The sequence below is a fragment of the Limnohabitans sp. genome (assembly GCF_040401135.1).
Classification (GTDB): Bacteria; Pseudomonadota; Gammaproteobacteria; order Burkholderiales; family Burkholderiaceae_C; genus Limnohabitans.
In genome coordinates this window covers 46,917-99,968 of the sequence record NZ_JBBAOV010000004.1, presented here as the reverse complement: position 1 = coordinate 99,968, position 53,052 = coordinate 46,917, and the positions used below count along the sequence as shown (strand labels likewise).

The window sequence follows — 53,052 nt, the reverse complement described above, 5'->3', positions numbered from 1 at the left end:
CTTTCAAGCGATACAGCCACTTCTGTCTTGAGTGTGACTGGTTAATAGCAAATCTGTCTCTAGAGTCCAAGCCTGATTTTCATGCTTTCACTGAAGGACCTCATGACATCCAGCTTCGAACCCACAGACTCACTTGAAGGAAAAGTTGCGGTGATCATCGGCGGCACAGGCGCGATTGGATTGGCATCTGCGCAGCGGTTGGCCAACCTCGGCGCACGCTGTGTGCTGATTTACAACTCAGAATCCCCAGAAACAGCAGCCGCCAAAGCGGCCGCCTTGCCAGGCTCAGGCCACCTCACCTTTAAAGCTCAAGTGACAGACAGCGCATCACTTCAAGCGGTGGCCGACCAAGTGGCTGCAAAGTGCGGCGTAGTGCACATCCTCATCAACAGCGCGGGCTATACCCAAGCCGTTCCTGCCAGCGATTTAGACGCGCTGACGGACGACTTGATTGACGACATTTTGAAGGTCAACTTTCGCGGCGTGATCGCCACCATTCGCGCCTTTATGCCTTTGCTCAAAAAATCTGAAGACGGCTTGATCGTCAACATCTCCTCCATCGCTGCCTTCACGGGCACAGGCAGCAACTTGGCCTACGTCGCCGCCAAAGCCAGCATTGATGTAGTGGGCGACGCACTGGCCAAAGCTTTTGCGCCCCACGTGCGCGTCATCTCGGTCTCACCCGGCGTGGTGGACTCTAGCTTTGTGCCGGGTCGCGGCGCAGACTTCAACGAGAAAGTAGCCAACACCATCCCGCTCCGCCGCATTGGCACAGTAGACGACGTGGCGGCCGTGGTGCAAGCCTGCGCCACCACCATGCGCTACGTCACCGGCACACGCATCGTGGTGGACGGCGGTCGTCACCTTTAATTAAAAAATTAATATGAGTCAAAAAACTTTCCTCACCTGCGCGGTCACGGGCAACATCACCACGCCAGACCAAACCCCTCACCTGCCCATCACGCCCACGCAAATTGCTGACGAATGTTTGGCTGCAGCCGAAGCAGGTGCCGCGGCGGTGCACATCCATGTGCGCGACCCCAAGACAGGCAAACCCTCGATGGCGCTTGAGCTCTACCGCGAGGTGTTTGACCAAGTGCGTCGCGCCAACCCCGAGCTGATCATCAACCTCACCACAGGCCCAGGTGGTCGCTTCATTCCCAGCGTGGACGACCCGCGTGTGGCAGCCCCCGGCTCGACCTTGGTGCAGCCCGAACTGCGCGTGGAACATGTGCGCATTCTCAAACCCGATGTGTGTTCGCTAGATCTCAACACCATGAATTCTGGCGCTGATGTGGTCATCAACACACCTCGTAATGTGCGCATCATGGCCAAGGTCATGCGCGAAGCGGGTGTGAAGCCAGAGCTTGAAATTTTTGACTCTGGTGACATGCATTTGGCGCGCGACCTGATTGCCGATGGCACGCTGGACGGCCCTGGCATGTGGACTTTTGTGACGGGCGTGAAGTATGGGTTTTCGTCTTCCCCCGAAACCTTGTTGTATGCACGCAGCCTCTTGCCAGCGGGCGCCATTTGGTCAGCCTTTGGCATTGGCAGATTTGAGTTTCCCATCGTGGCACAGGCCTGGCTTGCGGGCGGCCACGTGCGCGTGGGTATGGAAGACAACATCTATTTAGAAAAAGGCGTGCTGGCCAAAAGCAATGCCGAGTTAGTGACGAAAGCCAAACGCCTGATCCACGACCTAGGCGGCGAGCTGGCCAATCCACGCGAAGCACGCGCCATGCTCAACTTACCAAGTCGCGCTTAAGGCACAAAGGAAAAACAACGCATGTCGATTCAAAAAGATGATTTGCGCGCTGTGCGTGTGAACGCCAAAGCTGCCTCGGCCGATGAACTTTCACCGACCCTAGAAAAACAAACACCACCTTTATTGCAATCTGGCCAAGCCTTGGTGCGCGTGCGCAGCGCCGGCGTGAACCCCAGCGATGTGAAAGCCGCTTTGGGCATCATGCCGCAAGCCGTGTTTCCGCGCACCCCTGGCCGCGACTTTGCGGGCGTTGTGGTTGAAGGCCCCAGCGCGTGGGTGGGCAAAGAAGTGTGGGGCTCGGGCGGCGATGTGGGCATCACACGCGATGGTTCGCATGCGGGTTGGCTGGTTTTGCCCGAAGCCGCCTTGCGCGAAAAACCAAAAAACTTGAGCTTTGAAGAAGCAGGCTCGGTGGGTGTGCCCTTCATCACCGCCTATGAAGGTTTTCGTCGCAGTGGCATGCCTCAGCGCGGTCAAACCGTGGCGGTGATGGGCGCCAACGGCAAAGTGGGCCAAGCGGCGGTGCAGCTCGCGGCGCAAGCGGGCGCGAACGTCATTGCCGTGCAACGTGGCGCTGGCGAATGGAGTGGCCCATCGAAAGGTGTGCACACCATCGACGCCAAAACCGAAGACGTAGCCGCACGCATCCGCGATCTGAGTGACGGCAAAGGTGCACACCTTGTGTTCAACACCGTGGGCAGCCCTTACTTTGAAGCCGCCAACAAAGCTATGGCCAAAGGTGCGACGCAGATTTTCATTTCCACCCTTGAGCGCCCTGTGCCGTTTGACATCTTCACCTTCTACCGTGGCATGCACACCTATGTGGGCATCGACACCTTGGCGCTCAACTGCATTGAAACCAACGAACGTATGGATGCCATGCGTGCGGGTTTTGAAGCGGACACCTTGCACCCCTTTGAGGTCAGCGCAGACGCCGTGTTCTCACTCGACCACGTGTTGGCCGTGTACAAAGAAGTGTTGAGTGGCGCCAGCCGCCGCATCGTTTTCAACCCCTGAACGACCGAGTAAAAAATGAACATCACCCGACTCACCCAAGCGCCCGAATACGTGGCACCCAACCACTTCGACATGCAATGCTTGCGCCTCCAAGGCCGTGAAGCTGGCCCTGCGGTCCAGCTTTGGATGGGTCTGTCTATCTACGCGCCAGGTGGACACACCTCGCTGGATAGCTCGCCCATTGAAAAACATTATTTCGTGGTGCAAGGCGAAGTCACTGTGGTCAGTGAGGTCGATGGTTTGGAAACGCGTGAGATCTTGAAAACTTTTGACTCTTGCCGCATCGCCCCCGGTGAAAAACGCCAACTCATCAATCACACCCAACAAGAAGCGCGGACGTTGTTGGCCATGCCCTTTGATCCACCCTCTGCTTGATTTTGATAATCTGCTCAGCAGATCAAGGCAGCGGGCATTCGCATCGAATAAGCCATTCATAAGGGCCGCAAGCAACAAAGTCGTTAAGCCACTATGCCCTTGTCTTTGAGCGCTTGAATCTGCGCTGTGGTTAAACCAATTTCACTCAACACCGCATCTGTGTCTTGCCCAATGGTGGGCGCGTTGCGGCGGTGGCTGCCCGGTGTTCGCGACAACTTCGGGATGATGCCGGGCACCGCCAGGGATGTGCCGTCATCCATCTGCACCTGTTGAATCATGCCGCGTGCTTGGTAATGCGGGTCGGCTGCAATGTCAGCCACGGTGTAGATGCGACCGGCGGGCACGGCCGCTTTGTCTAACGCGTCCATCACTTGTTCAACACTAAGTTGCGCCGTCCAGGCACCAATGGCCGCGTCAATCTCGGCCACGCGTTTCACGCGGCCTGCGTTGTCGGTGAGTGCGGGGTCAGCGCCCAAATCGTCACGCCCCATGGTGTGCATCAGGCGTTTAAAAATGCTGTCGCCATTACCTGCAATTAGCACATAGCCTTCATCACCACAACGGTAGGCGTTGCTCGGCGCAATGCCGGGCAACGCACTGCCGGCGGCTTCGCGCACTGCGCCAAACGCGCTGTACTCGGGCAACAAACTTTCCATGCAGTTAAACACGGCTTCGTACAAAGCCACATCAATCACTTGGCCTTGGCCGCTTCGCTCGCGCTCGTGCAGCGCCGTCAAAATGCCAATCACGCCGTGCAGCGACGCCAGCGTGTCGCCAATGCTCACGCCCACACGCACCGGCACGCGGCCGGGCTCGGCGGTGAGATGGCGCAAGCCGCTCATGGCCTCGGCCACCACGCCAAAGCCGGGTTTGTCGCGGTACGGCCCTGTTTGCCCATAGCCGCTGATGCGCAGCATGATGAGGCGAGGGTTGATGGCCAGCAGCGTGTCAGGCCCCAAGCCCCAGCCTTCCATCGCGCCGGGGCGGAAGTTTTCAATCAGCACATCGGCATTTTTGACGAGTTGGCGCACGATGTCTTGGGCTTCTTTTTCTTTCAAGTCCAGCGCCACCGAACGTTTGTTGCGCGACTGCACTTGCCACCACACCGAGGTGCCGTCTTTCAGCAAGCGCCATTTGCGCAGGGGGTCGCCGGTTTTGGGGGTTTCAATCTTCACCACATCCGCGCCAAAGTCGGCCAGTGTTTTGGCGGCAAAGGGGCCCGCAATGAGTTGGCCGAGTTCGACCACGCGTAGGCCGTGAAGTGGGGTTTGAGTTGGTCGGGTCATGGGCTGTCATTGTGCCAAGTCATGCCTGTCGCCATCGGGCGAGGCGGCACAACTCCGCATAAAATCGTTGGCTGCATAAAGGAACACACATGGGACGCACGCTTTACGACAAGATTTGGGACGAACATGTTGTCCACACCGAAGAGGACGGCACATCCATCCTCTACATCGACCGCCATTTGGTGCACGAAGTCACCAGCCCACAAGCGTTTGAGGGCATCCGCCAAGCAGGCCGCAAGATCTGGCGCGTTAGCTCCATCGTGGCCACCGCTGACCACAACACCCCCACCACGGGCTGGGAACTTGGATACGACGGCATCACCGACCCCATCAGCAAAGAACAAATCACCACGCTCGACAGCAATATGGCCGAGTTTGGCTCTGCCGCATTCTTTCCGTTCATGTCCAAGCGCCAAGGCATCATCCACGTCATTGGCCCTGAGAACGGCGCCACTCTGCCAGGCATGACGGTGGTATGCGGCGACAGCCACACCTCCACCCACGGCGCGTTTGCGGCACTGGCCCACGGCATCGGCACCTCAGAGGTCGAGCACGTGATGGCCACACAAACCTTGTTGGCCAAAAAAGCCAAAAACATGCTCATCAAAGTCGAAGGCACGCTGGCCAAGGGCATCACAGGCAAAGACGTGGTGCTGGCCATCATCGGCAAGATCGGCACTGCGGGAGGCACGGGCTACACCATTGAATTCGCAGGCTCAGCCATTCGCGCGCTCAGCATGGAAGGCCGCATGACGGTCTGCAACATGGCCATCGAAGGCGGCGCACGCGCTGGTCTTGTGGCGGTGGATGACAAAACCATTGAGTACGTGAAAGGCCGCCCCCTCTCGCCAACAGGCGTCGAATGGGACCACGCCGTGGCGTATTGGAAAACCTTGCACTCTGACGCAGACGCCAAGTTTGATGCGGTGGTGGAGCTCAAGGCCGAAGACATCTTGCCGCAAGTGACCTGGGGCACCTCGCCTGAAATGGTGCTGGACATCAACGGCATCGTGCCCGACCCAGACAAAGAAAAAGACGCCAACAAGCGCAGCGCCATTGAGCGTGCGTTGACCTACATGGACTTGCAACCCGGCAAGGCGTTGAACGACTTGTTTGTAGACAAAGTGTTCATTGGCTCATGCACCAATAGCCGCATCGAAGACATGCGCGAAGCCGCTGCCGTTGTCAAAAAACTGGGGCAAAAAGTGGCCAAGAACATCAAGCTTGCTTTGGTGGTGCCCGGCTCTGGCTTGGTCAAAGCCCAAGCCGAAGCAGAAGGCCTGCACGAGATTTTCAAAGCCGCTGGCTTTGAGTGGCGCGAGCCAGGCTGCTCGATGTGTTTGGCCATGAACGCCGACCGACTTGAGCCCGGCGAACGCTGCGCATCCACCAGCAACCGAAACTTCGAAGGCCGTCAAGGCAACGGTGGCCGCACCCATTTGGTCAGCCCCGCCATGGCCGCTGCGGCCGCTATTCACGGCCACTTTGTGGACGTGCGTAAGTTCGCCTAAGGGAAGGAAAAAGACATGCAGAAATTCACCCTCCACAAAGGCATCGTGGCCCCCATGGACCGCGAGAACGTCGACACCGACGCCATCATTCCCAAACAGTTTTTAAAGTCCATCCGCAAGACCGGCTTTGGCCCCAACTTGTTTGACGAGTGGCGCTACTTGGACCACGGCGAACCCGGCCAAGACCCCGCCAGCCGCAAACCTAACCCAGACTTTGTACTAAACCAGCCCCGATACAACGGCGCTTCTGTGTTGTTAGCCCGCAAGAACTTTGGCTGCGGCTCGTCACGCGAACACGCGCCTTGGGCGATTGACCAATACGGTTTCCGCGCCGTGATTGCACCCAGCTTTGCCGACATTTTCTTTAACAACTGTTTCAAAAACGGCTTGTTGCCCATCGTGCTGCCCGAATCCGCGATTGACCTGTTGTTCAACGAAACCCACGCCTTCCCAGGCTATGAGTTGACGATTGACTTGGAGAACCAAGTCATCGTGCGCCCGCAAGGCGAAACCATTCCGTTTGAGGTGCAAGCCTTTCGCAAGTTCTGCTTGATCAACGGCTTTGACGACATTGGCCTGACCCTGCGTCAGTCCGACAAAATCAAGGCCTTTGAAGCCGAGCGCTTGGCCACCAAGCCTTGGTTGGCTCACACGATGTAACGCACGTTCAAGATCAAAAGAAAGCACACATGAAAATCGCAATCCTCCCCGGTGATGGCATCGGCACAGAAATCATCGCAGAAGCCGTCAAGGTGTTGAATGTCTTGGATTTGACGTTTGAAATGGAAACCGCTTTGGTCGGCGGCGCCGCGTTTGACGCGCACGGCCATCCGCTGCCAGAAGCGACGCTCAAGCTAGCCATGGCCTCTGACGCTGTGTTGTTTGGCTCTGTAGGCGATTGGAAATACGACACCCTCGACCGTCCCCTGCGCCCCGAGCAAGCCATTTTGGGTTTGCGCAAAAACATGGGCCTGTTTGCCAACTTCCGCCCTGCCATTTGCTACGAGCAATTGGTGGGCGCATCAAGCTTGAAGCCTGAGCTGATTTCTGGCTTGGACATTTTGATCATCCGTGAACTGACTGGCGACATTTACTTTGGTCAACCGCGCGGCCGCCGTGTGGCCACTGACGGCCACTTTCCAGGGGCGGAAGAAGCGTTTGACACCATGCGCTACAGCAAGCCTGAGATCGAGCGCATTGCCCACGTTGCTTTCCAAGCCGCCCGCAAGCGCAAAGCCGCAGGCAAAGAAGGCCGAGTGACCAGCGTGGACAAATCCAACGTGCTGGAAACCTTCCAGTTCTGGAAAGACGTCGTCACAGAAGTGGGCAAAGAGTACCCAGACATCGCTTTGGACCACATGTACGTCGACAACGCCGCCATGCAACTGGTGAAGGAACCCAAGCGCTTTGACGTGGTGGTGACGGGCAACATGTTTGGCGACATCTTGAGTGACGAAGCATCCATGCTCACGGGTTCGATCGGCATGTTGCCTTCAGCTTCTTTGAACTCGAAGAACCAAGGCCTGTACGAACCTAGCCACGGCAGCGCCCCCGATATCGCTGGCAAAGGCGTGGCCAACCCCTTGGCCACCATCCTGAGCGCGGCCATGATGCTGCGCTTTAGCTTAAACCAAGCAGCAGCAGCCGACCGTATCGAAACCGCCGTCAAAACCGTGCTGGCCCAAGGCCTGCGCACCCCAGACATCTACAGCGAAGGCACCACGAAAGTGGGCACGGCGCAAATGGGGGACGCGGTGGTGAAAGCTTTGGGCTGATCAAAAAAATCAGTTGCTTTTTAGCATCCGTTACACAGGCATACAAAGAGATGCCGCAGCGGCTCACTTGGCAAAGTATCAGGAGATAAACCATGGATACCAAGACCGCGCACAACCCAGGCTTGTATGTCTTTGAAAAATTCGAAGCAGGGGTTATTCATCTCGATGCGGATCGCAACGTGCTTGCAATGAACGACTATGCACGTCGCGTCTTACCTGTAGATGAAAAACAGCCTTTTGGCAAATTGGTGACCTCGTTCCACCCCGAACGCTCCAAGCCGAAAGTCAAGTTTCTGTTGGATGAGGCGTCGGGTTGCCCCATGGCCAATGCGGTACCGATGACGATGATCATCAACATTCCGGAGCAAGTGCTGCTGATCAAGGTCAGCCGTCTGGGCAACGCCACCGGAGAGACCACCGGTTTTGCGCTGGTGTTTTACGACGTTACCCAAGTCGTCGGCCAAGCCCCAAAACTCTCAGATGCGCCAGCTAAGAACATGCGCTTGTCGCGCATCCCCATGGTGGCGAACCAAAAGGTTTCGTTTGTCGACACCCAAGACGTGCTTTGCTTGGAGTCTCAAGCGCACTACACCCGCGTGCTCACGCGCGAGGGCTATCACTTTTGCAATTTGAGCATCAGCGATTTGGCCTTGAGACTCGATCCCGACCAATTTATGCGAGTGCACCGATGCTTCATCGTCAACCTGCAGTCGGTGCAAACCTTGACCCGTGAGGGCAGCAAAACTCAGATTGTCCTAAAAGGCAAGAACACACAACCTGTGCCTGTATCGCGTGGCGAAGTTGCCCGCTTGCGACAAGCGCTTGGGTTGACCTGAACTTTTTTGTGGTTCAAGCTCAATACCAAGGGTATGTCATAGTGCATTTTTTAATCGGGAATTCCCTAATTGCGGAACGATGATTTTCGAAGATTTGCGATTCGTGCCATGAAAATAGCGTTTCGTGCAGTAAATTGACCCATTAAGCGCCTATCTGCCAATATCCCGCGGAAAAAGTGGGGCAATGATTTGCGTCAATACTTAAGGTTGTTCTAGACAAACAGAGGAGACCTTAATGATTCCACCGCGTTTCGACTACCACTCACCCACAACTGTGGCTGAGGCTGTTACCCTGCTCGGTCAATTGGGCTCCGATGCCAAATTGCTAGCAGGCGGCCACAGTTTGCTACCGATGATGAAACTGCGCTTTGCTCAGCCAGAGCACTTAATTGACATCAATCGCATTCCTGAACTTAAGGGCATCCGTGAAGACGGTAATACCGTTGTGATCGGTGCGATGACAGTCGAAAATGAACTAATTACCTCGTCCATTCTGCAAGCCAAAGTGCCTTTGCTTTGCGAAGCGGCCAAGCTGATCGCTGACCCCCAAGTGCGCAACAGGGGCACCATTGGTGGCGACATCGCCCACGGCGACCCTGGCAACGACCATCCAGCTCTTTCTATTGCCATCGACGCGTCATTTGTGCTCGAGGGCCCTAATGGCCGCCGCACTGTTGCGGCTAACGGCTTCTTTTTGGGAACCTACATGACGCTCCTCGAAGAGAACGAGGTGATGTGCGAAATCCGTGTACCTGCTTTTGCTCATGGCACCGGCTACGCCTATGAAAAACTCAAACGCAAAACCGGTGACTGGGCAACAGCCGGTTGCGCGGTGGTAATTCGCAAGAAGGGTGACCAAGTCAGCCATGTGCGCATTGCCCTTACCAACGTAGCCCCCACGGCGCTTCACGCCGCAGCCGCAGAAGCCGCTTTGTTGAACAAACCATTCAACGCCGCAAACGTACAAGCTGCAGCTGCAGCGGCCATTGCAATCTGCGACCCAGCAGAAGACTTGCGTGGCGATATCGAATACAAGACCGCCATGGCCGGAGAAATGGTCAAACGCGCCCTCAACAAAGCTTGGGCGCTTTGCGCCTAATTGAAGGAAAACACCATGACTAAAAAACTTATCACTATTTCCGTCAACGGCAAGAAAGAAGAAAAAGCGGTTGAGCCGCGCACGTTGCTGATCCATTTTTTGCGTGAAGAGCTCAACCTCACAGGTGCTCACATTGGTTGTGAAACCAGCCACTGCGGTGTTTGTACAGTTGACATCGATGGCCAATCAGTCAAATCTTGTACCCATCTGGCAATCCAGTGCGACGGCTCTGAAGTGCTCACTGTCGAAGGTCTCGCCAACAAGGGTGTGCTGCACGCGGTGCAAGAAGGCTTTTACAAAGAGCATGGCTTGCAATGCGGCTTTTGTACCCCTGGCATGCTGATGCGTGCCTACCGATTCTTGCAAGAAAACCCCAACCCGAGCGAAGACGAAATTCGCCACGGCATGAGCGGCAACCTTTGCCGCTGCACGGGTTACCAAAACATCATCAAAGCCGTCCAGTACGCCGCCAAAAAACTGCAAGAGCCCGTTGCGGCTTGATGTAAAAACCTATTTGATCGGAGACACACATGAACGCACCGGTACTTTCCGCTGAAGCCCGTGAACTTGCGCTGGCTGGCATGGGCGCTTCGCGCCTTCGCAAAGAGGATGCCCGCTTTATCCAAGGCAAGGGCAACTATGTCGATGACATCAAAATGCCAGGCATGCTGCATATGGACATCGTGCGCAGCCCCATAGCCCACGGCCGTATTGTCAAAATCAACAAAGAAGCTGCACTCGCCATCCCTGGCGTGCACGCAGTACTCACCGCCGATGACTTAAAGCCCCTCAAGCTTCACTGGATGCCCACGCTCGCCGGTGACGTGGCCGCCGTACTTGCCGATCAGAAGGTTCACTTTCAAATGCAAGAAGTGGCTATCGTCATTGCCGACGACCGCTACATCGCCGCTGACGCCGTAGAAGCCGTTGAAGTTATTTACGAAGAACTGCCCGTAGTTATGGACCCCTACGCCGCCCTGCTACCCGGCGCTCCCGTGATTCGTGACGACCTTGCAGGCAAGACTGAAGGCGCACACGGCAAACGCGACCACCACAACCACATCTTCACTTGGGATGCCGGCGACAAGTCAGCTGCGGATGCTGCTTTTGCCAAGGCGGAAGTAACCGTATCGCAGCACATGTATTACCCCCGCGTGCACCCCTGCCCGCTCGAGACCTGCGGCTGCGTGGCCTCTTTCGACCCGGTCAAGGGCGATCTGACCACCTTCATCACCTCGCAGGCTCCGCACATTGTGCGCACCGTGGTGTCCATGCTCTCGGGCATCCCCGAATCCAAAGTGCGTATCGTGAGCCCCGACATCGGTGGTGGCTTCGGCAACAAAGTTCCGATCTACCCTGGCTATGTGTGCGCCATAGTCGCGTCTATCGTGTTGGGTCGCCCGGTCAAGTGGGTTGAAGACCGCATCGAAAACATCTCGAGCACTGGCTTCGCCCGCGACTACCACATGGACGGCGAACTTGCCGCCACAGCCGACGGCAAGATCACGGGCCTGCGTGTGAACGTGGTGGCCGACCACGGCGCGTTTGACGCCTGCGCCGACCCGACCAAGTTCCCCGCTGGCATGTTCCACATCGTCTCGGGCAGCTACGATATTCCGGCTGCGCACGCCAGCGTTAAGGGCGTCTACACCAACAAGGCCCCCGGTGGCGTGGCTTATCGCTGCTCATTCCGCGTGACCGAAGCTGTGTACCTGATTGAGCGCATGGTCGACGTGCTGGCGCAAAAGCTAGGCATGGACAAGGCCGAGATCCGCGCCAAGAACTTCATCAAAAAAGATCAGTTCCCTTACAAAAGCGCCTTCGGTTTCGATTTCGACTCGGGCGACTATCAGACTGCTTTGGACAAGGTGCTGAAAGCCGTGGACTACAAAGGTCTGCGCGCCGAACAAACGCTCAAACGCGCCGACCCCAACAGCCCCACGCTGATGGGCATTGGCTTAGTCACGTTCACCGAAGTAGTCGGTGCCGGTCCTTCTAAGATCTGCGACATCTTGGGTGTGGGCATGTTTGATTCCTGTGAAATCCGCATCCACCCCACCGGCAGCGCGATTGCCCGCATGGGCACGATCACGCAAGGTCAGGGCCACCAGACCACTTACGCGCAGATCATCGCCACCGAGCTGGGTATTCCGTCGGAAGTGATTCAGGTGGAAGAGGGCGACACATCGACTGCGCCTTATGGCTTGGGCACTTATGGTTCGCGTTCCACCCCTGTGGCCGGTGCTGCTATCGCTTTGGCCGCCCGCAAGATCCACGCAAAAGCGCGCAAGATCGCGGCCCACATGCTTGAAGTCAACGAAAACGACCTCGATTGGGAAGTCGACCGTTTCAAGGTCAAGGGCGACGACAGCAAGTTCAAGACTATGGCCGATGTGGCATGGCAGGCTTACCACCAGCCACCAGATGGCATGGAGCCAGGCTTGGAGGCCGTGCATTACTACGACCCACCTAACTTCACGTTCCCCTTCGGCATTTACCTGTGCGTGGTGGACATCGACCGCGCCACGGGCGAGACCAAGGTTCGCCGCTTCTATGCGCTGGACGATTGCGGCACCCGCATCAACCCGATGATCATCGAAGGCCAAATCCACGGTGGTTTGACCGAAGGTTTCGCCGTGGCCATGGGTCAGCAAATGCCGTTCGATGCGCAGGGCAACCTGCTGGGCAACACGCTGATGGACTACTTCTTGCCCACCTTCGTGGAAACACCGCACTGGGAAACCGACCACACCGTGACACCTTCGCCACACCACCCGCTGGGTGCCAAAGGCGTGGCCGAGTCGCCTCACGTGGGCTCGATCCCCACCTTCACGTCCGCCGTGGTCGATGCCTTCTCTCACTTAGGTGTCACTCATCTGGATATGCCGCACAACGCTTTCCGCACCTGGAAAGCGCTGCGCAAGCACGGCGCCGCTTTGTAATCAGAAAAGAAAATGGAAGTCAAACTCGACAAACAGTACCCGCTCGATGTGGATGCCGCGCGAGCGTGGGCCTTGCTTACCGACCTAAAGGCCACGGCCAATTGCATGCCCGGCGCCGAAATCACCGAGCAGTTATCCGAGACCTCGTTCAAGGGCGGCGTCAAGGTCAAGGTTGGCCCGGCTGTAGCACAGTTCGGCGGAACCGTGGACGTGGTCGAAGCGGTGCCCACCGAGCGCAAGATGGTCTTGCGCGGCAAGGGTGCTGATAAGGGCGGCTCGTCCGCCTCGATGGACCTGACTGCGATCATCACCGCCGACCCTGCCAACCCAGCGCATTGCTTGCTGAACGGTCAGGCAGCGGTAATCGTGAACGGCAAGTTCGCTCAGTTCGGTGGCCGCATGATGGTGCAGGTGTCAGATATGTTGTTAGCTCAGTTTGTCGAGAACTTCCGTCAAACCGCCCTGACTTTGCCAGCGGCAGTTGGCTCAGTCGCTGCATCTTCTGGGCAGACCACAGCAGCAGCAGCTCCGGTAGTGGCCCGCGAAATTAACGGCTTGGCCATCTTCTGGGCCTTGGTCAAAAGCTGGGTTGGTGGCTTGCTTGGCAAGAAGGCCTGAGCATGACTATGCCAGGCCTGCCCGCTCAGCCTGCTGCCGAGGAGCGCTTGCTGCGCGAACGGCTGCAGCGTTCGGGCTACCTGGCCGATGAAGACCTAGCCACCACGGTGTGGTTGGCGGCCGCTTTGCAGCGGCCATTGCTGCTCGAGGGCGATGCGGGCGTGGGTAAAACCGCGCTGGCCACTGCACTCGCGCAATCTCAAAACGCCACCTTGGTTCGTCTGCAATGCTTTGAAGGCTTAGACCTTGCTCAAGCTGCCTACGAGTGGAACTATGGCCGCCAGTTAATGGCCATTCGCTTGAACGAAGCGGGCCAAGAAGGCTCTAACCGAGTGCGCGAAGCCGACGTATTCAGCCGCGACTACCTGCTAGAGCGCCCCTTGCTGCGCGCCATTAGCCAGCCAGGCCCTTGCGTGTTGCTGATTGACGAGATCGACCGCACCGACGAAGCATTTGAAGCATTCTTGCTCGAAGTGCTTGCCGAGTACCAGATCACCGTGCCCGAGATCGGCACCATCCGCGCCACTAACATTCCGCAGGTCATTTTGACCAGCAACGGCACGCGTGAGTTGTCTGATGCATTGCGCCGCCGCTGCCTTTACCACTACCTCGATTACCCAACTCTGGCGCGTGAGATCGCCATTGTTAAATCTGCTTTGCCTGAGGCCGACACGCGGCTTGTGGAGGAGGCTGTGCAGTTTGTGCAGCGCTTGCGCCGTGAAGATCTGGCCAAAATTCCCGGCATTGCCGAAACGCTGGACTGGGTGCGTGCACTCTTTCACTTGCAACACAACCACTTGCCCGAAGACATGTCAGCCGTTTTGTGCACCTTAGGCTGCTTGCTCAAGACCCGCGAAGACCGCTTTGTAATGGGCCCAGATCGTTTGCGCCAGTTGGTCGAAGGTCGTCGCACTGTCGGAGTGGCCGAAAACGCCAACGAGCAGGCCAAAGCGACGGCATGATCGCCTCATGACATCTCCAAATGCCCCGATAGCCCAGATTGGCATTGCGCCTTCTGAACGTTTGGCTGCTTTTGCCGCGCTGCTGCGCGACCATGGCCTAACGGTCGGCGTATCCGAGCAGCAGGCCATGCTGCAAGCCACGCTGCACTTTGGCCCTTTGCAAGAAAAACCTATCCAAGCCGCTTGGCGCGCCATTGCTTGCCACAGCCACCGTGAATGGCAGCTGTGGCCCGATGTCTACGAGCGCTTTTGGCACCCCGAGAAATTACGAGGCGGCGTCAAAGTCAGCGGCCAAACCCGCCCCAGTCGCAACCTCCGCCAAAGCGTTCAAACCCTGCACAGTCAGATGGACGCGGCGCAACAACCGAACACACAACCCAGCAACCAGCAGGCTGCGCCTCAGACCGCAGGCGACATGCCTTCGGTGGGCCAAGACGAACAAGACGCGGGTACGCCCCGCGCCCAAGGCGGTGCCAGCCGCACCGAAGCACTGCACCAACGAGATGGCCAAATGTGGATGCCCCAAGAGCTCAGCGCCTTGCAACAGCTGGCCCGACAAATCACCGCCAAACTGCAAGCGCGCCCCACCCGCCGCTGGCGCGTGGCCCCGCGTGGGCAGCGGCTGGATTTGCGACAGACCCTGCGCCGCAGCGTGGCTTGGGGCGGCGAGTTGATGCAGCCCGCATGGAAAGTCAAACGCTTAGAGCCGCCGCGCCTTTTTATCTTGGCCGATGTGAGCCGCTCGATGGAATCGCACGCTGCGCTGTTTTTGCGCGTGGCCCGCGCCTTTGCACTCGAAGCCGATGCCCGTGTGTTTGTGTTCCACACCCGCTTGGCAGAAGTTACACCCTATATGCACCGCGACACCCCCGCCATTCAGGAAAAAGTCAACGCCGTGACCGCTGGATTTGGTGGCGGCACGCGCATTGCTGCCAGCTTGCAAGAGTTCGCCCGACACCACGCACGCGCCCAGCTCAACCGGGCCGCACGCGTGTGGGTGTTCTCAGACGGCTTTGACACCGACGGTCCCGATCTGCTGGATGAAGCATTGCAAGAGGTTCGTGCTCGCGGTGCCCGCATCACTTGGTTTCACCCCACGCGCGCGGTACCCGCAGCGGGTGCTTTGCAGCGTGCCCGCAGCCGCATCGAGCGCTTTGTGCCGATGGCTAGCTTGGCCGATTTAGCCGCAGCACGACATGTTTTGCACTGACCCTAGAATTTGAGGAGAACACACATGAACCGCAACGAATGGATCACTCAGGCCGCCCGTCTGCAAAGCGCAGACCAGCCTTTTGCCTTGGTCACCGTCTTGAGTGCCCAAGCCCCCACATCGGGAAAAGCAGGCGACAAAGCGGTCGTTACCACCGACGGTCAGATTCACGGCTGGATTGGTGGTGGTTGTGCCCAACCTGCAGTCATCAACACCGTTCGTCGCGCTTTGCTGGACGGCCAGCCTCGCAAAATTCGCATCTCCCCGTCGGATGAAAGCGCTGAGCGCGATTTGGGCGACGTGCTCGAATTTGGCATGGCCTGCCATTCGGGCGGAACGCTGGAGTTGTTCATCGACCCAGTCATGCCCTCGGCCACCCTAACGGTTGTGGGCGACTCGCCCGTGGCGCGAGCCTTGGTGACTTTAGCGCCCCGTGTAGGCTTGCGTGTGGCGGTGGTGGCGCAAGGTGCCGTGCCCGCTGACTTTCCAGAGGCCAACACGGTGCTGGCCAGCGACGAAGTCAGCGCCGTCATTTCCCAACTGTCCTCCACACCCTTTGTGGTGGTGGCTACTCAAGGACGCCGCGACCTGCAAGGCCTCAAAGCGGCGCTGGCTTTGCAACCGCAAGGTTTGTGGTTTGTCGCCAGCGCTAAAAAAGCCAGTGTGCTAATTGATAGCTTGGTCACCAGCGGTGAAAACCCAGCCGCCGTAGCGCGCATCGTGGCACCTGCTGGAGAATTTATCGGCGCGCAGACCCCAGAAGAAATTGCGCTGTCGGTTCTGACTTCGGTAGTGGCAGCGCGCCGTGGGCGTGATCCCCAAACTGCATCAGATCCCAACACTTCCCCGTTGAATACCGTCGAGCCAGTGGCCGTATTGGTCAGTGTGGCCGTTCCAACCAACTCATCTTGCTGCGGAGGCTAACCATGGGGTGCATTCTCAAAGGCGGTGGTGGCTTGTACAGCCGCTTGGCGGTAGGAGCGGTTTTGTTGGCCGCGGGCTCTGGCTCGCGCATGGGTTATCGCCCCAAATGTTTGCTGGAGTTGGGAGGTGTGCCACTGATACGTCGCCAGTTGATCGCCCTGTCTGGTGCAGGGGTTGACGAAGTAGTGGTGGTCGTGGGTCATTACGCCAAGCTCATCGAAGATGCGGTGAAAGAGTTTCCGGTCACGCTGGTGCGTAACCCTGACCCCGATGCCGGACAAAATTCTTCCTTGCGTCTAGGGCTGCAAGCCCTGTCTCCCAAACTCGATGCCGCCCTGGTGGCCTTGGCCGATCAGCCACTGATCAACTCGCAAGATATTAACGACCTGATCGGGGCATACAAAAAGCGGCCGGAGGGCGCACAAGTGGTCCAGCCCACGATCGACGGTCTGCCGGGCAACCCGGTGATGTTCAGCGCCGAGGTGCGCGAACAGATTCTGGCCGGTGGGGCGAATGTGGGTTGTCGCCAATGGCAATCTGCCCATCCAGACCAAGTACTCAGTTGGAAGAGCGCCAACAGCCGCTACCGCACCGATGTGGACACCCTTGAGGACATCACGGCACTGGCTGCGCGCACGGGCCACCAACTCAAATGGCCTGCCCATTTGGCTGAGACAGTTTGAGTTGAACCAAGACAGCATGTTGCAACCTGATCCGCTTTACACGCTTTGGCACACACCCCTTGGCGTGCATCGCCTGGTGCACGCCGATGTGGTGAACGATGTGTTGATACGGGTTTTTCAGGCCATGCGGGCTACCGATGCAGAGGCATCAGGTGCACCCAAAGCTTTTTACGCTAGCCGGGATGACTTGTTGCAACGCATCCGTTTGTCCGAATGGGAGCAGTTGGTGCGCTTTTTCATCGACAGTGTGAGCCAGACCGTGGTTTTGGCCAACCAAGGCGCTTGGCTAGAAGCCAAGCCGGGTTTTCAAATCGCCATGCGCGGCATTTGGTTTCAAATCTCCAGCCAAGGCAGCCACCACGATGTTCACACCCATGGCAACTGTTCTTGGTCCGGTGTGTATTGCCTTCAAGTTGACCCGCCTGAGCAGCGCAGCGCACACCCTGTGCTGGGCTCGGCCAATGGCGTAACGCGATTTTATGGCTCCCACTTCAACCGTTTAGGCGGTGCAGCCATGGATTTTGGCAACGCCTATTTGCAAAATGCGCATCTCGACATGGCGCCCGTGCCTGGGCAACTGGTGGTATTCCCATCTTGGTTGCCGCACCAGGCCATGCCTTACCACGGTGACAGCGACCGCGTGATTGTGTCTTTCAATGTTAGCGTGCATGCGGTGGGTGGCTCTGACCAACTGCACGAGTATGCCCATGTCTGACAAGCTAGCTACTTTGAACCATGCCCTCAGAGCGCTGACCCATGCGAGAGAGGTCGCGCATTGGCTGGTTCTTTTGCTCGGCTGGCTTTGGCTGGGACAGCAAGGCACGATCTTGGGTTGGTCCTTTGCCAGTGGTGTGCTGGCTATTGCGATATGGTGGGCTGTGCGCTTGCTGTGCCGAGGCGGTGCCTGGGCTTTTAAAAGTGCGCCATGGGTTATTGGGTTGCTGGGGGCTCTCACTTTGTGTGGCGTTTACGGGCTAAAAAACCTAGTAGCCCAGCCTTGGACACTCGGCGTACTTTTAGGCTTGGCCGTGGTGTGGGGTCTGTGGAGCGCCATGATAGAAACACGCAGTCAAGTCAGCACTTTCCAGCTTGGCAATGTGGCTTGGCATCCTGTCTTGGCCGCAGCGCTTGTGGCTTGCTGCTGGCAGTGGCCTGATGGAACACCTTTTACAAATGGGGCTGTAATGGTCTTGTTGGCGGTGTGTACGGTCGTTTTGTATGCGCATGACCGTTGCACGGCAAGCGGCACGCAAGCTTGCTACGGATCGCGTGCCAATCTTCAAACTTTGCTAGCCCCTTCTTCAATGGGTTTGATGATGGGCACTTTATGGCTGAGCAATACATGGTGCGCAAGCCTTGGGTGGAGCAATGAAGAAATGTTTGGGGCCCACTTGGCCCTGATGGCGGGCTTGCCTACGCTGACAGCCTTTTTGATACGTACCGCCTTTCCTTCTCTCGCAGCGTCGCCGCTTCAGATTTATGTCATCTTGTCATTACTGGCTTTGGGCGCGCTGATGCTGCTGGGCGACAGCCTTGTTCACAGCATTTTGGTCATGCTCTTGCCTTCACTGGCATGGGCGGTGCATTGCAGCCGTCAGCGCTCAACAGTTGACGCTTTGCCAAGGCATAAACCTTGGATGGCGCGCAGTTTGGCACTTTTGCTGGGTCCCGTTTTACTAGTTTGGGTGGGGGCTGTGAGCCCCATGCAAGGCCCTTGGGCTATGCAAACTGCGCTGGCATTGATGGGACTGCTGGCAGCAGGACAGCTGGTGTTTTTGTGGTGGCGCAGACAGGGGTTTTACTTGTCTTTGTCCGCGACTTAAATCTAAGTAGCCAACTATGATCATTTGAATGATGGAGACGACGAACCCATGAACAGCATAGACATTGACGTCATTCGCACCGCCCTAGATTGGCAACACAAAGGCCACCGTGTGGTGTTGGGCACCGTGGTGCGCACTTGGGGCTCCGCCCCCCGCCCTCCAGGCTCTCTGATGATCATCCGTGATGACGGTCAAGTGGCTGGGTCGGTGTCAGGCGGATGCATTGAAGACGATTTGATTCGCCGTGTGGCCGCTGGTGAATTGGCCATGCGCATGCCCGAAACCACCATCTATGGCCAGACCGCCGAAGAGGTACGTCGCTTCGGTTTGCCATGTGGCGGCTCGGTGCAAGTGGTGTTGGAGCCTTTGTCGCCTCAATCTCAATTGCGAGAATTGTTGGTGCTGATTGAAAAGCACCAGCGCGTTGAACGTCGATTGGACATGGCCACAGGCATGGTCAAGATGGGGGCTGCTACCGAGGGTGACAAAGTGCAGTTTGACGGCCAAGCCCTCACCACCGTGCACGGCCCACGCTTGCGATTGCTGGTGATTGGCGGTGGTCAGTTGTCACGTTATTTGGCCGCCATGGCGGTCATGCTCGACTATCAAGTGACCATTTGTGAGCCGCGTGCTGAATACCACGAGGGCTGGGAGGCGATGGCGGGCGTTAATTTGTCCACTCAAATGCCCGACGACTTGGTGCTGGCCATGAACCTCGATCACAACAGCGCGGTAGTGGCGGTCACGCACGACCCCAAACTCGATGACCTAGCGCTGATGGAGGCGCTGCGCACACCCGCGTTTTATGTGGGTGCTTTGGGTTCGCGCCACAACAATGCTCAACGACGCAAACGCTTGCTGGACTTTGATGTCACAGAAGCCGAAGCCGCGCAATTACACGGCCCGGTGGGTTTGAATTTGGGCGCCTTGACACCCCCAGAAATCGCCATGAGCATCGTGGCCGAGATGACCGCCATGCGACGAGGTGTCGATTTAGGACAGGCGTTAAGCAGTTGGGAAGGTTCTAAAACGTTGTGCGGCTTGGCTTGATCTAGTTGATTGGGTCAGCTAGGCGAAAGCCCCCATCCGATACAATCGACGCCATGTTTTACGCCCACCTGTTCTCTTTGAACTACACATCCCCAGCGTCGCTGGCGGCTTGCGTGCGCGTGATCACACTCAAAACCACGACCATTACGGGCTAAGCAGCTCAGGTTCGTCGTGCGCCCCCCGGCCAGACGAGCCGGGCAAACAGTCAGGTCTGGCACTGTTTTCTACATTTGAAAAGGCGTTACAAAAATGAGTAAGTTAGTAGGTTTAGTCGGTTGGCGCGGCATGGTCGGCTCGGTATTGATCGACCGCATGGTTCAAGAAAAAGATTTCGACCTGATCGAACCCGTGTTCTTCTCCACGTCTAACGCAGGCGGCAAAGCCCCTGCACAAGCCAAAAACGAAATTACGCTCAAAGACGCCAACGACATTGAAGCCCTGAAAAAGTGCGACATCGTGCTCACTTGCCAAGGCGGCGACTACACCAAAGAGGTCTACCCCAAGCTGCGCGCCGCGGGCTGGAACGGTCACTGGATTGACGCAGCCTCTAGCCTGCGCATGGCAGACGATGCGGTGATCATCTTGGACCCCGTCAACCGCAACGTGATTGACGCGGCCTTGGGCTTAGGCGGCAAAAACTGGATCGGTGGCAACTGCACCGTGAGCTTGATGCTCATGGGATTAGGCGGCTTGTTCCAGCACAACATGATCGAGTGGGTCAGCGCCATGACATACCAAGCGGCTTCGGGCGCTGGTGCACAAAACATGCGCGAGCTGCTGAGTCAAATGGGTGCTTTGCACGATGCAGTCAAAGACGACTTGGCCAACCCCTCTTCTGCCATTTTGGACATCGACCGCAAAGTGTCGGCCACCATGCGCAGCGCTGAGTTCCCCACCAAGAACTTCCGCAACACCGCTCTGGCTGGCAGCTTGATCCCTTGGATCGACGTGCCCGTTGAGCACGGCCAAAGCAAGGAAGAGTGGAAGGGCGGCGCCGAGTGCAACAAGATCTTGGGCAACCCAGCCTTCCGCACTGCGGGCTCTATCCCCATCGACGGTTTGTGTGTGCGCATTGGCGCCATGCGCTGCCACTCACAAGGCTTGACCATCAAGCTGAAAAAAGACGTGCCGATGGACGAGATCGAAAGCATCTTGGCCAGCGCGAACGATTGGGTCAAAGTGGTGCCCAACGAGCGTGAGCTTAGCGAACGCCACCTCACACCCGCTGCCGTGACCGGAACCATGACTGTTCCCGTCGGCCGCTTGCACAAAATGGCCATGGGCAATGACTACCTGGGCGCATTCACCGTGGGCGACCAACTCTTGTGGGGAGCTGCCGAGCCCTTGCGCCGAATGTTGCGCATCCTCCTAGAAGCTTGATAAAACAAAGTAATATCTCTGGCTATGACCCAAGCAACACGCAAAGCTTCAAGTTTTTTTCAGAGATCTGCTTTGTGGGCAGCCCTTTCACTGTCTGTTTTTGGCAGTGCGCAGGCGCTCACTTTGAGCCGCCCCATTGTGCAAAGCAAGCAGGGCGAAGCTTTACGTGCCGAAATTGACATCAGTGACATCTCATTCACTGAGCAAGTTGACATTCAAGTCGACATGGCCAGCCAAGAGATTTACAAAGCAGCCAAGATTGAAATACCTGCCAATAACGGTGTGCCCATCGATATTCAGGTGCAACTGTTGCGCCGCGACAACGGAAGGCCGTATCTCAAAATTACCAGTAAGCAATCTATCAATGGCAATGCCATCGATTTGCTGATTGACTTGCGCTGGGCCACAGGACGCTTGCTGCGCGACTTCAACTTGTCGTTGGATGAAGCCAGCGCCAGCAAAAAAGTCAGCCCCATCATGCCGAATCTGGCAGTTAATACGCCGACTGCAAAACCATCCAGCGCTAAAACATCTGGTGATGGCAACTCAGACTCCATCACGGTCAAACGTGGTGACACGGCGAGTGAACTGGCCTTGAACAAAACACCAGACGGTGTTTCGCTGGATCAAATGTTGGTGGCTTTGCTTCGCAGCAACCCCGACGCATTTGTGGACAGCAACGTCAACCGCATGAAAGAAGGCGCTTTGCTGACCTTGCCCACCGAGCAAGAAGCCAAAGCCGTGTCACGCGACGAGGCTCGCCGCGAAATTCAAGTTCAAACCAAAAACTTCGAGGCCTATCGTTCAGAACTGGCCGCACGCGCTCCTGGCGGCAACGTGCCCAAAGTGGCCCGCGACACCACTGGCAAGCTCGACGCCAAGGTTCAAAACAAAAACGCCAAGACCAACCAAGACAAGCTGACTTTGGCCAAGCCTGGCAGCAAAGAAGCCGCGGTCGAAGACAACATTGCGCAACAACGCGAAGCCCAAGACGTCGCCACCCGCGCCGCCGAGCTCAGCCGCAACATTGCCGAACTCGGCAAGATTGCAGCAGCCACCGTGACGGGTGCAGCTGATGCTGCCTCTTCTGGCGGCGTATTGCCCGTTGATGTGCCCGCCAGTGCCGCAGAAGCCAGCAGCGAATGGCTGAACGAACTGCGCGAAAACAGCCTCACACCTGTGGGTGCGGGTAGCTTGATTGCTTTGTTGGTGCTGCTGGGCCTTTGGCGTCGCCGTGCTTTGAATCAGGCCAAAGACAACATTCAAGGCTTGCCACCGCTGAACGTGAAGTTCAATTTGGACTTGCCCGAGCACGACCGCGCAGAGCCGGTCGAACGCGCCTACATTCATGATGTCGCCACCCACGCTCACAAAGAAGATCACGCCGATAGCGCCGAGCAGGGCCCTCGCCCCACAATGGAAATGCCCAACATTTCATTGGATTTGGACGACGCAGTGGCCGGCCCCTACCAAGTGCGCATCGACTTGGCCGACGAGCTATGGAACCTGGGTCAACTTCACACCAGCCGTGCTTTGATGGAAGAGGTGGCCACCGAAGCCTCTGGCGCGGACAAAGAAAAAGCCCTCAAGTGGCTGGCTGAACGAGGCTAAGCCGAATGCGCATTGCGATGGGCTTGAGCTACAACGGCCAAGCCTACGAAGGCTGGCAAAGCCAGTCTTCAGGCAAAACGGTGCAGGACAAGCTAGAAAAAGCGCTGGCTAAGTTCACCCAAACCTCAATCTCTACTTTGTGTGCGGGCCGCACCGATGCCGGTGTGCATGGCCTCATGCAAGTCATTCACTTCGACACCGAACTAGAGCGCACCCCCCAATCTTGGCTGCGCGGCACCAACCGCTACTTACCTCTCGACATTGCCGTGCAATGGGCGCGTGATGTACCCCGCGAATTTCACTGCCGCAGCAGCGCCATTTCACGCCGCTATGCCTACGTGGTGCTTGAATCAGCCGTGCGCCCTAGCGTTGAGGTGGGGCGCGTAGGCTGGGTGTACCGCCCGCTCGACCTGGAAGCCATGCAACAAGCCGCGCAGTATTTGATGGGTGAACACGACTTCACATCATTCCGCGCCTCCAGTTGCCAAGCCCTCACGCCCGTCAAAAATATGACGCGCATCGACATCACCCGCAAAAGCAGCCACGCTGGCTCGGCTGTGTGGCGCTTTGAGTTTGAAGCCAGCGCGTTTTTGCACCACATGATTCGCAACCTCATGGGCTGCTTTGTGAAGATTGGCACGGGCGACAAGCCGCCCGAATGGATGGCCGAGGTGCTAGCTGCCCGCGACCGCGATGCCGCTGCCCCCACCTTCAGCCCCGATGGCTTGTATTTTTTGGGCCCCCGCTACGCCGCGCAGTGGAATTTGCCAGACCGCACCCCTGCGTATGATGGGTTGCCATGAACCGCACGCGTATCAAAATTTGTGGACTCACCCGTGAGCAAGACGTCGACGCCGCCGTAGCCGCAGGCGTGGACGCTATTGGCTTTGTCATGTACGCCCCCAGCCCGCGCGCGGTAACGGTGGAGCGTGCTGCCGAGCTGGCCAAACGCCTGCCCTCGTTTGTGACGCCTGTGCTGCTGTTTGTGAACGAAACCTCCGAGACCATTGCTCACACCAGCGCCCAAGTGCCAGGCGCGTGGTTGCAATTCCACGGCGACGAAACGCCAGACCACTGCCGCAAAATAGCCCGTACCTTGGGCCGCCGCTGGATGCGCGCTGCCCGCATCCCCCTAGAAACCCCTGCGGGCGAAGAACCTTTTGACCTCATAAAATACGCGCAAGATTACTCAGACGCCCAAGCGGTGCTGCTCGACGCCCATGTCGACGGTTACGGCGGCGGCGGCAAAACATTCAATTGGTCACAGCTTCCTCAAAACGTCAACGCTCACCTCGTCTTGTCTGGTGGACTCAACGCTGCCAACGTGACCGATGGCATTCGCGCGCTGCGTCATCACGGCCTTTCATTGGCGGTTGACGTGAGCTCTGGCGTGGAATCGGCCAAAGGCATCAAAGATGCGGCCAAGATTCACGACTTCGTCAGAGCTGTGCGCCTAGCAGACGCTGAGCACCCGCTCTAAAACATCTCCCTTTTTGTTTGAAGCACTTGGGCTGACTGCGACGAAAGCAGTTAGCCAAAGACATTTTTTTAGGCAACCTATGTCGAACTACCAACAACCCGACGTCAAAGGCCACTTTGGCATTTATGGCGGCAGCTTTATCAGCGAAACGCTGACCCACGCCATTGAAGAGCTGAAAGACGCCTACGCCAAATACCAACACGACCCCGACTTCATTGCCGAGTTCAAAAACGAGCTAGCGCACTTTGTGGGCCGCCCTTCCCCCATTTATCACGCCGCCCGCATGAGCCGCGAAATGGGAGGCGCACAAATTTTCTTCAAGCGTGAAGACCTGAACCACACGGGCGCTCACAAGATCAACAACACCATTGGCCAAGCCATGCTGGCCAAGCGCATGGGCAAGCCCCGCGTGATTGCCGAAACTGGTGCCGGCCAACACGGCGTGGCCACGGCCACCATTTGCGCACGCTATGGACTGGAATGCGTGGTCTACATGGGTGCTGAAGACGTGAAGCGTCAAAGCCCCAACGTGTACCGCATGAAGCTCTTGGGCGCGACCGTGGTGCCTGTGGAGAGCGGCAGTCGCACCCTCAAAGACGCGCTGAACGAAGCCATGCGCGACTGGGTGGCCAACGTGGACAACACTTTCTACATCATTGGCACCGTGGCTGGGCCGCACCCTTACCCGATGATGGTGCGAGATTTCCAAAGCGTGATTGGCGAAGAATGCCTCACGCAAATGCCACAGATGTTCAAGTCATTAAAGATGGCAGAACAACAGCCCGATGTTGTTCTGGCTTGCGTAGGCGGCGGCAGCAATGCCATGGGCATCTTCTACCCCTACATCAACCATGCCAACACCCGCCTGATTGGCGTGGAAGCCGCCGGCGAAGGCATGGACACCAACCGTCACTCGGCCTCGCTGCAACTGGGCACACCTGGCGTGTTGCACGGCAACCGCACCTACATCTTGCAAGACGAAAACGGACAGATCACCGAAACGCACAGCGTGAGCGCTGGCCTTGACTACCCCGGCGTGGGCCCAGAGCATGCGTTTCTTAAAGACATCGGCCGTGCCGAGTACGTGGGTATCACCGACACAGAGGCGCTGGACGCCTTTCACTACCTGTGTCGCACCGAAGGCCTTATCCCCGCGCTGGAGTCCAGCCATGCCGTGGCCTATGCCATGAAGCTGGCCAAGACCATGAAGCCCGAGCAGTCCATCTTGATCAACCTCTCAGGCCGTGGCGACAAAGACATTGGCACCGTGGCCGACCTGAGCAACGCAGACTTTTTCTGCCGCCCCAGCTGCCAAGGCCAAGCGGTCAAAGGCGGCCCGACAGAGCACATCATGAAAGTTGTGAAATGAGCAGAATTGACGCCACCCTAGTCGCCCTCAAAGCCCAAGGCCGCAAAGCCCTCATCCCCTATGTGATGGCAGGCTTTCCGCAAGCCAACATCACGCCTGCCCTCATGCACGGCATGGTGGATGCAGGTGCAGACATCATCGAACTGGGCGTTCCCTTTAGTGACCCCATGGCGGACGGCGCAGTGATTCAAAAAGCAGGCGAAGCCGCGCTGCGCTTTGGCGTTGGCACCGCGCAAGTGCTAGACATGGTGCGCGAGTTCCGCCAGACCAACGCCACAACGCCCGTGGTGCTGATGGGCTACGCCAACCCCGTGGAGTGCTACAACCTCAAACACGGCGCAGACTCGTTCGTCAAAGACGCCTCAGCCGCAGGCGTAGACGGTGTGCTGATCGTGGACTACCCACCCGAAGAGTGCGAAGAGTTTGCCGCCACCCTGCGCGCGCACAGCATGGACTTGATCTTCTTGCTCGCGCCCACCAGCACCGACAAGCGCATGGCGCAAGTGGCACGCATTGCCAGCGGCTATGTGTATTACGTCTCGCTCAAAGGCGTGACCGGCGCTGGCAATCTTGACACCGACGCCGTCGAAGCCATGCTGCCGCGCATTCGTCAGCATGTGCACATTCCTGTGGGTGTGGGCTTTGGCATTCGCGATGCCGCCACCGCCGCTGCTGTGGGCCGCGTGGCCGATGCCGTGGTGATTGGCAGCCGCATCATCCAGCTGTTAGAAGCCGCACCAGCAGGCCAAGAAGTGGCTGCTGCACATACGTTTTTGGCGGGTATTCGCGAGGCTTTGGACGCTTAAAACGCGTCCTTTTTGCCTAGAGCCCCGCCCGTTAAAATCAAACCATTACAAAAGAACTGACGAAAGGCTCTCCATGAGTTGGCTCGAAAAACTGCTACCCCCAAAAATTCTACACACCGACCCCTCTGACCGCCGCAGCGTGCCCGAAGGTGTGTGGGTCAAGTGCCCCAGCTGTGAGACCGTGCTCTACAAGAGTGACTTGCAAGCCAACAACAACGTTTGCCCCACCTGCAGCCACCACCACCGCATGGGCGCCCGCGACCGCTTGGACATGTTCCTGGACGCCGAAGGCCGCTACGAAATTGGCCAAGAAGTGTTGCCCGTGGACGCCTTGAAATTCAAAGACAGCCGCAAGTACCCCGAACGCCTGAAAGAAGCCATGCAAAACACAGGCGAAACAGACGCCTTGGTGGTCATGGGCGGTGCGGTGCACAGCATCAATGTGGTGGTGGCCTGTTTTGAATTTGACTTCATGGGCGGCTCGATGGGCTCGGTCGTCGGCGAGCGCTTTGTGCGCGGCGTACACACTGCCATTGAACAAAAAGTGCCCTTCATTTGCTTCACCGCCACCGGTGGCGCGCGCATGCAAGAGGGCTTGCTCTCGCTCATGCAAATGGCCAAAACCAACGCCTCGCTTACCCGCTTGGCCAAAAAAGGTTTGCCCTACATCGCCGTGTTGACCGACCCCACCATGGGCGGCGTATCTGCCGGCTTTGCGTTTGTGGGTGACGTCGTCATCGCCGAACCCAACGCCTTGATCGGCTTTGCTGGTCCCCGTGTGATCGAAAGCACCGTGCGCGTGACCTTGCCTGCGGGCTTCCAACGCGCCGAGTTCTTGCAAGAAAAAGGCGCCGTTGACATGATCTGCGACCGCCGCGATCTGCGCAAAACCATTGCCAGCACGCTGGCCATGTTGCAGCGTCAGCCTGCGGATGCTGTGGCTTAAGCTCGCTCAGCCTGCTTCAAACAAGGCCCTTCTGGGCCTTGTTTGTTTTCTGAATAGAACGCGTCACCGTCCACTTTAAAATACAAGGTTTGCTGCCTTTCACTTTTGGGCAGCCCCTTTCCTACTCAGCCCCTTTAGATGTCCAACAACAACACTCCCGCCACGCCAGAAGCCGCTCCCGTCGACGAAAACCAACTCATGGCCGAGCGCCGCGAGAAGCTCAAGGTCATGCGCGTGCGTCAGGCTGCGGGCCAAGGCGTGGCCTTTCCCAACGACTTCAAGCCCGCGCACCACGCCGCCACCTTGCACGAGTTGCATGGCAACAAGACCGCCGAGGTGTTGACCGAAGAAGGCCAGTTCGCCAAAGTGGCGGGCCGCATGATGCTCAAGCGCGTGATGGGCAAGGCCAGCTTTGCCACGTTGCAAGACAGCACAGGCCGCATTCAGATTTACGTGACCCGCGATGACGTGAGCGAAGATCTGTATGCCGACTTCAAACACTGGGATTTGGGCGACATCGTGGCTTGCGAAGGCAAGTTGTTCAAAACCCGCACAGGCGAGTTGTCGATTCACGCCACCAGCATCCGCATGCTGACCAAGAGCCTGCGACCCATGCCCGACAAGTTCCACGGCGTGGCTGACCAAGAGATCAAATACCGCCAACGCTACGTCGATTTGATGACGGACGAAACCGCACGCAAGCGCTTTGTGGCGCGCAGCAAAGCGGTCAGCGGTATTCGTGATTTCATGGTGCAACACAACTTCCTCGAGGTTGAAACGCCCATGCTGCACCCCATTCCTGGCGGCGCGAACGCCAAGCCTTTCACCACGCACCACAACGCGCTGGACCAAGAAATGTTCTTGCGGATTGCGCCTGAGTTGTACTTGAAGCGCTTGATCGTGGGCGGCTTTGAGCGCGTGTTTGAGATCAACCGCAACTTCCGCAACGAAGGCATCTCGGTGCGTCACAACCCCGAGTTCACCATGATGGAGTTTTACGCCGCGTATTGGAACTACCAAGACCTGATGACCTTCACCGAAGAACTGGTGCGCGACGCTGCCATGAAGGCGGCCGACACTCTGCTGCTGACCTACGGCGGCAAGCCGGTGGATCTGAGCCAACCGTTTGAGCGCTTGACCATCCGCGAAGCTATCTTGAAGCACACCGAAGCGGGCGACAACGTGGACAACACCACTTGGTTGATCAACGCTTTGCAAAAACTCGGGTTCAAAGAAGAGAAAGACAAACTCAGCACACGCAGCTTGGCCAGCTTGCAAGTGATGTACTTTGAAGAGACGGTGGAAGACAAGCTGTGGCAGCCCACCTTTATCTGCGAGCACCCTGTGGAGATTTCACCTTTGGCCCGCGCCAGCGACACCAATCCTGAGGTGACGGAACGCTTTGAGCTCTACATCACAGGGCGCGAATTCGGCAACGGCTTTAGTGAGTTGAACGACGCCGAGACACAAGCCGCCCGCTTCCACGCCCAAGTGGCGGCCAAGGACAGCGGCGACGACGAAGCCATGTTCTACGACCACGACTTTGTGCGCGCCCTCGAATACGGCATGCCCCCCACGGGCGGCTGCGGCATTGGCATTGACCGCTTGATGATGCTGCTGACCGACAGCCCCAGCATCCGTGACGTTATTTTGTTTCCCGCTTTGCGCCGCGAAGCTTAAAGCAACTGGGTGTAGGCCAAAGCGCCTAGGCCCACAAAGGCCAGCGCCAGCCCAACCACCCAAAGGCGAAGGGTTTGACGCAAGCCACTCACGGCAGACAGCAACGCCGCATTTTGCTCAGCCAACTCGCGCACGGTTTGCGTGAGTTGTGTTTGGCGTTGTTGCAGCTCGTCAATTTGCAACGAGGTTGCAAGCAAACGATTTTTTAGCTCGCCCAAACTCGGCACTTCGTCATGCGCATTGGGTGTAGCCATCGACGGCGGTGCTGCATCCGCTGGTTTACGAGCCATCAGGTCGCGGGCTTTTTCAAGCACGCTGGGCGCGTGAGAAATGACGTCACCCCAAGGGATGATTTTGAGTGCGGAGAGCCAAGGGATTGCCATTGGAAAAGCCTTTGATTAAATTTTGTCCACACCCGCTTCAGGCAAATCGCCATCAGGGCTAGTCGCTTGATCGGGATCCATCGGTGGATTTTCACCAAACTCACCGTCGGGCGAAGTTTTGCGGGCATCACGCTCGCGCAGTTTGTCTTCTTTTTTCTTCTTCTTGGCTAACTCGCGTTGGCGTTTTTCGTAGTTGTAATTAGGTGATGCCATGAAAGCTTTCTTGGGTGTTGGTGAACATGCGCACAGGTTAAGGCAACAAGTCCAGAGCCCGCAAGTATGCGGGGTGAGTCATCAGCGCGTCCCAAGCTAGCGGCGAAGTGGTGGGCAGCAGTGCGCGACGGCGTTGTTCGCTGGCGTCACTGGCATGCCATTGGTTTTTCACAAGGCGTTCGGTCAAGCCTTCCAGCATCTCGTCTACAGCATGGCCGTCGCCGATGCTTTGGTTGCACAAGAGCACGAGGTCGCAGCCAGCGTTGAGCGCGGCCACACCACCCTGAGCAAAGCTGACCGAGCGGCCTTCGATGCGACGTGCGCCGGCCATCGACAAATCATCGCTGAAGATGGCGCCGTTGAATTGCAACTGACCGCGCAAAATGTCTTGCAACCAACGTGGCGAAAAGCCTGCGGGCAAGGCATCCACCTTGGGGTAGATCACGTGCGCAGGCATGACGCTGGTGAGTGTGGTGGTGAGCCATTGGTAAGGCAAAGCGCAGTCGTCCAAGATGGCTTTGAGGCTGCGTTTGTCAACGGGAATGTCCACATGCGAATCGGCCTTCACAAAGCCGTGGCCGGGAAAGTGTTTGCCACAGTTGGCCATGCCTGCCAACAGCAAACCGTGCATGACGCTCTTGGCCAAGGTGGTGGCCACGCGAGGGTCGCGGTGGAAGGATCGGTCGCCAATCACGCCGCTCTCGCCGTGGTCGAGGTCAAGCACGGGGGTGAAGCTGAAGTCAACGCCGCAGGCGCGTAGCTCACTGGCCAGCACATAGCCGCAAGCGGTGGCGGCGTCCATGGCGGCCATCGCGCCGCTGCCAGGTTGTTTCTTTTTGTCTTTCATCCACAGCTCGCCCAAGGCGCGCATGGGTGGGATATGTGTGAAGCCGTCTTGGCGAAAGCGCTGCACGCGCCCGCCTTCGTGATCGACACAAATGAGCAAGTCGTCGCGCACAGCCTTGATGTCGGCGCACAGTTGCGTGAGCTGCTGGCGGCTGGCCCAGTTGCGGCCAAACAAAATGATGCCGCCTGTGAGCGGGTGCTGCAATCGCGTGCGGTCAACTGCGCTGAGTTGCGTGCCAGCGATGTCAATGATGAGAGGGGCGTGGTGAGACATAAATCGAATGTGCTTAGGCGGTGTGTGTTTCAACCACCACGTAGCTGGTGGCGTAGTCGGACTCGTCACTCACGCTGACGTGGGCGCTCAGGCCTTTGGCTTCAAACCATGCTTTGAGCACGCCGTGCAGCACGAGGGTGGGCTGGCCGCTGGGCAGCTTGGCCACTTCGCACAAGCGCCACGTCATGGGCATGCGCATGCCCAACCCGATGGCTTTGCTAAAGGCCTCTTTGGCCGAGAAGCGTGTGGCCACATAGCGCACACCGCGCTCGGGCCAGCGTTCGCTGCGGGCGCGGTAGGTTTGCAGTTCGTTGTCGGTTAGCACTTTTTGTGCAAAGCGTTCGCCGTGCTTGTCCAACGACGCACGGATGCGGCGGATATCGCAAATGTCTGTGCCGATGCCGTAAATCATGAAGGCATGCACGCGTTGAAAGCGCGAATGGTTTCGGTGTAGCCCAGCTCTAACGCATCGGCGATCAGGGCGTGACCAATCGACACTTCTTGCACGCCGGGCACGGTGGCAAGAAAAGTGTGAAGGTTGTCGCGGTTCAGGTCGTGGCCGGCGTTGATGCCAAGTCCTGCAGCCAACGCGGCTTCTGCCGTGGCTTTGAAGGCGGCCAACGTTGAAGCTTGTTTGGGTGTGCCGTAGGTAGAGGCATAAGTCTCGGTGTACAGCTCCACACGATCAGCGCCTACGGCTTTGGCTGCGGCCATCGCTTCAGGAATCGGGTCCATGAACAAGCTCACACGCGCACCCAGGGCTTTGGCTTCAGCGATGAGGGGCTTCAAGCGCTCGGCATCTTGCGGAAATGTCCAGCCATGGTCGCTGGTGAACTGGCCTTCGCTATCGGGCACAAAGGTCACTTGATGGGGGCGCACTTCGCGAACAAAGTCCATCAGGTTGTGAAACGGGTTGCCTTCGATGTTGAACTCGCGGTCGGGCCATGCTTTAAGCAAAGCGGCCAAGTCGTGCACGTCATCGGTGCGAATGTGGCGCGCGTCAGGGCGTGGGTGCACGGTGATGCCCGCAGCGCCCGCCTCTAAGCAAAGCGTGGCCGCACGGGTGACGCTGGGAATACCCAAATGGCGTGTGTTGCGCACCAAGGCCACTTTGTTGAGGTTGACCGACAGAGCGGTTTTTGTGTGTTTGGACATTGCGTAAATCAAAGAGATTGCAGGTCAATCATCATCTGCCGCGTGCGCAGCGTTTGGACCCCGCAATGGTAGTGCAGCAAGGCCCTTAGCTGGCCCTGCAAGGCGTTGCGTTGCTCGGGTGGCATTTCGGCACACAAACGCAGCGTGGCGATGAATGGCGCGTCTGTAGACAGGCTCTCGTGCAACTGCAGCCACACGCTGCCCGCCAAGCCCGTGCGGTCTTGTGCGTTGTGCGTGCGCAGGCCGCCTTCGGCCACCAGCACATACAAGGCATCGGGCTGCAAAGGGCTGAGGGTGAGGGTTTGGGCGTTGAGCTCGGGCAAGAAGCCAATGTCGCGCAACAGCAGCAGCTCAAAGGCACGCAACGCGGGGGCAATCGTGCCCTCGTGGCCCGAGGCCAGCACCTGCACCACTTGGCGGTAAAGGTCAAACAAACTAGGGTGCGGGTCGTCACGCGCCAACAGGCGCAGCAACAACTCGTTGATGTAGTAGCCCGACAACAAAGCTTCGCCCGTGGGCATGATGTGGCCGCCCACCCACTCTGCGCCCTTCAAGGTGCGTATTTCGGCGTCGCCCGAATAGCTGACGCTCAGCGGCTGCAAAGGCAGCAGCACGGGGCGAAAGTTGGATGTGGGTTTTTTTGCGCCTTTGGCCACCAAGGCCACCCGACCAAAGTTGCGGGTGAAGGTTTCCAAAATCAGACTGGACTCGCTCCAGTCGTAACGGTGCACCACGAACGCGGGCTCGTCCTGGATGCGGGGAATGCCCCGCGACATCGTGATGGTGCTGGACTTATTCGTAGCCAAAGCTACGCACCCGCGCTGCATCGTCGGCCCAACCCGAGCGTACTTTGACCCACAGCTCTAAGAACACTTTGGCGTCGTAGAGTTTTTCTAGCTCGGTGCGGGCTTCCATGCCCATGCGCTTCAGACGTTCGCCTTTGTCGCCAATCACCATGGCTTTGTGGCCATCGCGCTCCACCACGATGGTGGCGGCAATGCGCACCAGGCGCTTGACGCCTTTGGTCTTGCCCTTTTCTTCTTCAAACTTATCAATGATGACGGTCGAGGTATAGGGCAATTCGTCGCCGGTCAAGCGGAAGAGTTTTTCGCGCACCATTTCGGCGGCCATGAATTTTTCACTGCGGTCGGTTAGCTCGTCAGCGGCGTACATCCACGCTTGCTCGGGCAGGTACTTTTCACAAATGCCCAACAGGCGCTGCACGTCTTTGTCGTTCTTGGCCGACATGGGCACGATCTCGGCAAAGGGGTGACGGTCTTGCATGGCTTGCAGCCACAGCATGATGTCGGCACGGTTTTTCATGGTGTCGAGTTTGTTGGCAATCAACAGCGTGGGGATGCCTTGCGCCAGCAGCGACAGCACGCGCTCGTCGGCGGGTGTGAAGCTGCCCGCCTCGACCACCAACACCACCAAGTCCACATCACCCACCGCGCCTTGCACGGTTTTGTTCAGCGACTTGTTTAGCGCATTGCTGTGGATGGTTTGAAAACCGGGCGTGTCAACAAATACAAACTGTGACGCGCCTTGGGTGTGCATGCCCGTGATGCGGTGGCGCGTGGTTTGCGCCTTGCGCGAGGTGATACTGATTTTTTGGCCGACCAAGGCGTTGAGCAAAGTCGACTTACCCACGTTGGGTTTGCCCACGATGGCAATCAAACCGCAGCGTTGGTCTGCGGGGGCGACCACCGCTTGACTAGCTACAACACGATTGCCTTTGCTGGCAGCCAGCATGGCATCGATATCTTGCAGGGTTTGTTCGTTGTTGGATGGGGTTGCCATTATTTGAGCCCGTTGTCTTTTATTACTTGAAGCATGGCTGCTGCGGCGGCTTGCTCTCCTGCGCGGCGCGAGCCGCCAATGCCACGCTCGCAGCGGGCCAGTTCTGGAACTTCACATTCCACATCAAAAGTTTGTTTGTGCGCTGCGCCTAAGGTGCCCACCACACGGTAGATGGGCAGGTTGAACTTGCGTGCTTGCAGCCATTCTTGTAATTCAGTTTTTGCGTCTTTACCAACCGCTTGCATCTCAGGGTTGATCTCCACCTTGGCAAAGATACGTTGCACCAAGGCGTCTGCGACGACGTAGCCAGCATCGAGGTACACCGCACCCAACACAGCTTCGAGAGCATCGGCCAAGATGGAGGGGCGTTTTTGCCCACCCGAGTTCATTTCGCCCTCACCCAATCGCAAGATGCCAGACAAGCCCATGTCGACGGCCAAGTGGTGCAGCGTGTCTTGCTTGACCAAGTTGGCACGCACGCGCGAGAGGTCACCCTCGGGCAAGGTGTTAAGGCGTTGGTAAAGCAAATTGGCCACAGCCAAGTTGAGCACCGAGTCACCCAAAAACTCCAAACGTTCGTAATGGTCAGAGCTGAAACTGCGATGCGTCAGGGCCTGCGTGAGCAGCGCAGGATTTTGAAAGGTGTACTCCAAGCGCGCTTGGAGCGTCTCAATGATTTGTTGTTGAGACGGGCTGGGTCGGTCTGAACGTGCGCGTGCTGTCATTGAAATGCGCCGATGCGCGCGAGGCTGCCAAAGTTCATCCAAACAAAGAAGGCTTTGCCCACAATGTTTTTCTCTGGAACAAAGCCCCAGTAGCGCGAGTCGAGTGAGTTGTCGCGGTTGTCACCCATCATGAAGTAGTGGCCTGCGGGCACTTTGCAGGTCACACCTTCAACGGTGTATTGGCAGTTGCCTTTGAAGGCAAAGTCTTCTGCGCCTGGAATGAACGAAGGACGGTCTTTGTCGTTTAACAAATTGTGCGTGCGCACGCCCGTCATGTCAGAAGACTTTGCGCCCAAGGGCAGTTTTTCTTCAAATTGGGTGATGTATCGCATGCTGTCTTCTTCGAAGAAGTCAGAACGCGGGTCTTTACTGACCCCTTGGCCGTTGATGGTGAGCTGTTTGTTGAGGTAAGCCACTTCGTCACCGGGCACGCCAATGACGCGCTTGATGTAGTCAAGGCTGGGCTTGGGTGGGTAGCGAAACACCATCACGTCGCCGCGCTGCACGGGGTTGCCATCGGTCAGCTTGGTGTTGATCACGGGCAAGCGCACACCGTAGTGAAACTTGTTCACCAGAATCAGGTCGCCCACATGCAAGGTGGGAATCATCGAGCCTGATGGGATCTTGAAGGGCTCAAACAAGAATGAGCGCAACACAAACACCACGGCAATGACGGGGAACAGGCCCGCTGTCCAATCCAGCCACCAAGGTTGCATGTACAGACGCTCTTTAGCGGCTGTCACGTCTACATCGGTTTGGGTGATGCCCTGCTTGTTCAGCTCTGCCGTGCGCTTGTCGGCTTTGGCCTGCAAGCGATCCGCCGCAGCTTTGCGTTGAGGCAAGAAATAGAACTGCTCGGCCAACCAGTAAATACCGGTCACCACAGTTGCCATGAACATGAGCAAGGCAAAGTTGCCTTCAATCATGCCCACGTACCAAAACCCAGCGTAGCCCACAAAGGCTGCCAATACGAATGCGGTCAATGTAGCCATCAATCCTCCACCTGCAAAATAGCCAAGAAGGCTTCTTGCGGAACTTCCACCGAACCAATTTGCTTCATGCGTTTCTTACCTGCTTTTTGTTTTTCAAGCAGCTTGCGTTTGCGACTGATGTCGCCGCCGTAACATTTTGCCAGCACGTTTTTACGTAAGGCCTTGATGCTTTCGCGCGCAATGATGTTGGAACCAATGGCGGCTTGAATGGCCACGTCAAACATTTGACGGCTAATGATTTCGCGCATCTTCGCCACCACAGCTCGGCCGCGGTAGAGGGACTGCGAACGGTGCACGATGATGGACAAAGCATCCACCTTCTCGCCGTTGAGCAAGATGTCGACCTTCACCACGTCTGCAGCGCGGAATTCTTTGAACTCATAGTCCATGGACGCGTAGCCGCGTGAGACAGATTTGAGCTTGTCAAAGAAGTCGAGCACGATTTCGCCCAAGGGCATTTCGTAGGTGAGCATCACTTGACGACCGTGGTACGCCATGTTCAGTTGCACGCCGCGCTTTTGGTTGGCCAGCGTCATCACGGGGCCGACGTAGTCTTGCGGCATATACAGGTGCACGGTCACGATGGGTTCGCGTATTTCGTGCAGCTTGCCTTGATCGGGCATCTTGGAAGGGTTTTCCACCATCACCACTTCGTCACCAGGCATGACGACTTGGTAGACCACGCTAGGGGCTGTGGTGATCAGGTCTTGGTCAAACTCGCGTTCCAAGCGCTCTTGCACGATTTCCATATGCAACAAGCCGAGAAAGCCGCATCGAAAACCAAAACCCAAGGCTTGAGATACTTCGGGCTCGTATTGCAACGAGGCGTCGTTGAGCTTGAGCTTTTCGAGCGCGTCACGCAGGCTGTCGTATTGGTTGGCTTCGGTGGGGTACAGGCCCGCGAAAACTTGCGGTTGAATTTCTTTAAAACCAGGTAAGGCTTGCTGAGCAGGTCCCAAGTTGTTGGGCAGCTTCTTTTCTAAGGTGATGGTGTCACCCACCTTGGCGGCTTGCAACTCTTTGATACCCGCAATGATGTAGCCCACTTGGCCGGCTTCGAGCGATTGACGCACCTCGTTGGCAGGGGTGAACACGCCCAGGTTATCGGCGTTGTAGACCGTGTTGGTCGCCATCATTTTGAAGCGCTCACCCTTACCAAGGCGACCATCCACCACACGCACCAGCATCACAACACCCACATAGGTGTCAAACCAACTGTCCACAATCATGGCGCGCAATGGCGCATTGGGATTGCCTTTGGGTGAGGGAATCTTGGCGACGACGGCTTCTAAGATCTCATCGATGCCCATTCCTGTTTTGGCAGAGCAAGGAATCGCGTCAGTCGCATCTATGCCAATGACGTCTTCCACTTCCGCTTTCGCGTTCTCTGGATCCGCGTTGGGCAAATCCATTTTGTTGAGCACAGGAATCACTTCGACACCGAGGTCGAGTGCGGTGTAACAGTTGGCTACGGTTTGCGCTTCAACACCTTGACTTGCATCGACGACGAGCAACGCGCCTTCGCACGCTGAGAGTGAACGCGAGACTTCATATGAGAAGTCAACGTGACCCGGTGTGTCGATCAAATTCAGGTTGTAAATCTGACCGTCTTTTGCTTTGTATTGCAGCGCAGCCGTCTGCGCTTTGATAGTTATCCCACGCTCTTTTTCGATGTCCATCGAGTCAAGAACTTGTGCAGACATGTCGCGTTCATCCAGGCCACCGCAACGTTGAATTAAACGATCTGCCAGCGTAGATTTGCCGTGATCAATGTGGGCAATGATTGAGAAGTTTCTGATGTTGTTCATCAACGGGAACACTTAAGTGATTGAATTCAAAGGAAGAGCGCCAAGAAAAAAGGGCGCGTCATTCGCTGACGCGCCCGGAACCAACAAGCAATGGCAACTGCATAAAGTTGGAAGTTCATTGTAGGCAAAAACCCCGATTTGCAAAGAGACCTCAACTCAAAAGAGGCCTCGTTGCGGGTTCGCAACATGAATTTATCCACAACTTATTAACATTTTGACAAAGGGGGTTTGGGACAACTTGTGGGCGATCTGTGGATCACCTGTGGAGTCTGTCTGCCAATCCCATATGGTGGAGTTTTGAGCTTGCGATATATCGCAAAAACGCATTCAGCCACTCAATTCTATACAAAAAGAGCTTGAGCACATTATTTAAGTTAGTAAACACCAACTTCATGAGAATTTTCAGGGCGTTAAAAATATTTTTCATCACCTCTGATTCCCAACCTTGAGAAAAGGATTTAACGCGTTGGGCGAATCACGGTGTATTGGGCCCATTCGCCCCGGCGGATCAACAAACTTACTGGCTTACTTCGGTCCAGTTTGGCGACCACGGCCTCAAACGTTTGCACATTGGGTGTTTCATTGTTGGCCAAGCTCAAAATCACATCCCCCTCTTGTATACCTGCACGCGAGGCGGGCTCAGCCACCGCGTCCACGCGCACGCCACCGCGCAGCTTGAGTTCTTTTTTCTGTGCGTCGGTCATCTCACTCAAGGTCAAGCCCAAAAGCTTGGTGACGTTAGCTGCTGGCGGCTTCTCTGGGGCCACAGCCTTTTTTACAGGTTTTTCAGCTTCAACCTCACCCACGCTAATAGGCATGTCTTTAAGGCTGCCACGACGCCACACCTGAATGGTGCTGCGTGTGCCCGGCTTGATGCTGCCCACCATGCGAGGTAGATCGCTCGACTTTTCAATGACCTTGCCCTCGAACTTTAAAATGATGTCGCCCGGCTCTATACCGGCTTTCTCAGCAGGCGAGCCCTGCTCGACACCACGCACCAAAGCGCCTTGCGCCTTGGACAGGCCCAGAGACTCGGCAACCTCTTTGGTCACTTGGTCAATCTGCACACCCAAGCGCCCGCGCTGCACCTTGCCCGTGGCACGCAGCTGTTCGCTCACGCGAACCGCTTCGTCAATCGGAATGGCAAACGAGATGCCCATGAAACCGCCGGAGCGGGAATAGATTTGGCTGTTAATGCCCACCACCTCGCCGCGCATGTTGATCAGCGGCCCCCCCGAGTTGCCGGGGTTAATGGCCACATCTGTTTGAATGAAAGACAAATAGTCACCCGTGTCACGCTGCTTGGCGCTCACGATGCCAGCGGTCACGGTGTTATCCAACCCGAAGGGGGAGCCAATAGCCATGACCCACTCACCCACTTTGAGGCGGTTGACATCGCCAATCTTCACAGCGGGCAGGCCCACGGCGTCAATCTTCACCACGGCCACGTCGGTGCGCTTGTCTAAGCCCACGATGCGAGCTTTGAATTCGCGCTTGTCTGGCAACGTCACCACCACTTGGTCTGCACCGTCCACCACATGGGCATTGGTCATCACAAAACCATCGGCTGACAAAATGAAGCCCGAACCCACACCTCTGGGTTGCTCATCGGGCTGACCACGGTTGGGGCGCTGCTGGCGCGGTGCATTGGGCGCATTGGGGGTGGGCATGGGAACACCAAAGAAGCGCCTGAAAAACTCTTGCATCTCTGGATCAGGCTCGTTGCCTTGCCCGTCACGCACTGCTGCTTTTTCCAGGGTGCGAATGTTCACCACCGAAGGGCCTACTTGTTCCACCAACTCGGTGAAGTCGGGCAAGCCTTTGACCATGGCGCCGCTGCCCGAAGACTGATTGCTCTGCGCCGAGGCCGGCTGCACCAGCACCGCACTCAGGGCTGTGACGCACAATGCCGCGCACAAAGAGGCATGACCAGCCTGCAAATGCGACTTCAAAACAGAACGATTCAACGCAAATAAACGGGCCATGCTTCTTCTTTCAATGCTTAGCATCGCGTTGATAAACAGCGCGACGCAAATCTTGCCAATGGTGGCTGGCTCCTTCCGAGCCCAGCCACAACCAAAGTGGTTTCGGACTTAGTGTGTCAGATGCGGGTTGCCAGCGTAAAACCAAGGCTTTTTGCACATCCAAAGCCACACTAACCTCACCCAATGCGTCTTCTTGCCCATGGCCATGGGTCTGTAAGCACCACACTTGGCCATCCCATGTAAGCGTGCCGACTTGACCCAGTGCACGCCAACCCAAAAATGCACCTAATGCTGCAGCGATGGCGGCCGCATACCAGACAGAAGTCATACCTTGATTAAATGCCCACGCGAACAACACCACCGACGAGAGCATCGTGAAAGATGCATAAACCCAACGCTGAAAAGCACAACGCCCCAGCGGATATGAAACCGATGGGGCGTTGTACATGGCAGAAACCTTAGATGCGTTTGAAAACTAACGCGCCGTTGGTGCCACCAAATCCAAAGTTGTTTTTGAGGGCGATATCAATCTTCATGTCTCGCGCGGTGTTGGCGCAGAAGTCCAAGTCGCACTCGGGGTCTTGGTTGAAAATGTTGATCGTGGGTGGGCTCTTTTGGTTATGAATGGCCAACACCGTGAACACGCTCTCAATGCCGCCAGCACCACCCAACAAGTGGCCGGTCATCGACTTGGTCGAGTTGACCACTGTCTTCTTGGCGTGGTCCCCCAACGCAGCCTTGATGGCGTTGGTTTCGTTGATGTCGCCCAGTGGCGTGGAGGTGCCGTGCGCGTTCAAGTAATCGACTTGGTCAGCATTGACCCCCGCGTTGCGCAACGCGCTCAACATGGCGCGGCGTGGGCCGTCCATATTAGGTGCTGTCATGTGGCCTGCATCAGCGCTGAGGCCATAGCCACCCAACTCTGCATAAATTTTGGCGCCGCGCTTTTTGGCGTGCTCATACTCTTCGAGTACCAAAACACCAGCGCCTTCACCTAAGACGAAACCATCGCGGTCGCGGTCCCAAGGACGCGAAGCGGTGGTGGGATCATCATTGCGGGTTGACAGTGCGCGCATGGAGGCGAATCCACCAACGCCCAGAGGAGAAATACAGCCTTCTGAGCCGCCAGCAATCATCACGTCGGCGTCGCCATACTCGATGTGACGGCCAGCTTCGCCGATGCTGTGCAAACCAGTGGTGCATGCGGTGACCACGGCAAAGTTAGGGCCTTTAAAGCCGAAACGCATGGACACATGACCAGAAATCATGTTGATGATGGACGCTGGTACAAAGAATGGAGAAATGCGACGTGGGCCTTTGGCCAACATTTCGTCATGCATGCTTTCGATCAGGGGCAAGCCCCCAATGCCGGAACCGATCACAACACCAATGCGCGTCGCTTCTTCTTCGCTCAGGGCTTCGCCAGTGGCAAGGCCTGAGTCTTGAACCGCTTGCACCGCCGCAGCAACGCCGTAATGAATGAACTTGTCCATGGCACGCGCCTCTTTTGGAGGAATGTATTGGTCAAGGTCTAAATCTTTTACTTCACCAGCAAAGTGACAATTGATGCCAGACGCATCAAAACGCGTGATGTTGGCTATGCCAGATTTACCAGCTAAAAGATTGGCCCAAGCGTCAGCCACCGTGTTACCCACGGGGCTGATACAACCTAGGCCGGTCACGACGACGCGACGACGGCTCATGCGGTGTTCCTAATAGTTAGGCTTTTTTGTGGGTCAACGCGTAGTCAATCGCGTTTTGCACGGTGTTGATTTTTTCGGCATCTTCGTCTGGAATTTCAATACCAAACTCATCTTCCAATGCCATCACCAATTCCACTGTGTCCAAGGAGTCGGCACCCAAATCAGCCACGAAAGCTTTTTCGTTGGTTACTTGAGACTCTTCAACGCCGAGTTGTTCAGCAATGATTTTTTTGACACGCAGTTCGATATCGCTCATGGATTCCCTCTAAGGGTTGTGAATAAGACCGCTATTTTAACCGGACGGACTGACCGTATTGATTCTGTTTTTTGTTTTGCTGCAAATGGCCTTAAGCCATGAACATACCGCCGTTGACATGCAACTCTTGACCCGTTACGTAACTGGCGTGAGAGCCAGCCAAATAGGCCACAGCGTGGGCAACGTCAGCTGGCTTACCGAGGTGTCCCAATGGGATTTGACCCAGCAAGGCTTTTTGTTGTTCTTCAGGCAACGAGGCCGTCATATCGGTCTCGATAAAGCCTGGGGCTACGCAGTTGACCGTGATGCCCCGACTGCCCAGTTCACGCGCCAAAGCGCGAGTCATGCCAGCCACACCGGCCTTGGCTGCAGCATAGTTGGCTTGTCCTGCATTGCCAGAAGCACCCACCACGCTGGTGATGCTGATGATGCGGCCATAGCGCTGCTTCATCATGGGACGCATCACGGCGCGTGACATGCGAAACACGGCTTTAAGGTTGGTGTCGAGCACGGCATCCCAATCGTCATCTTTCATGCGCATGGCCAAGGTGTCGCGGGTTATGCCAGCGTTGTTCACCAACACATGCAAAGCGCCATGGTCTTTGATGATTTGCTCCAGCAAAGCGTCGATCGCTGCTGCATCATTGACGTTGAGGTTCGCACCGCGGCAGCCTGCATGCGCGGACAAGGTTTGTGATATTTTGGCTGCGCCTTCGTCCGAAGTGGCAGTGCCGATGACACAGTAGCCTTGTTGGGCCAAGTCTTGGGCAATGGCTGCACCGATGCCACGCGAAGCGCCTGTTACCAAGGCAATGTGTTGTTTGTTGTCGCTCATCGTCTTCTCTTTTATTTAAGCTAAAGCAGTTTTGACTTCGGCCAACGTGGCTGGGTCAAACAAAGGCAAGCCTGTTAAATCTGCATCGATACGCTTAACCATGCCAGCCAAGACCTTGCCTGGGCCGCATTCGACCAAGGTGGTCACGCCGCGCGCCTTAATGGCCGCCACACACTCGACCCAACGCACAGGACCAAAGGCTTGGCGGTACAACGCATCACGCAAGCGGTTGGCATCGGTTTCCACCGCTACATCGATGTTGTTCACCAAAGGAATTTGCGCAGTAGCAAAAGTAGTGGTGGCGAGTTTTTCTTTCAGGCGCTCAGCAGCAGGCTTCATCAGACTGGAGTGGAATGGTGCAGAAACAGGCAAAGACAAGGTACGTTTGGCGCCGCTGGCCTTAAGCACTTCACAGGCTTTTTCTACGGCAGCTTTGCTGCCAGCAATCACGGTTTGACCTGGGTCGTTGAAGTTCACAGCCTCCACCACTTCGGCAGAGTCTGCGCCAAAAGTGGCTTGCGCTTCGGCGCAGCCTGCCATCACTTGCGCCGCAGTCATACCCAAAATAGCGGCCATGGCGCCGGTACCCACGGGCACCGCCTCTTGCATGGCTTGGGCACGGAAGCGCACCAAAGGTGCGGCTTGAGCCAGCGTCAACACACCCGAAGCCACCAATGCTGAATATTCACCCAAGGAGTGTCCTGCAACCACACTCGGTACAGCGCCGCCTTCGGCCAACCAAGCGCGATAAGCCGCGACGGCTGACACCAACATCACTGGCTGTGTATTGGTGGTCAACCCCAAAACTTCCTTGGGACCTTCCTGAATCAACTTGACCAAGTCTTCGCCCATGGCATCTGATGCTTCTGCCAAGGTTTGAGCCACCACAGGGTTATCACCCCAAGCGTCGAGCATTCCGACGGATTGAGAGCCTTGACCTGGAAATACAAAAGCAAATGAAGTCATAACGTATGTAGAAAATTGACAGAGCAAGTCTTGTGCAGACTTACAGCTTGACGAGCACCGCGCCCCAAGTGAAACCGCCACCCACACCTTCAAGCATGAGGGTTTGGCCGGCTTTAACTTGACCAGAACGCACGGCGTGGTCTAAGGCCAGTGGAATGGATGCCGCTGAGGTGTTGCCATGGTCGTGAACGGTTAACACAACCTTTTCCATGGGCAGTTTGAGTTTTTTAGCTGTGCTTTGAATGATGCGGATGTTGGCTTGGTGCGGCACCAGCCAATCGATGTCGGCCTCCGTCAAACCCGCCTTGTCGAGTACGGTGCGAGCTGCCCCCTCAAGCAAGCCCACAGCCAACTTAAACACGGCTTGACCGTCCATCTTGAGCACAGGGTCACCCAAAATATTGCCGTTGCACACATGACCCGGCACGCACAAGATGCCCGCATGTTTGCCATCGGCATGGATGTCTGTGGCCAAAATGCCAGGCGTCTCTGACGCCTCTAGCACCACAGCGCCAGCACCGTCGCCAAACAACACACAAGTGGTGCGGTCTTGGAAGTCGAGCAAGCGCGAGAAAATTTCAGAGCCCACCACCAAGGCACGCTTGGCGTTACCCGCACGAATCATGGCGTCGGCCACGGTCAGCGCATAAATAAAGCCGCTGCACACCGCCTGAACGTCAAACGCGGGGGCGCCAGCAATGCCTGCAGCTTCATCGTCTAACTTGGCGAGTTTGTGCTGCAAGATAGCTGCGGTGGAGGGGAACACCATGTCAGGCGTGGACGTGGCGACGATGATGAGGTCTATATCTTGCGGCCTGCGACCTGCGGCATCCAAAGCTTGCTTGCAAGCCTCGAAAGCCAAGTCGCTGCTGTTGACGTCGGGGGCGGCAAAGTGGCGAGCACGGATACCCGTGCGCTCAACAATCCATTCGTCCGAGCTTTCCACACCTTGTGTGGCGAGTTCCGCGACCAAGTCTGCGTTGGTCAACCGGCGGGGAGGGAGAAAACTTCCGGTGCCGGTGATTCGGGAGAAAAGGGTCATTAATCTGTTGGCTCAGGCCGAGACGTCTGATTGTCCTAGGGCTAACAAAGGAGCCGCATGGGCAATTCGAGAACGCACACGTTCGAGCAAGTTATGGTGAGCTGCATCATACGCGCGGTTCAAAGCAGTACCAAAGGCTACATCATCGGCTGAGCCGTGGCTCTTGAAAACGATGCCATTCAGGCCAAGCAGTGCTGCGCCGTTGTAACGGCGGTGATCGACCCGGTCCTTAAAGTCAGATAGAACAGGATAAGCAAAGATGCCTGTTATTTTGGTGAAGATGTTGTGCGTAAATGAATTTTTAAGTGTTTCACTGATCTTTCGCGCCAAGCCTTCACTGGCTTTCAAGGCCACATTACCTACAAAACCATCACACACGATCAAATTCACCACGCCTTCATAAATATCGGTGCCTTCAACGTTGCCCACAAAATTCAAATCGCCTGATTTGGCTGCATTTCGCAACAAATCAGCGGTTTTCTTGATGACTTCGCTGCCTTTAATGTCTTCCTCGCCAATGTTGAGCAAGCCAACTGTCGGATTTTCGATGTTGTCGAGCACGGACACCAGCGCAGAGCCCATGACGGCAAATTGCAGCAAATGTTGAGGTGTGCAGTCAACGTTAGCACCCAAATCGAGCATGGTGGTGCCACCGCCTTTAAAGTCAGGCATGCGACCAGCGATGGCCGGACGGTCGATACCGTCGATGGTTTTCAGGAGATAGCGTGCGATCGCCATTAAAGCACCCGTGTTGCCAGCTGATACCACCGCCTGGGCTGCACCGGTCTTGACTTGCTCAATCGCCACGCGCATGGACGAGTCTTTTTTGCGTCGCAGCGCGACTTCGATGGGGTCATCCATGGCCACCACCTCGGAAGCCGCAATGACTTGAGCGCGAGGATGCGAAAAAGACGACAGTGCATCTGGCAAACCCACTAGCAAAAGCTTTGCGTCTGGGTGAGTTTCCAAAAAACGGCGACAAGCCACCAGCGTGACGCACGGGCCATGGTCGCCACCCATGCAATCAACAGCTAGAGTGGTCATGCAGGTTTCTTATCGTCAAAAAAACAAAAGCCCGAGGCGCCAAAGACAGCCACGGGCCTATGAAGAGTGAAGTAATTAAGCTTCAGACTTGGTCTTCAACACCTTGCGACCACGGTAAAAACCGGTGGGGCTGATGTGATGACGCAAGTGAATTTCACCCGTTGTAGGCTCAACGGCTGTACCAGGCGCTGTCAATGCTGTGTGCGAGTTGTGCATGCCGCGCTTGGAAGGAGATTTTTTGTTTTGCTGAACAGCCATGATTGGCTCCTAGAACTAAATGTGGTTTAACCGTTGGGCCACAAACCAACCGAGGGTCAGCGTGACACGAAGCCAATAATTATAGCTTAACTCCTGGGATTTCAATGCTTGCGAGTTTTAAGCGATGCCAACACTGCAAATGGGTTGGGTTTGACCTCAGCCAAGATAGCCTCCTCTTCAGCAGAAGTTGGCGCCTGCTCACTCAAACAGGCAGGATGCATAGGCACCAAGGGCAAGCTCATGAGCAACTCATCCTCAATCAACGCCATCAAGTCGAAGCTGTCCTCCAAGACCAGCAGGTCTTCATCTGACTCCTCATCTTCGGCCAGAGCCGTGGCTTCATCGGCCACAAAGCGGAAATCTTGCTCAATGAGCAATTCCGCCTGCACGGGGTGCAAGCAGCGCTGGCAGGTCAAGGGCACGGTGGCTTTGGCTTCAAGGTGCAACCAAGCATCGTCTTTGCCGCGCTGTTCTGGGTCAATAGCGCCTTGCGCTGACCACGACACGTGACCCGTCACCTTACCGCTACAGTCTGCGGCCAAACGCTCAAACTCTGCCAAGGGGGTGTCGCCCTCTAGGTGCATTTGCGCTTTGGTAAAGGCTTTGACATCAAGGGCGTGAAGGTTCTTTGGTGTTTGCATGCGCGCCAGTGTAAGAGAATCTAGCCATGTCTATTGCTCAACGCGCCCTGATTTTGGGCTCTACCTCCCGATACCGCCGCGAACTGTTGCAACGTTTGCGTGTGCCTTTTGATGTGGTCAGCCCCGATGTGGATGAAACGCCTCTGGCCGGCGAAGCCCCACAAGCCCTAGCCGTCCGTCTGGCCTTGGCCAAAGCAAAAGCTGTGGCCATCCTGCATCCCAACGCGGTGGTGATTGGCTCAGACCAAGTGGCTGACCTCAACGGAGAGCCCCTGGGCAAGCCAGGCAACCACGCGCGTGCCGTGCTGCAACTGCAACGCATGCGCGGCCAGACCGTGGTGTTTCAGACCGCCGTGTCAGTGGTTTGCGTAGCCAGTAATTTTGAGCAAACCGAACTTGCACAAATCAAGGTACGTTTTCGCGACCTGAGCGATATCGAAATTGAAGCCTACTTGCGTGCGGAAGAACCCTACGACTGCGCGGGCAGCGCCAAAAGCGAAGGCTTAGGCATTGCCCTGCTTGACGCCATCGACAGCGACGACCCTACCGCTCTCATTGGCTTGCCCATGATCCGCACCGCTCGTCTGCTACGCGCGGCGGGCATCGACTTGCTGGGAGCGATGAAGCCATGACCGCTGCACCTCAAAAAGGCACGCTCTACCTTGTACCTACGCCGCTTGACTTTGGGTGCGACACCCAAGCCCCCATCACCGATGTTCTGCCGCAAGAGACCCTGCGCGTGGCGGCAAATGTGACGCACTGGATTACTGAAAATGCAAAGAGCACCCGCGCCTTTTTGAAGCGCGTCGATGCCCACGTGCCGCTAGCCAAAACCATTCAAGAAAACACCATCACCGAACTGCCCCGCGAGGTGCACAAAAAAGGTGACCACAACGGTGAGTTTGACGCCAAGCCCCTGCTCCAAGCCGCCTTGGCAGGCCACGATGTGGGCTTGGTCAGCGAAGCCGGCATGCCTGCGGTGGCTGACCCTGGCTCGTCGGTGGTGCGCGCCGCGCACGAGTTGGGTATTCGCGTGGTGCCGCTGGTCGGCCCCGTATCCCTGCTGCTGGCCTTGGCCGCTAGTGGTTTGAACGGACAAAACTTTGCGTTTGTCGGCTACTTGCCGCAAGACGGCGCTGCACGCACGCAGCGTTTGCGCGAGCTGGAAAGCCTCGCTGCCAAGCTTGGCCAGACTCAAATGTTTATTGAAACGCCGTACCGCAACCAAGCTTTATGGGAAGCCTTGGTCAGTGGCCTGCAAGGCAACACGCGCTTGGCTCGCGCCAGTGGCTTGACCATGTCCAGCATGCAAGTGCACTGCAAAACTGTGCAAGCTTGGCGCAGTATGGGCAAGGCCCAAATTTCCGGCGAGCCCACTGTGTTTTTGATTGGCAAGTAGGGGTTAGCGCACCACGGGCATGGTTTGCATGGCACGTACCGCACCCTCGCCGATGGCAGCACCAAAGCGCTTGGCCAAACGCTCAGCCACGTTTTCGTGGCGCGTGTAGTCAATAATTTCTTCTGCCTTCACGATTTCGCGGGCCACATAGTCTAGGTTGCCCAGGCCATCGGCCAAGCCAAGGTCCACTGCCTGCTCACCGCTCCAAAACAAACCACTGAACAACTCCGGCGTTTCTTTCAGACGTTTGCCACGACCTTCACGCACGACTTGAATAAACTGTTTGTGAATTTGGTCTAGCAAAGTTTGCGCGTGGGCGCGTTGGTTTTTGGTCTGGGGGCTGAACGGGTCTAAGAAACCTTTGTTCACGCCTGCTGTCATCAAGCGGCGCTCCACACCCAGTTTGTCCATCAAACCCGTGAACCCAAAACCATCCATCAGCACGCCAATGCTGCCCACGATACTGGCTTTGTCCACATAAATTTCGTCAGCGGCCACAGCGATGTAATAAGCCGCCGAAGCGCACGACTCTTCCACCACGGCGTAGACCGGTTTTTTGTGCTTCTCTTTCAAGCGGCGAATTTCGTCGTTGATGATGCCCGCTTGCACGGGACTGCCACCGGGGGAGTTGATTTGCAACACCACTGCCTGAGAGCCTTCGTCTTCAAAAGCAGCACGCAAAGCCGTCACCACCCACTCGGCGCTGGCATCGGACCCATCGGCGATTTCACCTTTGATGGCCACCACCGCGGTGTGGGGTTGGCTAATGTTGGCGCCTGTCACACCGCCTTTGTGCATGCCCATCCAAAGCAATGCGGCCACAAGGAACAACCAAGCAAAACGGAAAAAAATGCGCCAGCGACGGCTGGCACGCTGTTCGGCCAGCGTGGCAAACGCCAAGCGCTCTAAGGTATCGCGCTCCCACACCGTTTTGTGGCTGGGGTTTTCGGAGTTTGTGTGCTGTTCGGACATATCAATGGGTTTTCGTAAATTAGTCTAAAAATTCGAAAGGTTTCAAGTTGTAAGCAGTATGCCAGCGGACCACGCCGTCTTCTTCGCTGAGGTCAATTTTGACCAAGCCACCACGGCACGGGCCACCCTTACATTCGCCCGTGTCGGGCGCGTACTCAGCGCCGTGGGTGGCGCAAAGCAACCATCGGCCGGAGGCGTCAAAAAACTGGTCGGGTTGGAAGTCCATCTCCATTGCCACATGGCTGCAGCGATTCAAATACGCATGCGGCTGGCCTTCAAAGCGAATGGCAAACGCGCGGCAAGTTTGGCCCGCAAACACCACATCAAATGGCACGGCGCGTCCACCCTCGGCCAAGTCGGTGCTGTTGCACAAGGGCATCAGGTGAGAAGCAAAGTCATTCATGGCTATCACGCGTTCTCCAACAACCAATCGTGCAACTCCTTCACAGAGTGCGCGATGAATCGTGGGTTCAAGGGTTCAAACTGGCCGTGGTCGTGTGCGCCGTAGCTCACACCCACACTGGCGCAGCCGGCGTTCACAGCCATTTGCAAGTCGTGTGTGGTGTCTCCAATCATCAAGGTGCGCTCGGGCTCAACGCCAAACTCGCGCATCAGCTCGTGCAGCATGCGGGGGTGGGGCTTACCTGCGGTTTCGTCTGCCGTGCGCGAGCCATCGAAAACGCCCTTGAGCTCAGCCGTGTGCAAAGCATCATCCAAACCACGGCGGCTTTTTCCGGTAGCCACAGCCAGCCAATGGTGCCGTTGGCGCAAAGCGGCCAGCAAAGGCAACACACCTTCAAACAAAGCAATGTCGTTGGCGTGTTTCATGTAATGGAAACGATAACGCTCACCCAATAGCGGGTACTTGTCTTGTGGCACATCGGGCGCGGCATGTGCCAGCGCCTGCATCAGCGCCATCCCAATCACATACGATGCGGCCTCGTCCGTGGGCTTGGCGCCTCCTACATCTACTACCGCAGTTTGTATGCAGCGGGTGATGATTTGGGTGGAGTCAAACAGCGTGCCGTCCCAATCGAAGGCAATCAAATCAAACTTGCGCGGGCGAGTGCTCATACGTCGAGGTGCGGCTGAATGATGGGAGGCTGTATGCCATCGACAAAGTTTTTCAGCTCTGGCGGCAGCGGCGCTTGCAGGCTGACGGGGCGGTGGCTTTGCGGATGCTGGAACTTGAGCTGCCAGGCGTGCAAGAACATGCGCTTGAGACCCATCTTGTGCAGCAGTTTGTTGTGCTCAAAGTCACCGTATTTATCGTCACCCGCAATCGGATGGCCTTGGCTGGCCAAGTGCACGCGAATTTGATGGGTACGTCCGGTCTTGATGGTCACTTCCAGCAAGGTGTATGGGCCCACCGTGCGCGCCACGCGCACCAGCGTGATGGAGCGCATGCCGTTTGGATCGTCTTTGTCCACCACTTTGACGCGGCGTTCACCCTCGCCTACGCCGGTTTCGACGGTGTACTTAAACAAGGGCGAGTCAATCACCTTCTTGTTCGATGGCCACAGGCCCAACACCAAAGCCAAATAGGTTTTACCCGTTTCGCGATCACGGAACTGGTCTTGCAAGTTTTTAAGCGCGCTGCGCTTTTTGGCCACCAGCAGCACACCTGACGTTTCGCGGTCTAAGCGGTGCACCAGTTCTAGGTTGATTGAAGCTGGGCGGGCGCGGCGCAATTGCTCGATCACGCCAAAGCTCACACCGCTGCCGCCGTGCACGGCCACGCCTGCGGGTTTGTCGATGGCCATCATGGCCTCGTCTTCCATCAGGACGGGAAACTCACGAGCTGGGGCGGGAGCGTCAGCCTTGGCCTGCACTTGGGCCGAAATGCGCACCGGCGGCAAACGCACCAAATCGCCAGTCTCCACGCGCTGGTCAGCTGAGGCGCGGCCTTTGTTGACCCTCACCTCCCCTGAGCGAATAATTCGATAGACGTGGGTTTTTGGCACACCCTTGAGGTGGCGCATGAGAAAGTTGTCTAAACGTTGACCCGTCGAGTCTTCGTCGACTGTCAGTGTTTTTACCGAGGGGGCAAGGGTTGGGGCCGAAGCCCCTATAATGTGATTCACCAGCGTTTTGCTCTAAGTGCTTGATTTAACACAGATTAGACCATGTACTGTAGAACGCGGTAAGGTCGATGCCCCTTTTGTGCCCGAGACGCAGACCCAGTACCCAAGAGACTGAGTGGCACTCGCCCCAAAAGTTGAGCCGACGCTCAGAAAACACCGAAATGGAATACCCCAAGTTGTGGAGGCTCTTTTGAAAAGCCTTCATGACGGATGACTGCAAGAAGCAAAAACGATGGTTGTGGCAATGATGATGTTGATGGAACTCTGCACAAAGTGGCTTTTGCCACCTTTGGTGTGCAGCGTTGCGCGTCGCACCATTGCCCGCTGGACCAGCCCTGTCTCCCCTGCAACGGCCGATCAAGCCACGCACTCGACAACAGGACAACCGCGACTTCTTGCCCTTATCCACGCGCCCACACACCGTCCCCTGCGCTAATCACATTTTGATTCGCGCGGCGGCTTCGGTTTCAGCGGCAATTCCCTTCGTTCTCTGACGTCCCCTCAGGCATCGTTGGCCCGTCATGGGCCTGTGATGAATTGACACGTGAAGGAACCGCATCATGAAACGGATGCTGATTAATGCAACCCAGTCGGAAGAACGCCGCCTGGCCATCGTCGACGGCCAAAAACTGCTTGACTATGAAATTGAAATCGAAGGCCGCGAACAGCGCAAAGGCAACATCTACAAAGCAGTAGTCACCCGCGTCGAGCCATCGCTCGAAGCTTGTTTTGTAGATTACGGCGAAGACCGTCATGGCTTTTTGCCATTCAAAGAAATCTCCAAGCAGTACTTTACTGAAGGCGTATCGGTGAGCCAAGCGCGCATCCAAGACGTCATCAAGGAAGGCCAAGAACTGTTGGTCCAAGTGGAAAAAGAAGAACGTGGCAACAAGGGCGCAGCCCTGACCACCTTCGTTAGCTTGGCCGGTCGCTATGTGGTGCTCATGCCCAATAACCCTCGCGGCGGTGGCGTCAGCCGTCGCATCGAGGGCGATGACCGCGCAGAACTCAAAGAAGCGATGGACCAATTGGAATACCCAAAGGGTATGTCCATCATCGCGCGCACCGCTGGCATTGGCCGCAGCGCACCTGAGTTGCAATGGGACTTGAACTACTTGCTCAAGTTGTGGACCGCTATTGACGGCGCGAAGGGCGGCAAAGGCGCGTTCTTGATTTACCAAGAATCGAGCTTGGTGATCCGGGCCATCCGTGACTACTTTAACCACGATATCGGCGACATCCTGATCGACACCGATGACATCTACGAGCAAGCGCATCAGTTCATGGCCCATGTCATGCCTGAGCACGCCGCTCGCGTGAAGCGCTACAGCGACGAAACCCCGTTGTTCAGCCGCTTCCAAATCGAACACCAAATCGAATCGGCCTACGCCCGCACCGTCAACCTGCCATCGGGCGGCGCGATTGTGATTGACCACACCGAAGCGTTGGTGTCAGTGGACGTCAACTCGGCCCGCGCGATCAAAGGCGGTGACATCGAAGAAACCGCTACACGCACCAACCTTGAAGCCGCTGACGAAGTGGCCCGCCAAATGCGCTTGCGCGACTTGGGCGGCTTGATCGTCATCGACTTCATTGACATGGACGAAAGCCGTAACCGCCGCGATGTGGAAACCCGCTTGCGCGATGCGCTGCGTCATGACCGCGCGCGCGTGCAATTTGGCACCATCAGCAAATTCGGTTTGATGGAAATGAGCCGCCAACGCCTGCGTCCTGCGCTGAGCGAAGGCGCTTCCATACCTTGCCCTCGTTGCGGCGGCTCTGGCCACGTACGTGACACCGAGAGCTCAGCCCTGCAAATCTTGCGAATCATCCAAGAAGAAGCAATGAAGGACAACACGGCTGCCGTTTACGCCCAAGTGCCGGTGGAAGTGGCCTCGTTCTTGCTGAACGAAAAGCGCACAGAGATTGCCAAGATCGAAATCCAACAACGCTTGAACGTGTTGCTCGTGCCGAACAAGACACTGGAAACACCGAACTACAAGTTGGAGCGTCTGAAGCACGACGACCCACGCCTCGACCGCGTGGAAGCCAGCTACAAAATGGCCGAGGAGTTTGAAGACCCCACCGCCGTGACCCGACGCTCGCAAGAGCCCACCAACAAGCAAACGCCTGTCATCAAAGGCGTGCTGCCTGATGCGCCCGCTCCGGCACATTTGCCAAAGCCTGCGGCACCGGTGAAAGCCGCTGCACCTGCACACAGCCCACGCGGCCCCAAGCCAGCAGCCAAAGCACCCGAAGCCAAAACTGGTTTGTGGGGTTGGGTCACAGGCTTGTTCAGCAGCGACACGGAAGAAAAAACCAAGCCAGCGCTGGACGACAAAAAACTCGGCGAGCGCCGTGATGGTCGCAGCGCCAATGGCCGAGGCGGCCGTGGTGGTCGCGGTGGCCGTGGTGGTGACCGCGCCGAGCGCGGTGATCGTCCAGAGCGCGGCGCCGACGGCCGCAACGAGCGCGGCGCCGACGGCCGTAACGAGCGCAACGCCGATGGCGTTGAGACCC

The 53,052-nt window shown here is 56.9% G+C and carries 55 protein-coding genes; 30 read left to right on the top strand and 25 right to left on the bottom strand.

Features of this window, described 5'->3' with window-relative positions; all coding sequences use genetic code 11:
* Positions 1–102 precede the first annotated feature (102 nt).
* The 4 genes from ABWP81_RS02435 to ABWP81_RS02420 are packed head-to-tail and all read left to right on the top strand — an operon-like array spanning position 103 to position 3,160.
* Positions 103–870: an SDR family NAD(P)-dependent oxidoreductase gene (locus ABWP81_RS02435; protein ID WP_353138990.1), complete on the top strand. Its 768-nt coding sequence runs from the start codon at positions 103–105 to the stop codon at positions 868–870.
* Positions 871–883: 13 nt separating this feature from the next.
* Positions 884–1,768, top strand: coding sequence for a beta-keto acid cleavage family enzyme (locus ABWP81_RS02430; protein WP_353131674.1), 885 nt, complete (start codon positions 884–886; stop codon positions 1,766–1,768).
* A 21-nt stretch (positions 1,769–1,789) separates the two neighbouring features.
* Positions 1,790–2,785 carry a quinone oxidoreductase family protein gene (locus ABWP81_RS02425; protein ID WP_353138987.1) on the top strand — a complete coding sequence of 332 codons (996 nt, stop codon included), beginning with the start codon at positions 1,790–1,792 and terminating at the stop codon, positions 2,783–2,785.
* A gap of 15 nt (positions 2,786–2,800) precedes the next feature.
* Positions 2,801–3,160, top strand: a complete 360-nt coding sequence (locus ABWP81_RS02420; RefSeq protein WP_353138984.1) for a cupin domain-containing protein — start codon at positions 2,801–2,803, stop codon at positions 3,158–3,160.
* Between the two features lie 83 nt (positions 3,161–3,243).
* Here ABWP81_RS02420 and ABWP81_RS02415 read toward each other — a convergent pair whose 3' ends face one another.
* On the bottom strand, positions 3,244–4,446 hold the full coding sequence (locus tag ABWP81_RS02415; protein ID WP_353138981.1) for a CaiB/BaiF CoA transferase family protein: 1,203 nt from the start codon (positions 4,444–4,446) through the stop codon (positions 3,244–3,246).
* Positions 4,447–4,535: 89 nt separating this feature from the next.
* Between ABWP81_RS02415 and leuC the strand changes: the two genes are divergently transcribed.
* The 23 genes from leuC (at position 4,536) to lysS (ending at position 29,151) form a co-directional block, all read left to right on the top strand.
* Positions 4,536–5,957: a 3-isopropylmalate dehydratase large subunit gene (gene leuC, locus ABWP81_RS02410; RefSeq protein WP_353138978.1), complete on the top strand. Its 1,422-nt coding sequence runs from the start codon at positions 4,536–4,538 to the stop codon at positions 5,955–5,957.
* A gap of 15 nt (positions 5,958–5,972) precedes the next feature.
* The gene (gene leuD, locus ABWP81_RS02405; protein ID WP_353131679.1) at positions 5,973–6,617 is read left to right on the top strand and encodes a 3-isopropylmalate dehydratase small subunit; all 645 of its coding nucleotides are present in this window, start codon (positions 5,973–5,975) and stop codon (positions 6,615–6,617) included.
* 29 nt (positions 6,618–6,646) lie between these two features.
* A complete protein-coding gene (leuB, locus tag ABWP81_RS02400; RefSeq protein WP_353138975.1) occupies positions 6,647–7,732 on the top strand; it encodes a 3-isopropylmalate dehydrogenase in 1,086 nt (361 codons plus the stop codon).
* A gap of 92 nt (positions 7,733–7,824) precedes the next feature.
* Positions 7,825–8,568 carry a LytTR family transcriptional regulator gene (locus ABWP81_RS02395; RefSeq protein ID WP_353138972.1) on the top strand — a complete coding sequence of 248 codons (744 nt, stop codon included), beginning with the start codon at positions 7,825–7,827 and terminating at the stop codon, positions 8,566–8,568.
* 235 nt (positions 8,569–8,803) lie between these two features.
* Positions 8,804–9,667: an FAD binding domain-containing protein gene (locus tag ABWP81_RS02390; RefSeq protein WP_353138969.1), complete on the top strand. Its 864-nt coding sequence runs from the start codon at positions 8,804–8,806 to the stop codon at positions 9,665–9,667.
* A 15-nt stretch (positions 9,668–9,682) separates the two neighbouring features.
* Positions 9,683–10,168: a (2Fe-2S)-binding protein gene (locus ABWP81_RS02385; RefSeq protein ID WP_353138966.1), complete on the top strand. Its 486-nt coding sequence runs from the start codon at positions 9,683–9,685 to the stop codon at positions 10,166–10,168.
* A gap of 29 nt (positions 10,169–10,197) precedes the next feature.
* Positions 10,198–12,609, top strand: a complete 2,412-nt coding sequence (locus tag ABWP81_RS02380; RefSeq protein WP_353138963.1) for an aerobic carbon-monoxide dehydrogenase large subunit — start codon at positions 10,198–10,200, stop codon at positions 12,607–12,609.
* 12 nt (positions 12,610–12,621) lie between these two features.
* A complete protein-coding gene (locus ABWP81_RS02375; RefSeq protein ID WP_353138960.1) occupies positions 12,622–13,227 on the top strand; it encodes an SRPBCC family protein in 606 nt (201 codons plus the stop codon).
* A 2-nt stretch (positions 13,228–13,229) separates the two neighbouring features.
* Positions 13,230–14,189 carry an AAA family ATPase gene (locus ABWP81_RS02370; RefSeq protein WP_353138957.1) on the top strand — a complete coding sequence of 320 codons (960 nt, stop codon included), beginning with the start codon at positions 13,230–13,232 and terminating at the stop codon, positions 14,187–14,189.
* Positions 14,190–14,196: 7 nt separating this feature from the next.
* The gene (locus ABWP81_RS02365; RefSeq protein ID WP_353138954.1) at positions 14,197–15,399 is read left to right on the top strand and encodes a vWA domain-containing protein; all 1,203 of its coding nucleotides are present in this window, start codon (positions 14,197–14,199) and stop codon (positions 15,397–15,399) included.
* A gap of 24 nt (positions 15,400–15,423) precedes the next feature.
* Positions 15,424–16,323, top strand: coding sequence for an XdhC family protein (locus ABWP81_RS02360; protein WP_353138951.1), 900 nt, complete (start codon positions 15,424–15,426; stop codon positions 16,321–16,323).
* A gap of 2 nt (positions 16,324–16,325) precedes the next feature.
* Positions 16,326–17,006, top strand: coding sequence for a nucleotidyltransferase family protein (locus ABWP81_RS02355; protein ID WP_353138948.1), 681 nt, complete (start codon positions 16,326–16,328; stop codon positions 17,004–17,006).
* Positions 17,007–17,022: 16 nt separating this feature from the next.
* Positions 17,023–17,721, top strand: coding sequence for a TIGR02466 family protein (locus tag ABWP81_RS02350; protein ID WP_353138945.1), 699 nt, complete (start codon positions 17,023–17,025; stop codon positions 17,719–17,721).
* Positions 17,714–18,829, top strand: a complete 1,116-nt coding sequence (locus tag ABWP81_RS02345) for a hypothetical protein (RefSeq protein ID WP_353138942.1) — start codon at positions 17,714–17,716, stop codon at positions 18,827–18,829. The genes ABWP81_RS02350 and ABWP81_RS02345 overlap by 8 nt, the downstream gene beginning before the upstream one ends.
* A gap of 48 nt (positions 18,830–18,877) precedes the next feature.
* Complete coding sequence (locus ABWP81_RS02340) at positions 18,878–19,879, top strand: XdhC family protein (protein ID WP_353138939.1); 1,002 nt, start codon at positions 18,878–18,880, stop codon at positions 19,877–19,879.
* A gap of 249 nt (positions 19,880–20,128) precedes the next feature.
* Positions 20,129–21,259, top strand: a complete 1,131-nt coding sequence (asd, locus tag ABWP81_RS02335) for an aspartate-semialdehyde dehydrogenase (RefSeq protein ID WP_353138936.1) — start codon at positions 20,129–20,131, stop codon at positions 21,257–21,259.
* A 123-nt stretch (positions 21,260–21,382) separates the two neighbouring features.
* Positions 21,383–22,870, top strand: coding sequence for a type IV pilus assembly protein FimV (locus tag ABWP81_RS02330; protein WP_353138933.1), 1,488 nt, complete (start codon positions 21,383–21,385; stop codon positions 22,868–22,870).
* Positions 22,871–22,875: 5 nt separating this feature from the next.
* Positions 22,876–23,673, top strand: a complete 798-nt coding sequence (gene truA, locus ABWP81_RS02325) for a tRNA pseudouridine(38-40) synthase TruA (RefSeq protein ID WP_353138930.1) — start codon at positions 22,876–22,878, stop codon at positions 23,671–23,673.
* Positions 23,670–24,350, top strand: a complete 681-nt coding sequence (locus ABWP81_RS02320) for a phosphoribosylanthranilate isomerase (RefSeq protein ID WP_353138927.1) — start codon at positions 23,670–23,672, stop codon at positions 24,348–24,350. The genes truA and ABWP81_RS02320 overlap by 4 nt, the downstream gene beginning before the upstream one ends.
* Positions 24,351–24,429: 79 nt before the next feature.
* The gene (gene trpB / locus ABWP81_RS02315) at positions 24,430–25,719 is read left to right on the top strand and encodes a tryptophan synthase subunit beta (RefSeq protein WP_353138924.1); all 1,290 of its coding nucleotides are present in this window, start codon (positions 24,430–24,432) and stop codon (positions 25,717–25,719) included.
* Positions 25,716–26,525: a tryptophan synthase subunit alpha gene (gene trpA, locus ABWP81_RS02310; RefSeq protein WP_353138921.1), complete on the top strand. Its 810-nt coding sequence runs from the start codon at positions 25,716–25,718 to the stop codon at positions 26,523–26,525. Before trpB ends, trpA begins: the two co-directional genes overlap by 4 nt.
* A 73-nt stretch (positions 26,526–26,598) precedes the next feature.
* Complete coding sequence (gene accD, locus ABWP81_RS02305; protein ID WP_353131689.1) at positions 26,599–27,471, top strand: acetyl-CoA carboxylase, carboxyltransferase subunit beta; 873 nt, start codon at positions 26,599–26,601, stop codon at positions 27,469–27,471.
* 138 nt (positions 27,472–27,609) lie between these two features.
* The gene (gene lysS / locus ABWP81_RS02300) at positions 27,610–29,151 is read left to right on the top strand and encodes a lysine--tRNA ligase (protein ID WP_353138918.1); all 1,542 of its coding nucleotides are present in this window, start codon (positions 27,610–27,612) and stop codon (positions 29,149–29,151) included.
* Here lysS and ABWP81_RS02295 read toward each other — a convergent pair.
* The 20 genes from ABWP81_RS02295 to ABWP81_RS02200 form a co-directional block, all read right to left on the bottom strand.
* Positions 29,148–29,534 carry a hypothetical protein gene (locus tag ABWP81_RS02295; protein ID WP_353138915.1) on the bottom strand — a complete coding sequence of 129 codons (387 nt, stop codon included), beginning with the start codon at positions 29,532–29,534 and terminating at the stop codon, positions 29,148–29,150. The genes lysS and ABWP81_RS02295 overlap by 4 nt on opposite strands.
* A 15-nt stretch (positions 29,535–29,549) precedes the next feature.
* Positions 29,550–29,747: a hypothetical protein gene (locus tag ABWP81_RS02290; protein ID WP_353131692.1), complete on the bottom strand. Its 198-nt coding sequence runs from the start codon at positions 29,745–29,747 to the stop codon at positions 29,550–29,552.
* 37 nt (positions 29,748–29,784) lie between these two features.
* The gene (nagZ, locus tag ABWP81_RS02285; protein ID WP_353138912.1) at positions 29,785–30,867 is read right to left on the bottom strand and encodes a beta-N-acetylhexosaminidase; all 1,083 of its coding nucleotides are present in this window, start codon (positions 30,865–30,867) and stop codon (positions 29,785–29,787) included.
* Between the two features lie 13 nt (positions 30,868–30,880).
* A complete protein-coding gene (acpS, locus tag ABWP81_RS02280) occupies positions 30,881–31,279 on the bottom strand; it encodes a holo-ACP synthase (protein ID WP_353138909.1) in 399 nt (132 codons plus the stop codon).
* Complete coding sequence (locus tag ABWP81_RS02275; RefSeq protein ID WP_353138906.1) at positions 31,276–32,022, bottom strand: pyridoxine 5'-phosphate synthase; 747 nt, start codon at positions 32,020–32,022, stop codon at positions 31,276–31,278. The genes acpS and ABWP81_RS02275 overlap by 4 nt, the downstream gene beginning before the upstream one ends.
* Before the next feature lie 8 nt (positions 32,023–32,030).
* Complete coding sequence (gene recO / locus ABWP81_RS02270; RefSeq protein WP_353138999.1) at positions 32,031–32,798, bottom strand: DNA repair protein RecO; 768 nt, start codon at positions 32,796–32,798, stop codon at positions 32,031–32,033.
* A gap of 16 nt (positions 32,799–32,814) precedes the next feature.
* Entirely contained in the window at positions 32,815–33,774 is a 960-nt protein-coding gene (gene era / locus ABWP81_RS02265; protein WP_502905502.1) for a GTPase Era, read from the bottom strand.
* Positions 33,775–33,821: 47 nt separating this feature from the next.
* A complete protein-coding gene (rnc, locus tag ABWP81_RS02260) occupies positions 33,822–34,547 on the bottom strand; it encodes a ribonuclease III (RefSeq protein WP_353138903.1) in 726 nt (241 codons plus the stop codon).
* The gene (gene lepB, locus ABWP81_RS02255; protein WP_353138900.1) at positions 34,544–35,539 is read right to left on the bottom strand and encodes a signal peptidase I; all 996 of its coding nucleotides are present in this window, start codon (positions 35,537–35,539) and stop codon (positions 34,544–34,546) included. The genes rnc and lepB overlap by 4 nt, the downstream gene beginning before the upstream one ends.
* A complete protein-coding gene (lepA, locus tag ABWP81_RS02250) occupies positions 35,539–37,347 on the bottom strand; it encodes a translation elongation factor 4 (protein ID WP_353138897.1) in 1,809 nt (602 codons plus the stop codon). Before lepA ends, lepB begins: the two co-directional genes overlap by 1 nt.
* A gap of 458 nt (positions 37,348–37,805) precedes the next feature.
* Positions 37,806–39,332 carry a DegQ family serine endoprotease gene (locus tag ABWP81_RS02245; protein ID WP_353138894.1) on the bottom strand — a complete coding sequence of 509 codons (1,527 nt, stop codon included), beginning with the start codon at positions 39,330–39,332 and terminating at the stop codon, positions 37,806–37,808.
* Positions 39,333–39,342: 10 nt separating this feature from the next.
* Entirely contained in the window at positions 39,343–39,660 is a 318-nt protein-coding gene (locus ABWP81_RS02240; protein ID WP_353138891.1) for a hypothetical protein, read from the bottom strand.
* A gap of 130 nt (positions 39,661–39,790) precedes the next feature.
* The gene (fabF, locus tag ABWP81_RS02235) at positions 39,791–41,035 is read right to left on the bottom strand and encodes a beta-ketoacyl-ACP synthase II (protein ID WP_353131702.1); all 1,245 of its coding nucleotides are present in this window, start codon (positions 41,033–41,035) and stop codon (positions 39,791–39,793) included.
* 16 nt (positions 41,036–41,051) lie between these two features.
* The gene (gene acpP / locus ABWP81_RS02230) at positions 41,052–41,291 is read right to left on the bottom strand and encodes an acyl carrier protein (protein WP_104801359.1); all 240 of its coding nucleotides are present in this window, start codon (positions 41,289–41,291) and stop codon (positions 41,052–41,054) included.
* A 91-nt stretch (positions 41,292–41,382) separates the two neighbouring features.
* Positions 41,383–42,126, bottom strand: coding sequence for a 3-oxoacyl-ACP reductase FabG (fabG, locus tag ABWP81_RS02225; RefSeq protein WP_353138888.1), 744 nt, complete (start codon positions 42,124–42,126; stop codon positions 41,383–41,385).
* Positions 42,127–42,141: 15 nt separating this feature from the next.
* Complete coding sequence (fabD, locus tag ABWP81_RS02220; RefSeq protein WP_353138885.1) at positions 42,142–43,092, bottom strand: ACP S-malonyltransferase; 951 nt, start codon at positions 43,090–43,092, stop codon at positions 42,142–42,144.
* Between the two features lie 40 nt (positions 43,093–43,132).
* Positions 43,133–44,134, bottom strand: coding sequence for a beta-ketoacyl-ACP synthase III (locus ABWP81_RS02215; protein ID WP_353131705.1), 1,002 nt, complete (start codon positions 44,132–44,134; stop codon positions 43,133–43,135).
* Between the two features lie 12 nt (positions 44,135–44,146).
* On the bottom strand, positions 44,147–45,178 hold the full coding sequence (gene plsX, locus ABWP81_RS02210) for a phosphate acyltransferase PlsX (RefSeq protein WP_353131706.1): 1,032 nt from the start codon (positions 45,176–45,178) through the stop codon (positions 44,147–44,149).
* Between the two features lie 75 nt (positions 45,179–45,253).
* Positions 45,254–45,436: a 50S ribosomal protein L32 gene (gene rpmF / locus ABWP81_RS02205; RefSeq protein ID WP_100131470.1), complete on the bottom strand. Its 183-nt coding sequence runs from the start codon at positions 45,434–45,436 to the stop codon at positions 45,254–45,256.
* A gap of 101 nt (positions 45,437–45,537) precedes the next feature.
* Complete coding sequence (locus tag ABWP81_RS02200) at positions 45,538–46,077, bottom strand: YceD family protein (protein ID WP_353138882.1); 540 nt, start codon at positions 46,075–46,077, stop codon at positions 45,538–45,540.
* Between the two features lie 26 nt (positions 46,078–46,103).
* Here ABWP81_RS02200 and ABWP81_RS02195 point away from each other — a divergent pair, with 26 nt between their 5' ends.
* Positions 46,104–46,709 (top strand): Maf family nucleotide pyrophosphatase, encoded by a 606-nt coding sequence (locus ABWP81_RS02195; RefSeq protein ID WP_353138879.1) that lies wholly within the window; start codon positions 46,104–46,106, stop codon positions 46,707–46,709.
* On the top strand, positions 46,706–47,476 hold the full coding sequence (locus tag ABWP81_RS02190; RefSeq protein ID WP_353138876.1) for an SAM-dependent methyltransferase: 771 nt from the start codon (positions 46,706–46,708) through the stop codon (positions 47,474–47,476). The genes ABWP81_RS02195 and ABWP81_RS02190 overlap by 4 nt, the downstream gene beginning before the upstream one ends.
* Before the next feature lie 3 nt (positions 47,477–47,479).
* On the opposite strand, the gene ABWP81_RS02185 is transcribed toward ABWP81_RS02190, so the two are convergent.
* Genes ABWP81_RS02185 through ABWP81_RS02170 form a run of 4 tightly spaced genes read right to left on the bottom strand, consistent with a single transcriptional unit; the run spans position 47,480 to position 50,532 of the window.
* Complete coding sequence (locus ABWP81_RS02185; RefSeq protein WP_353138873.1) at positions 47,480–48,448, bottom strand: S49 family peptidase; 969 nt, start codon at positions 48,446–48,448, stop codon at positions 47,480–47,482.
* A 19-nt stretch (positions 48,449–48,467) separates the two neighbouring features.
* Positions 48,468–48,851 (bottom strand): Rieske (2Fe-2S) protein, encoded by a 384-nt coding sequence (locus tag ABWP81_RS02180; RefSeq protein ID WP_353138870.1) that lies wholly within the window; start codon positions 48,849–48,851, stop codon positions 48,468–48,470.
* 5 nt (positions 48,852–48,856) lie between these two features.
* Positions 48,857–49,522, bottom strand: a complete 666-nt coding sequence (locus ABWP81_RS02175) for an HAD family hydrolase (RefSeq protein ID WP_353138867.1) — start codon at positions 49,520–49,522, stop codon at positions 48,857–48,859.
* The gene (locus ABWP81_RS02170; RefSeq protein ID WP_353138864.1) at positions 49,519–50,532 is read right to left on the bottom strand and encodes an RluA family pseudouridine synthase; all 1,014 of its coding nucleotides are present in this window, start codon (positions 50,530–50,532) and stop codon (positions 49,519–49,521) included. The genes ABWP81_RS02175 and ABWP81_RS02170 overlap by 4 nt, the downstream gene beginning before the upstream one ends.
* Positions 50,533–51,092: 560 nt before the next feature.
* Between ABWP81_RS02170 and ABWP81_RS02165 the strand changes: the two genes are divergently transcribed.
* Positions 51,093–53,052: Rne/Rng family ribonuclease (locus tag ABWP81_RS02165; protein ID WP_353138861.1), on the top strand; the 1,960-nt coding region annotated here is incomplete at its 3' end.

Excerpts from the sequence above, each read along its gene's own strand:
- ABWP81_RS02180 (WP_353138870.1), bottom strand. The coding sequence starts at position 48,851 with ATGAATGACTTTGCTTCTCACCTGATGCCCTTGTGCAACAGCACCGAC.
- ABWP81_RS02290 (WP_353131692.1), bottom strand. The coding sequence starts at position 29,747 with ATGGCATCACCTAATTACAACTACGAAAAACGCCAACGCGAGTTAGCC.
- ABWP81_RS02200 (WP_353138882.1), bottom strand. The coding sequence starts at position 46,077 with ATGCAAACACCAAAGAACCTTCACGCCCTTGATGTCAAAGCCTTTACC.
- fabF (WP_353131702.1), bottom strand. The coding sequence starts at position 41,035 with ATGAGCCGTCGTCGCGTCGTCGTGACCGGCCTAGGTTGTATCAGCCCC.
- ABWP81_RS02380 (WP_353138963.1), top strand. The coding sequence starts at position 10,198 with ATGAACGCACCGGTACTTTCCGCTGAAGCCCGTGAACTTGCGCTGGCT.
- trpA (WP_353138921.1), top strand. The coding sequence starts at position 25,716 with ATGAGCAGAATTGACGCCACCCTAGTCGCCCTCAAAGCCCAAGGCCGC.
- ABWP81_RS02430 (WP_353131674.1), top strand. The coding sequence starts at position 884 with ATGAGTCAAAAAACTTTCCTCACCTGCGCGGTCACGGGCAACATCACC.
- leuC (WP_353138978.1), top strand. The coding sequence starts at position 4,536 with ATGGGACGCACGCTTTACGACAAGATTTGGGACGAACATGTTGTCCAC.
- recO (WP_353138999.1), bottom strand. The coding sequence starts at position 32,798 with ATGTCGCGGGGCATTCCCCGCATCCAGGACGAGCCCGCGTTCGTGGTG.
- ABWP81_RS02175 (WP_353138867.1), bottom strand. The coding sequence starts at position 49,522 with ATGAGCACTCGCCCGCGCAAGTTTGATTTGATTGCCTTCGATTGGGAC.
- rnc (WP_353138903.1), bottom strand. The coding sequence starts at position 34,547 with ATGACAGCACGCGCACGTTCAGACCGACCCAGCCCGTCTCAACAACAA.
- ABWP81_RS02375 (WP_353138960.1), top strand. The coding sequence starts at position 12,622 with ATGGAAGTCAAACTCGACAAACAGTACCCGCTCGATGTGGATGCCGCG.
- rpmF (WP_100131470.1), bottom strand. The coding sequence starts at position 45,436 with ATGGCTGTTCAGCAAAACAAAAAATCTCCTTCCAAGCGCGGCATGCAC.
- lysS (WP_353138918.1), top strand. The coding sequence starts at position 27,610 with ATGTCCAACAACAACACTCCCGCCACGCCAGAAGCCGCTCCCGTCGAC.
- ABWP81_RS02185 (WP_353138873.1), bottom strand. The coding sequence starts at position 48,448 with ATGTCCGAACAGCACACAAACTCCGAAAACCCCAGCCACAAAACGGTG.
- ABWP81_RS02340 (WP_353138939.1), top strand. The coding sequence starts at position 18,878 with ATGAACAGCATAGACATTGACGTCATTCGCACCGCCCTAGATTGGCAA.
- plsX (WP_353131706.1), bottom strand. The coding sequence starts at position 45,178 with ATGACCACTCTAGCTGTTGATTGCATGGGTGGCGACCATGGCCCGTGC.
- leuD (WP_353131679.1), top strand. The coding sequence starts at position 5,973 with ATGCAGAAATTCACCCTCCACAAAGGCATCGTGGCCCCCATGGACCGC.
- lepB (WP_353138900.1), bottom strand. The coding sequence starts at position 35,539 with ATGGCTACATTGACCGCATTCGTATTGGCAGCCTTTGTGGGCTACGCT.
- ABWP81_RS02240 (WP_353138891.1), bottom strand. The coding sequence starts at position 39,660 with ATGACTTCTGTCTGGTATGCGGCCGCCATCGCTGCAGCATTAGGTGCA.
- ABWP81_RS02345 (WP_353138942.1), top strand. The coding sequence starts at position 17,714 with ATGTCTGACAAGCTAGCTACTTTGAACCATGCCCTCAGAGCGCTGACC.
- ABWP81_RS02395 (WP_353138972.1), top strand. The coding sequence starts at position 7,825 with ATGGATACCAAGACCGCGCACAACCCAGGCTTGTATGTCTTTGAAAAA.
- ABWP81_RS02275 (WP_353138906.1), bottom strand. The coding sequence starts at position 32,022 with ATGTCCAAACACACAAAAACCGCTCTGTCGGTCAACCTCAACAAAGTG.
- ABWP81_RS02385 (WP_353138966.1), top strand. The coding sequence starts at position 9,683 with ATGACTAAAAAACTTATCACTATTTCCGTCAACGGCAAGAAAGAAGAA.
- trpB (WP_353138924.1), top strand. The coding sequence starts at position 24,430 with ATGTCGAACTACCAACAACCCGACGTCAAAGGCCACTTTGGCATTTAT.
- ABWP81_RS02355 (WP_353138948.1), top strand. The coding sequence starts at position 16,326 with ATGGGGTGCATTCTCAAAGGCGGTGGTGGCTTGTACAGCCGCTTGGCG.
- ABWP81_RS02370 (WP_353138957.1), top strand. The coding sequence starts at position 13,230 with ATGACTATGCCAGGCCTGCCCGCTCAGCCTGCTGCCGAGGAGCGCTTG.
- lepA (WP_353138897.1), bottom strand. The coding sequence starts at position 37,347 with ATGAACAACATCAGAAACTTCTCAATCATTGCCCACATTGATCACGGC.
- ABWP81_RS02320 (WP_353138927.1), top strand. The coding sequence starts at position 23,670 with ATGAACCGCACGCGTATCAAAATTTGTGGACTCACCCGTGAGCAAGAC.
- accD (WP_353131689.1), top strand. The coding sequence starts at position 26,599 with ATGAGTTGGCTCGAAAAACTGCTACCCCCAAAAATTCTACACACCGAC.
- ABWP81_RS02245 (WP_353138894.1), bottom strand. The coding sequence starts at position 39,332 with ATGGCCCGTTTATTTGCGTTGAATCGTTCTGTTTTGAAGTCGCATTTG.
- ABWP81_RS02360 (WP_353138951.1), top strand. The coding sequence starts at position 15,424 with ATGAACCGCAACGAATGGATCACTCAGGCCGCCCGTCTGCAAAGCGCA.
- asd (WP_353138936.1), top strand. The coding sequence starts at position 20,129 with ATGAGTAAGTTAGTAGGTTTAGTCGGTTGGCGCGGCATGGTCGGCTCG.
- ABWP81_RS02215 (WP_353131705.1), bottom strand. The coding sequence starts at position 44,134 with ATGACCCTTTTCTCCCGAATCACCGGCACCGGAAGTTTTCTCCCTCCC.
- ABWP81_RS02195 (WP_353138879.1), top strand. The coding sequence starts at position 46,104 with ATGTCTATTGCTCAACGCGCCCTGATTTTGGGCTCTACCTCCCGATAC.
- fabD (WP_353138885.1), bottom strand. The coding sequence starts at position 43,092 with ATGACTTCATTTGCTTTTGTATTTCCAGGTCAAGGCTCTCAATCCGTC.
- ABWP81_RS02190 (WP_353138876.1), top strand. The coding sequence starts at position 46,706 with ATGACCGCTGCACCTCAAAAAGGCACGCTCTACCTTGTACCTACGCCG.
- ABWP81_RS02415 (WP_353138981.1), bottom strand. The coding sequence starts at position 4,446 with ATGACCCGACCAACTCAAACCCCACTTCACGGCCTACGCGTGGTCGAA.
- ABWP81_RS02435 (WP_353138990.1), top strand. The coding sequence starts at position 103 with ATGACATCCAGCTTCGAACCCACAGACTCACTTGAAGGAAAAGTTGCG.
- truA (WP_353138930.1), top strand. The coding sequence starts at position 22,876 with ATGCGCATTGCGATGGGCTTGAGCTACAACGGCCAAGCCTACGAAGGC.
- ABWP81_RS02350 (WP_353138945.1), top strand. The coding sequence starts at position 17,023 with ATGTTGCAACCTGATCCGCTTTACACGCTTTGGCACACACCCCTTGGC.
- ABWP81_RS02295 (WP_353138915.1), bottom strand. The coding sequence starts at position 29,534 with ATGGCAATCCCTTGGCTCTCCGCACTCAAAATCATCCCTTGGGGTGAC.
- fabG (WP_353138888.1), bottom strand. The coding sequence starts at position 42,126 with ATGAGCGACAACAAACAACACATTGCCTTGGTAACAGGCGCTTCGCGT.
- ABWP81_RS02390 (WP_353138969.1), top strand. The coding sequence starts at position 8,804 with ATGATTCCACCGCGTTTCGACTACCACTCACCCACAACTGTGGCTGAG.
- ABWP81_RS02420 (WP_353138984.1), top strand. The coding sequence starts at position 2,801 with ATGAACATCACCCGACTCACCCAAGCGCCCGAATACGTGGCACCCAAC.
- era (WP_502905502.1), bottom strand. The coding sequence starts at position 33,774 with ATGCTGGCTGCCAGCAAAGGCAATCGTGTTGTAGCTAGTCAAGCGGTG.
- nagZ (WP_353138912.1), bottom strand. The coding sequence starts at position 30,867 with ATGTCTCACCACGCCCCTCTCATCATTGACATCGCTGGCACGCAACTC.
- ABWP81_RS02365 (WP_353138954.1), top strand. The coding sequence starts at position 14,197 with ATGACATCTCCAAATGCCCCGATAGCCCAGATTGGCATTGCGCCTTCT.
- acpS (WP_353138909.1), bottom strand. The coding sequence starts at position 31,279 with ATGATTTACGGCATCGGCACAGACATTTGCGATATCCGCCGCATCCGT.
- ABWP81_RS02425 (WP_353138987.1), top strand. The coding sequence starts at position 1,790 with ATGTCGATTCAAAAAGATGATTTGCGCGCTGTGCGTGTGAACGCCAAA.
- acpP (WP_104801359.1), bottom strand. The coding sequence starts at position 41,291 with ATGAGCGATATCGAACTGCGTGTCAAAAAAATCATTGCTGAACAACTC.
- leuB (WP_353138975.1), top strand. The coding sequence starts at position 6,647 with ATGAAAATCGCAATCCTCCCCGGTGATGGCATCGGCACAGAAATCATC.